Annotated in this window: 55 protein-coding genes (1 of these 55 running past the window's edge); 18 read left to right on the top strand and 37 right to left on the bottom strand. The window is 62.6% G+C overall.

Annotated features, from left to right (window positions below):
• The 3 genes from FXB41_RS06815 to FXB41_RS06825 form a co-directional block, all read right to left on the bottom strand.
• A partial coding sequence (locus FXB41_RS06815) for a GAF domain-containing protein (protein ID WP_219680749.1) occupies positions 1-1,284 on the bottom strand: 1,284 nt, incomplete at its 3' end.
• A gap of 113 nt (positions 1,285-1,397) precedes the next feature.
• A complete protein-coding gene (locus FXB41_RS06820) occupies positions 1,398-3,053 on the bottom strand; it encodes a thiamine pyrophosphate-requiring protein (protein ID WP_283843415.1) in 1,656 nt (551 codons plus the stop codon).
• A 191-nt stretch (positions 3,054-3,244) separates the two neighbouring features.
• Positions 3,245-3,664: a hypothetical protein gene (locus FXB41_RS06825; protein WP_219680757.1), complete on the bottom strand. Its 420-nt coding sequence runs from the start codon at positions 3,662-3,664 to the stop codon at positions 3,245-3,247.
• Between the two features lie 195 nt (positions 3,665-3,859).
• Here FXB41_RS06825 and FXB41_RS06830 point away from each other — a divergent pair, with 195 nt between their 5' ends.
• On the top strand, positions 3,860-5,302 hold the full coding sequence (locus tag FXB41_RS06830; RefSeq protein WP_219680759.1) for a hypothetical protein: 1,443 nt from the start codon (positions 3,860-3,862) through the stop codon (positions 5,300-5,302).
• Between the two features lie 4 nt (positions 5,303-5,306).
• Here FXB41_RS06830 and FXB41_RS41680 read toward each other — a convergent pair whose 3' ends face one another.
• The 7 genes from FXB41_RS41680 to ku all read right to left on the bottom strand — a co-directional run bounded on the left by FXB41_RS41680 (position 5,307) and on the right by ku (position 10,904).
• Positions 5,307-5,990 (bottom strand): class I SAM-dependent methyltransferase, encoded by a 684-nt coding sequence (locus FXB41_RS41680; protein ID WP_219680761.1) that lies wholly within the window; start codon positions 5,988-5,990, stop codon positions 5,307-5,309.
• A gap of 8 nt (positions 5,991-5,998) precedes the next feature.
• Positions 5,999-6,994: a glycosyltransferase family 2 protein gene (locus FXB41_RS41685; protein WP_219680764.1), complete on the bottom strand. Its 996-nt coding sequence runs from the start codon at positions 6,992-6,994 to the stop codon at positions 5,999-6,001.
• Positions 6,995-7,169: 175 nt separating this feature from the next.
• Positions 7,170-8,732 carry a hypothetical protein gene (locus FXB41_RS06845; protein ID WP_219680766.1) on the bottom strand — a complete coding sequence of 521 codons (1,563 nt, stop codon included), beginning with the start codon at positions 8,730-8,732 and terminating at the stop codon, positions 7,170-7,172.
• 181 nt (positions 8,733-8,913) lie between these two features.
• The gene (locus FXB41_RS06850; protein ID WP_007593411.1) at positions 8,914-9,078 is read right to left on the bottom strand and encodes a Flp family type IVb pilin; all 165 of its coding nucleotides are present in this window, start codon (positions 9,076-9,078) and stop codon (positions 8,914-8,916) included.
• Between the two features lie 191 nt (positions 9,079-9,269).
• A complete protein-coding gene (locus FXB41_RS06855; protein WP_007593409.1) occupies positions 9,270-9,452 on the bottom strand; it encodes a hypothetical protein in 183 nt (60 codons plus the stop codon).
• A gap of 174 nt (positions 9,453-9,626) precedes the next feature.
• Positions 9,627-9,863, bottom strand: coding sequence for a hypothetical protein (locus FXB41_RS06860; RefSeq protein ID WP_007593407.1), 237 nt, complete (start codon positions 9,861-9,863; stop codon positions 9,627-9,629).
• A 57-nt stretch (positions 9,864-9,920) separates the two neighbouring features.
• Positions 9,921-10,904, bottom strand: coding sequence for a non-homologous end joining protein Ku (gene ku / locus FXB41_RS06865; RefSeq protein ID WP_007593405.1), 984 nt, complete (start codon positions 10,902-10,904; stop codon positions 9,921-9,923).
• 234 nt (positions 10,905-11,138) lie between these two features.
• Here ku and FXB41_RS06870 point away from each other — a divergent pair, with 234 nt between their 5' ends.
• The 12 genes from FXB41_RS06870 (at position 11,139) to FXB41_RS06925 (ending at position 23,920) form a co-directional block, all read left to right on the top strand.
• Positions 11,139-11,294 (top strand): hypothetical protein, encoded by a 156-nt coding sequence (locus FXB41_RS06870; protein ID WP_007593402.1) that lies wholly within the window; start codon positions 11,139-11,141, stop codon positions 11,292-11,294.
• A 230-nt stretch (positions 11,295-11,524) separates the two neighbouring features.
• On the top strand, positions 11,525-12,196 hold the full coding sequence (locus FXB41_RS06875; protein ID WP_007593400.1) for a response regulator transcription factor: 672 nt from the start codon (positions 11,525-11,527) through the stop codon (positions 12,194-12,196).
• A gap of 121 nt (positions 12,197-12,317) precedes the next feature.
• On the top strand, positions 12,318-13,694 hold the full coding sequence (locus FXB41_RS06880) for an ATP-binding protein (protein WP_035993063.1): 1,377 nt from the start codon (positions 12,318-12,320) through the stop codon (positions 13,692-13,694).
• 159 nt (positions 13,695-13,853) lie between these two features.
• Positions 13,854-15,254: a hypothetical protein gene (locus tag FXB41_RS06885; RefSeq protein ID WP_007593396.1), complete on the top strand. Its 1,401-nt coding sequence runs from the start codon at positions 13,854-13,856 to the stop codon at positions 15,252-15,254.
• Positions 15,255-15,354: 100 nt separating this feature from the next.
• On the top strand, positions 15,355-15,624 hold the full coding sequence (locus FXB41_RS06890) for a hypothetical protein (protein ID WP_007593394.1): 270 nt from the start codon (positions 15,355-15,357) through the stop codon (positions 15,622-15,624).
• 131 nt (positions 15,625-15,755) lie between these two features.
• Positions 15,756-16,871, top strand: a complete 1,116-nt coding sequence (gene ccmI / locus FXB41_RS06895; RefSeq protein WP_007593383.1) for a c-type cytochrome biogenesis protein CcmI — start codon at positions 15,756-15,758, stop codon at positions 16,869-16,871.
• A gap of 37 nt (positions 16,872-16,908) precedes the next feature.
• Positions 16,909-17,418, top strand: coding sequence for a cytochrome c maturation protein CcmE (ccmE, locus tag FXB41_RS06900; protein WP_007593379.1), 510 nt, complete (start codon positions 16,909-16,911; stop codon positions 17,416-17,418).
• The gene (locus FXB41_RS06905; RefSeq protein WP_219680768.1) at positions 17,415-19,397 is read left to right on the top strand and encodes a heme lyase CcmF/NrfE family subunit; all 1,983 of its coding nucleotides are present in this window, start codon (positions 17,415-17,417) and stop codon (positions 19,395-19,397) included. The genes ccmE and FXB41_RS06905 overlap by 4 nt, the downstream gene beginning before the upstream one ends.
• Before the next feature lie 4 nt (positions 19,398-19,401).
• A complete protein-coding gene (locus FXB41_RS06910; RefSeq protein ID WP_219680771.1) occupies positions 19,402-19,884 on the top strand; it encodes a cytochrome c-type biogenesis protein in 483 nt (160 codons plus the stop codon).
• A gap of 231 nt (positions 19,885-20,115) precedes the next feature.
• Positions 20,116-21,699 (top strand): Do family serine endopeptidase, encoded by a 1,584-nt coding sequence (locus FXB41_RS06915; RefSeq protein WP_007593372.1) that lies wholly within the window; start codon positions 20,116-20,118, stop codon positions 21,697-21,699.
• Between the two features lie 282 nt (positions 21,700-21,981).
• The gene (locus FXB41_RS06920; RefSeq protein WP_219680775.1) at positions 21,982-22,662 is read left to right on the top strand and encodes a response regulator transcription factor; all 681 of its coding nucleotides are present in this window, start codon (positions 21,982-21,984) and stop codon (positions 22,660-22,662) included.
• Between the two features lie 415 nt (positions 22,663-23,077).
• A complete protein-coding gene (locus tag FXB41_RS06925) occupies positions 23,078-23,920 on the top strand; it encodes a hypothetical protein (protein ID WP_219680778.1) in 843 nt (280 codons plus the stop codon).
• 275 nt (positions 23,921-24,195) lie between these two features.
• Here the strand turns inward: FXB41_RS06925 and FXB41_RS06930 are convergent, their stop codons facing one another.
• The 4 genes from FXB41_RS06930 to FXB41_RS06940 form a co-directional block, all read right to left on the bottom strand.
• The gene (locus tag FXB41_RS06930; protein ID WP_219680781.1) at positions 24,196-24,399 is read right to left on the bottom strand and encodes a DUF2934 domain-containing protein; all 204 of its coding nucleotides are present in this window, start codon (positions 24,397-24,399) and stop codon (positions 24,196-24,198) included.
• Positions 24,400-24,488: 89 nt separating this feature from the next.
• Positions 24,489-24,611: a hypothetical protein gene (locus FXB41_RS41445; RefSeq protein ID WP_283843413.1), complete on the bottom strand. Its 123-nt coding sequence runs from the start codon at positions 24,609-24,611 to the stop codon at positions 24,489-24,491.
• 1 nt (position 24,612) lies between these two features.
• A complete protein-coding gene (locus FXB41_RS06935) occupies positions 24,613-29,478 on the bottom strand; it encodes an amino acid adenylation domain-containing protein (protein WP_246648668.1) in 4,866 nt (1,621 codons plus the stop codon).
• 513 nt (positions 29,479-29,991) lie between these two features.
• Complete coding sequence (locus tag FXB41_RS06940; protein WP_219680784.1) at positions 29,992-30,603, bottom strand: PAS domain-containing protein; 612 nt, start codon at positions 30,601-30,603, stop codon at positions 29,992-29,994.
• A gap of 580 nt (positions 30,604-31,183) precedes the next feature.
• Between FXB41_RS06940 and FXB41_RS06945 the strand changes: the two genes are divergently transcribed.
• From FXB41_RS06945 to FXB41_RS06955, 3 genes are read left to right on the top strand one after another with little or no spacing between them, the layout of a single operon-like run.
• Positions 31,184-31,447 carry a hypothetical protein gene (locus tag FXB41_RS06945; protein WP_219680787.1) on the top strand — a complete coding sequence of 88 codons (264 nt, stop codon included), beginning with the start codon at positions 31,184-31,186 and terminating at the stop codon, positions 31,445-31,447.
• A 25-nt stretch (positions 31,448-31,472) separates the two neighbouring features.
• Positions 31,473-31,706: a hypothetical protein gene (locus tag FXB41_RS06950; protein WP_311985803.1), complete on the top strand. Its 234-nt coding sequence runs from the start codon at positions 31,473-31,475 to the stop codon at positions 31,704-31,706.
• A gap of 2 nt (positions 31,707-31,708) precedes the next feature.
• Complete coding sequence (locus FXB41_RS06955) at positions 31,709-31,930, top strand: hypothetical protein (protein WP_219680789.1); 222 nt, start codon at positions 31,709-31,711, stop codon at positions 31,928-31,930.
• Positions 31,931-32,090: 160 nt separating this feature from the next.
• Here the strand turns inward: FXB41_RS06955 and FXB41_RS06960 are convergent, their stop codons facing one another.
• The 19 genes from FXB41_RS06960 to FXB41_RS07050 form a co-directional block, all read right to left on the bottom strand.
• Positions 32,091-32,495: a hypothetical protein gene (locus tag FXB41_RS06960; protein WP_219680791.1), complete on the bottom strand. Its 405-nt coding sequence runs from the start codon at positions 32,493-32,495 to the stop codon at positions 32,091-32,093.
• Between the two features lie 693 nt (positions 32,496-33,188).
• Positions 33,189-33,611 carry a hypothetical protein gene (locus FXB41_RS06965; RefSeq protein ID WP_219680795.1) on the bottom strand — a complete coding sequence of 141 codons (423 nt, stop codon included), beginning with the start codon at positions 33,609-33,611 and terminating at the stop codon, positions 33,189-33,191.
• Between the two features lie 17 nt (positions 33,612-33,628).
• Complete coding sequence (locus tag FXB41_RS06970; protein ID WP_219680799.1) at positions 33,629-33,850, bottom strand: hypothetical protein; 222 nt, start codon at positions 33,848-33,850, stop codon at positions 33,629-33,631.
• Positions 33,851-34,061: 211 nt separating this feature from the next.
• Entirely contained in the window at positions 34,062-34,232 is a 171-nt protein-coding gene (locus FXB41_RS06975; RefSeq protein ID WP_219680802.1) for a hypothetical protein, read from the bottom strand.
• A gap of 929 nt (positions 34,233-35,161) precedes the next feature.
• Positions 35,162-35,497 carry a hypothetical protein gene (locus FXB41_RS06980; protein WP_219680806.1) on the bottom strand — a complete coding sequence of 112 codons (336 nt, stop codon included), beginning with the start codon at positions 35,495-35,497 and terminating at the stop codon, positions 35,162-35,164.
• Between the two features lie 79 nt (positions 35,498-35,576).
• Complete coding sequence (locus FXB41_RS06985; protein ID WP_219680809.1) at positions 35,577-35,939, bottom strand: hypothetical protein; 363 nt, start codon at positions 35,937-35,939, stop codon at positions 35,577-35,579.
• Between the two features lie 137 nt (positions 35,940-36,076).
• Complete coding sequence (locus tag FXB41_RS06990) at positions 36,077-36,511, bottom strand: ASCH domain-containing protein (protein ID WP_219680812.1); 435 nt, start codon at positions 36,509-36,511, stop codon at positions 36,077-36,079.
• 121 nt (positions 36,512-36,632) lie between these two features.
• Positions 36,633-37,589 (bottom strand): hypothetical protein, encoded by a 957-nt coding sequence (locus FXB41_RS06995; RefSeq protein ID WP_219680816.1) that lies wholly within the window; start codon positions 37,587-37,589, stop codon positions 36,633-36,635.
• Positions 37,586-38,260, bottom strand: coding sequence for a Fe(II)-2OG oxygenase family protein (locus tag FXB41_RS42225; protein ID WP_219680818.1), 675 nt, complete (start codon positions 38,258-38,260; stop codon positions 37,586-37,588). Before FXB41_RS42225 ends, FXB41_RS06995 begins: the two co-directional genes overlap by 4 nt.
• A gap of 590 nt (positions 38,261-38,850) precedes the next feature.
• Positions 38,851-39,708 (bottom strand): DUF3800 domain-containing protein, encoded by an 858-nt coding sequence (locus tag FXB41_RS07005; RefSeq protein WP_219680822.1) that lies wholly within the window; start codon positions 39,706-39,708, stop codon positions 38,851-38,853.
• A gap of 861 nt (positions 39,709-40,569) precedes the next feature.
• Entirely contained in the window at positions 40,570-40,896 is a 327-nt protein-coding gene (locus tag FXB41_RS07010) for a hypothetical protein (RefSeq protein ID WP_219680825.1), read from the bottom strand.
• 206 nt (positions 40,897-41,102) lie between these two features.
• Positions 41,103-41,450 carry a helix-turn-helix domain-containing protein gene (locus tag FXB41_RS07015; protein WP_219680828.1) on the bottom strand — a complete coding sequence of 116 codons (348 nt, stop codon included), beginning with the start codon at positions 41,448-41,450 and terminating at the stop codon, positions 41,103-41,105.
• Between the two features lie 1,069 nt (positions 41,451-42,519).
• The gene (locus FXB41_RS07020) at positions 42,520-43,275 is read right to left on the bottom strand and encodes a hypothetical protein (RefSeq protein WP_219680831.1); all 756 of its coding nucleotides are present in this window, start codon (positions 43,273-43,275) and stop codon (positions 42,520-42,522) included.
• Entirely contained in the window at positions 43,272-43,613 is a 342-nt protein-coding gene (locus FXB41_RS41905; protein WP_219680833.1) for a DUF6074 family protein, read from the bottom strand. The genes FXB41_RS07020 and FXB41_RS41905 overlap by 4 nt, the downstream gene beginning before the upstream one ends.
• Positions 43,610-43,855: a DUF6074 family protein gene (locus tag FXB41_RS07030; protein WP_219680835.1), complete on the bottom strand. Its 246-nt coding sequence runs from the start codon at positions 43,853-43,855 to the stop codon at positions 43,610-43,612. Before FXB41_RS07030 ends, FXB41_RS41905 begins: the two co-directional genes overlap by 4 nt.
• A gap of 12 nt (positions 43,856-43,867) precedes the next feature.
• Positions 43,868-44,128 carry a hypothetical protein gene (locus FXB41_RS07035; protein WP_219680840.1) on the bottom strand — a complete coding sequence of 87 codons (261 nt, stop codon included), beginning with the start codon at positions 44,126-44,128 and terminating at the stop codon, positions 43,868-43,870.
• A 138-nt stretch (positions 44,129-44,266) separates the two neighbouring features.
• Positions 44,267-44,509, bottom strand: a complete 243-nt coding sequence (locus FXB41_RS07040) for a helix-turn-helix domain-containing protein (RefSeq protein ID WP_219680842.1) — start codon at positions 44,507-44,509, stop codon at positions 44,267-44,269.
• A gap of 164 nt (positions 44,510-44,673) precedes the next feature.
• Positions 44,674-45,327, bottom strand: a complete 654-nt coding sequence (locus FXB41_RS07045) for a hypothetical protein (RefSeq protein ID WP_219680845.1) — start codon at positions 45,325-45,327, stop codon at positions 44,674-44,676.
• A 70-nt stretch (positions 45,328-45,397) separates the two neighbouring features.
• The gene (locus FXB41_RS07050) at positions 45,398-46,633 is read right to left on the bottom strand and encodes a tyrosine-type recombinase/integrase (protein WP_219680848.1); all 1,236 of its coding nucleotides are present in this window, start codon (positions 46,631-46,633) and stop codon (positions 45,398-45,400) included.
• Between the two features lie 218 nt (positions 46,634-46,851).
• On the opposite strand from FXB41_RS07050, the gene FXB41_RS07055 reads away from it, so the two are divergent.
• Positions 46,852-48,306, top strand: a complete 1,455-nt coding sequence (locus tag FXB41_RS07055) for a sensor histidine kinase (RefSeq protein WP_219680851.1) — start codon at positions 46,852-46,854, stop codon at positions 48,304-48,306.
• Entirely contained in the window at positions 48,303-51,290 is a 2,988-nt protein-coding gene (locus FXB41_RS07060; protein WP_219680854.1) for a bifunctional [glutamine synthetase] adenylyltransferase/[glutamine synthetase]-adenylyl-L-tyrosine phosphorylase, read from the top strand. Before FXB41_RS07055 ends, FXB41_RS07060 begins: the two co-directional genes overlap by 4 nt.
• On the opposite strand, the gene FXB41_RS07065 is transcribed toward FXB41_RS07060, so the two are convergent.
• The 4 genes in view from FXB41_RS07065 to FXB41_RS07080 are tightly spaced (at most 10 nt apart) and all read right to left on the bottom strand, a layout consistent with a single transcriptional unit that may run on beyond the window.
• A complete protein-coding gene (locus FXB41_RS07065; RefSeq protein ID WP_219680856.1) occupies positions 51,247-51,480 on the bottom strand; it encodes a formate dehydrogenase subunit delta in 234 nt (77 codons plus the stop codon). The two genes, FXB41_RS07060 and FXB41_RS07065, sit on opposite strands and share 44 nt — an antisense overlap.
• The gene (gene fdhD / locus FXB41_RS07070; protein ID WP_219680858.1) at positions 51,470-52,297 is read right to left on the bottom strand and encodes a formate dehydrogenase accessory sulfurtransferase FdhD; all 828 of its coding nucleotides are present in this window, start codon (positions 52,295-52,297) and stop codon (positions 51,470-51,472) included. Before fdhD ends, FXB41_RS07065 begins: the two co-directional genes overlap by 11 nt.
• Before the next feature lie 4 nt (positions 52,298-52,301).
• Positions 52,302-55,175, bottom strand: a complete 2,874-nt coding sequence (gene fdhF / locus FXB41_RS07075) for a formate dehydrogenase subunit alpha (RefSeq protein ID WP_219680861.1) — start codon at positions 55,173-55,175, stop codon at positions 52,302-52,304.
• A 10-nt stretch (positions 55,176-55,185) separates the two neighbouring features.
• Positions 55,186-56,048, bottom strand: partial view of a formate dehydrogenase beta subunit gene (locus tag FXB41_RS07080; RefSeq protein WP_219680864.1) — the 3' portion only. 694 nt of this gene lie beyond the right edge of the window; only the last 863 of its 1,557 coding nucleotides appear in the window; its start codon lies off the right edge, out of view — the gene reads right to left on this strand; its stop codon occupies positions 55,186-55,188.

Below are 56,048 nucleotides of genomic sequence, written 5' to 3' on the forward strand. Positions count from 1 at the left end.
GGCGGCGAGGTGGAGCAGGCCGTCGATGACGCGCGTGACGGTGGAGGAATGTCCGCCGACCAGGGACTTGGCGCTGTCGGAGATCGCCTGGAACACGGGTGTCACATCCGCGGGCGAGGCCGCAATCACCTTGAGGATGTCGGCGGTCGCGGTCTGCCGTTCCAGCGCTTCCCTCGTGGTGTTGAACAGGCTGACATTCTTGATCGCGATCACCGCCTGGTCTGCGAAGGTCTGCAACAGCCGCACATGATGCTCGCCGAACGCGCCGGTCGCGCGCCGCGTGGCGATGATGACGCCGATGGCCTGGCCGTCGCTCATTAAAGGCGCGAATAACATGCTGCGGTAGCCGCGGGCGCGCGCGATGTCCCGCGCCGCCGGTTCGACCTCGGTGTCGGGCAATTGCGCCGCCACACCACTGGCCACGAGCCGGTAGGGCGGGAACTGCGCGAATGGCACCGGGAACGAGGACTGCAGCACGCGATCGCCGGCCGGATCGGTCGGCGTGAACGCCGCAAGATGCGCGGCGCCGTCGATGTAGCGCAGAACTGCCGTGGAGAAGCCGCCGATCAGCCGGTTGGCGTTGGCGGCGATGGCGTCGAACACCGGCTGTACGTCGGAGGGTGAAGCGGCCATCACCTTCAGAATGTCGGCGGTGGCGGTCTGGCGTTCCAGCGTCTCGCGCGTCTCGTTGAACAGCCGCGCGTTCTCGATCGCAATCACCGCCTGGTCGGCAAAGGTCTGGAGCAACTGCACGAGGTCGGCTGCGAACGCGCCGGGCTCGGCACGAGTTACGCTGATCATGCCGACTGGCGTCCCCCGATTCATCAGCGGCATGAACAGCACGCTGCGAAAGCCGCGCAGCCGCGCAAGGTTCCGGTTCAGCTCCGGGACCTCCGCGGCTTCGCTATCGGGAAACTGGATCGTCTCGCCGCCGCGCACCAGCGCGAAGGTCGGAAAGTCGGCAATCTTGCGCGGGAACGACGCCTTCAGCCCTTCGTCCGCCTCGGTGCTCGTTGGTGTGAACGCCACGAGGTGGAGCTCGTCATCGATGAACTGAAGCACGGTGGCGGAGAAGCCGCCGAGCAAACGCCGGGAGCTGGACGCGATCGCCTCGAAGACCGGCCGGGCATCGGACGGAGAGGCCGCGATGGTGCGCAGAATCCCGGCGCTGGCGCTTTGACGATCGCGCGCAATCGCGAGCTCACTGCGAAGCTGCGCGTTCTCGGCTGTGGCCGCCTGTAACAGGCGCTCAAGTTCCGCGATGTCGTTGGAAGGGGCGGTCATTCGCAATCCGGCTTGATGCCGCGACAAACGCGGCACCAGGGCGGATTATCACATCTCCTGCGGCCGGAGCCAGCGTCCGCGATAGCGAGTTTGCTGCCAGAATCCGGTCCGCTTCACGTGCCCGGCCGCGACACCTCGGTCTCCTTGCTGGTGATGAACTCCAGCAGCACGGGAATGCCTTCCTGCGTCTTCTGGATGCCGCGCCTGATCGCGGGGATGATGTCCTCAGGTCTCGTCACCCGCTCGCCATAGCCGCCGAAGGCGCGCGCCATCGCGGCGTAGTCGCCGGAAATGTCGGTCGACCGGTATTTTTCGGTCGAAACCGGCATCACCTTCAATTCGATCGCCATCGAGAAATTGTTCAGCAGGATCGACATGATCGGAATGCGCTCGCGCACCGCGGTCTCGAAATCCATGCCGGTGAAGCCGATCGCGGCATCGCCCCAGACATTGATGCAGAGCTTGTCGGGTTTTGCGAGTTTCGCGCCCATGGCTAGCCCAAGGCCGTAGCCGAGCTGCGTCGTCTTGCCCCAGCCGAGATAGGTGAGCGGCTCGACCGACTTCCAGAACGGCGAGAGCTGGTCGCGCGGGCTGCCGGCATCGTGGGTGATGATGGTATTGCCGATGTCGACGGTGTGTTGCAGGTCCCACAGCACGCGATAGGGGCTTAAGGGCGCATCATTGCTGGTGAGCTTCGGCATCCATTTCGCCAGCCACTCCTTGTGCGAGGCCGCGATCTCGGCCGCGACCGCCGAGGCGTCGCGATCTGCGGTGACGGTCTTGCCGATCTCCTCCAGCAGCGCATCGAGCACGAGCCCGGCATCGCCGACGAGGCCGATCCTGGCTTCCACGTCCTTGTTGAGATGGTTCGGATCAAGTGTGGAGTGGATGATGGTTTTGTCTTTCGGCATCGCGATGCCGAAATTGGTCTCGGTGAAGGAGCAGCCAATGCCGAAAATGACGTCGGTCTCGGCCAGGAACTTCGGCACCGCGCGCGGCACCGCAAGGCCGCCAGAGCCAAGCGAGAGCGGATGCGTCTCCGGGAAGGACGATTTGCCCCCAAGGCTGGTCGTCACGGGAATGGCGAGCCGTTCGGCCAGCCGTTTCAGTTGCGGCCAGGCCTGCGCGTAATGCACGCCCTGGCCGGCATAGATCACCGGACGCTTGGCGTTGACGAGCAGGTCGGCCGCCTCCTTCACATGAATAGGGTCCGCGCCATAGCGGGTGCGCAGCACCGGCGTATAGTTCAGCGGCTCCGGCACGTCCTCGTTCCACATATCGGCGGGAATCTCGACGATGACAGGCCCGCCGCGGCCGTTCTTCAGCTTGGTGAAGGCGCGACGAAAAATGTTGGCGACTTCCGCGGCCAGGATGATCGGCTCCGACGATTTCGAAAACGCCTTCATCGCTTCGCTCGAATTGAAGTTCGGCTCGATATGCGCGAGCCTGCGCTGATAGCCCATCGGCAGCACCAGCACGGGAACGGATTCGCCGTAGCATTGCGCGACACCGCCCATCGCATTCTCCGCACCAGGGCCGTGCTGCATGCAGAACGCGCCGATCGAGCGTCCCGATGTCACCCGCGAGATCGCATCCGCCATGTGGATGCCGACGCGCTCCTGCCGCACCATCACGGGCCGGATATCGGCCTTGGCCGCATGCTCGATCAGATGATTGACCGGATAACCGCAGAGGATCTCGATCCCCTCGCGCTTTATGATTTCCGCAATCGCGGTGCCGAGCTTCATGGCGTTTCTCTCCCTGGGCAGGCCGGTTGGTCCGGCCGATTAGGGAAGAGAGGATCAGGAATCGGGGAAAGGGTAAAGCGCGGGCGATGAGAGTCGCGGTAGGTCAGCTATGCAGCGAGCTGCCGTAGCCCGGATGGAGCGCAGCGCAATCCGGGGCCGTGCTACCCGGACATACCAATGACGAATTCGCCGCGCTCCATCCGCTACGACCGCTACTTGCAGCTTTGGCAGATCCTCAGCTTGCGTTTCAACGCCTCGTCTTCTTGATCGATCAATTGCTCAGCGGCGCCTTTAGCACCCGGATCGGCCCTGGAGCCCTTCGCCGTGCGTGACCTCACAGGCGGCACCACTTGGCTCGAGGTGTCATTGCCCTCGCCGGGGCCTACGCTGAAGCCATCGTAGTCGGCGGCCGGGTTCGGCGCCGATGGAAGCCCGCCGATCACCGGCGGCGAAGCTTCTCTGATGGATGCTGCCGGCGGAGGTCTGGAATTTTTGGCGCCCGCATGCGGCGGCGATGCATTGGGCGGAGAAAGCGAAACCGGCGGGGCGGCCGAAGTCTGTCCTCTTGCGCTGTCCTGCGACCAGACGCCGACAACGATGAGGCTGAAAGCCAGGAGCATCACGCTTCTCATCCGCATCCTTCAAGCAGCTGTGGTTGGTGGATTGACGTAAGAAAGGTATCAGGACTCACATGGTCGTCAAAGCGCCGCAGCCCGGATTTCGCAGCCGGGAACATGGTTCACAAAGCGTGACCGGCCCGCCCGCGCTCCCAGTCGCCGTGAACGTCAAAGAGGAATTTAACGCTTGCGCCCTAACTTGCGCTCGCCATGAGTGACCAGGCCGTCCACAGCGAGGTTCAACCGTTTTCTGCGCGTGCTGCGCTTCCCTGGCTGGTGAGCCTTGGCGTTTATGCCCTGCTGCTGAGCCTTGGACCGCGGCTGCTCAATGATCCCGACAGCTATTCGCACATCGAAGTCGGCCGCTGGATCATCGCGCACGGCACGCTGCCTGCGAGCGACCCATTTTCTTTTTCGAGGCACGGCGCGCCCTGGATCACCTTCGAATGGCTCTCGGAGATCATCTACGCCGGTGCCTACGCGCTTGCCGGCTGGCAGGGCGTCCTCGTCGTCGCCGCCGCGGCGATAGCGCTCGCCTTTGGCCTGTTCACGTTCTTCCTGCTGCGCGAGCTTTCGCCGACCCAGACGCTGCTCATGGTGATCGCGGCCGTCATCCTGTTGGCGCCGCATATGCTGGCGCGGCCCCACGTGCTGGTGCTGCCGCTGATGCTGACATGGGCGGCTGCCCTGGTACGCTGCATGGATCGTGGAGGACCTCCGCCGTACTGGGCCCTTCCGCTGCTGGTCGTGTGGGCCAATCTGCACGGCAGTGTGGTGCTGGCGCTTGGACTGATCGGCCCTGCGGGCTTCGAGGCGCTGCTGCGCGAGAAGCGTAGCGAATGGCCACGCGTGTTCCTGCGGTGGCTGCCGTTCACCGCGCTCGCGGTCGCGGCGTCCTGCCTGACGCCCTACGGGCCGGAACCGCTGCTGATGCCGCTGACGACGCTCGGCCTCGGCCCCGCGCTCGGTTGGATCGCGGAATGGCGGCCGCAGGATTTCAGCCACATAGGCTTCTTCGAATTGCTGCTGCTGGCCGGCATCTTCGCGCTCTCGCGTGGCGTGACGCTGCCGGTCGTGCGTGCGTTGGTCGTGATCGGCTTGCTGCATTTCGCGCTGGCCCAGATCCGCAATGCGGATCTGCTGGCCATGCTGGCGCCGCTCTATCTGGCGGCTCCGCTGGGGCGGACGTTCGGCGGACCGGTGGGAGAAGATGCTCCCGGCTCGTCACGCGGCCTGAACCTGGCCACACTGGGTGTGTTGATCGTAGTGAGCGGGGCGACGCTGGCCCGTGATATACGGCCGGCTCCGGCCATTACCCCTCAGGCTGCCATCGCTGAAGCCAAGCTCGCCACGGTGGGGCACGTGCTCAACGATTATTCCTTTGGCGGCTATTTGATCTTTGCCGGTATTCCCACCTTCATCGACGGTCGCGGTGAACTGTACGGGGGAGCGTTCATCAACCGCTACAATCGCGCGCTGGCGCTGGTCGATCTCGGCGACTTTCTCAAGTTGCTCGACGAATACAACATCGGCGCAACGCTGCTCGCGCCGGGCACGCCGGCGATAGCGATGCTGGACCGGCTGCCCCAATGGCAGCGCGTCTACAGCGACGACGTGGCGGTCGTGCACAAGCGGCGAGGTATGCCGCAATGATAGATCAAGCGGTCCCGTAGGCGGCGTACTGGCCGCCGAGCGGCACGCTGCTCAGGGTCGCTTCGAGGCGCCGCGCCGGCTTGGTGTCCCAGGGCAGCAGCAGGAAATGGCGCGCACCGATCTCGCGCAAGCCGCCGGCAGCCATCAATTTTCGGGTTGTGCCGGCCCCGAGCAGGACGGCGTCCCGGTCGAACTCACAACGCGCGACGGCAAGGCGGGTCAGCGGGTTGTATGGATTGTGCTCGATGACGCAGACGAGTCCCCCGGGTCGCGTCACGCGCCGCATCTCGGCGATGAATTGCGCCCATTCGGCCGGCACGACGTGGTGCATCACGCAGACGGCGGTGACCAGATCGAAGCTGGCATCGTCGAAAGGAAAGGTGCGGCCGTCAAACTCACGGTAGTCGACCTTGCCGTTGTCAGCGCGTGCCTGCGCCAGGCTGGCCGAAGAAACGTCGATCCCGCTCAAGCGGCCGACCATGCCGTGCAGCAGGGGATGAAGGCTGCCCACGCCGCAGCCGACGTCCAGCATGTCGGGCCTCTCCTTGTCGAGCCGCTGCGCGATCAGATTGCCCAGGAGATCGGCCTTGGCGCGCATGAAGAAGTGATGCGGCAAGCCGGAGAAGTCGATCGAGGATTGGACCACGTCACGGTAGTTGTCGTGATAACCGTCGAAGAGCTCGGTCATGCGCCGGCTCACTCGTTGACGGCGTGGATCGCGGGTGCGGCCGCCGTCTCGTTGCGGTCGAAGCCAGCGCGGGTCTGCACCACGTAGAGCGGGCGACGTTTCACCTCGGCATGGATGCGGCCGACGTAAAGCCCCACGATACCCGTCATCAGCATGTTCATTCCACACAACAGGGACACGACGACCATCGTCGAGGACCAGCCGGTCACGAGATGACTGTCGTTGCTGAGCCACAACAGGATCACCCAGCCGCCGTAGAGCAATGCCAGACCTGAGACCGTCAATCCGCACCAGATTGCGAGCCGCAAGGGCAGATCGGAAAAGCCGAGCGCGGCGTTCATCGCGAGCCGCACCATCTTGAACACCGGATATTTGGTCTCCCCCGCTGCACGCTCGAGGCGGTGGAAGGCGACCTCGGCCTGCCGGAAGCCGAGCCAGGCGATCATGCCGCGTACGAAGCGGTCCTGCTCCGGCATCTGCCGAAGCGCGTCGAGCACCTTGCGATCGATCAGGCGGAAGTCGCCGACATCGGCGGGGATGCCGACCGAGGACATCCTGCCGAGAAGCCGATAGAACAGATGCGCGGTCGCGCGTTTGAATCGGCTTTCGCCGTCGCGCGACAGGCGGCGGGCGTGGACGATGTCGTTGCCTTCCTGCCATTTTGCGATCAATTGCTCGATCACTTCAGGCGGATCCTGCAAATCGGCATCCATGACGATGATTGCTTCACCTTGCGCGGCGTCCATGCCGGCGGTGATGGCGATCTGATGCCCGAAATTTCGCGACAGGCCGATATAGCGAAAGCGCGGGTCGCGCGTGGCGAGCGCCTGTAGCACGATCGAACTGGAATCGCTGCTGCCGTCGTCGACGAAGATCGCCTCTGCCGGCCCGTCGAGCCGGGACAAGACCAGGTCGAGCCTGCGCAGCAGCACCGGCAACACGGCTTCCTCGTTGAACACGGGGATGACGAGGCTGTAGCGGATCGACTGGAAATTGGCCGCCATGCGAGAGAGTCCAACTCGTTGCAGGAGCGGAAGTCTATGCCGGGGGTGGTTAAGGTCGCCTTGCCACAACCGTTAAAGGATATGGGGAGCCGGGGTGGCTTCCAAAAAGGGGTGCGAATGGTGATGCCCGATTAACAACGCCGAGCAGCCGCGGCTTTGGCCCAGGACTTGCGACTTAGGGCTTGCGGCGGATCTTGTAGAGAACAAATCGCTCCGAGGTATCCAGCGCTTCCAGCAGATCCGGCAGTGGGTTTACGGCCCGCGGTCCGAGGACGTAGAGATAGTCGTAGTCCTGGGGCCAGGTGCTGACGAACGGCGGAACGCCAGCTGGCGGCCGGCTTGCCGCAATCGCGGTCAGCACGCCCAGCGGCATCGGCCCCCCGTAGGGAATGGCAAGGCGGCGCACGTCCTCGCGTGGCCGCACGGGCTGCTTGCCCGCTTCCGTAAATAGATTGGGCACGAACGCGTTGGCATAGTGCACGGCGAGCGTAGGCGCATAATACATCGGATATGAGGTGAGGTCGGCGAAGGGCGGGTCTCCATTGTCGTCCGTGCTGGCGACCAGGATGCGCGAGCCGCGATCGATCTTGTGGAACGACTCGACGATGGCCGCATAGTCGGTGCGGTAAGGCAACCACACCGCGAGCACGACGGCGAGATTGACCAGGATGATGCCACTGATCGCGGCGAGCGCTGCCATTCTCCATGTCCGGCTGGGCAGCGTAATAGAGCAGAAGGCCGGCAGGATCAGAGCCGCAGCGGGAATCACGCGAAGGTCGACGAACGAAGTTCCGAACAGCTTCGAGGGAATGACGACGTAGAGCAGCGCGAAGCCGGTCGCGAGCCAGATCCCGGCTGCTTCGAGCTTGAGGACGCCGCGTCTTGCGGCGAAAAACAGCGAGATCATCAGCGCAAGCCCGGTCGCAGCCGCGATCGTCAAATTGTAACCGTTCATGATGCGCAACGGCCAGATCGGCTTGAATCCGAAGAACCAGTTCGTTCCTTCGCTTCCGATCGATCCCGCGGTCATGCGCATGATCCCAAACAGGGCAAGCGCCGGTACGGCCAGCGCGGCGAGCCGCGCGGCGGCGACACCGTACGATATTCGCCCATGGCGGATGCGCGAGAGCTCGTAAAGGCCGAGCGTCGCGCCGTAGATGCCGAGGGAGAAGAAATGCGCCGCAAATAGCGCAGCGACGAAGACCATGTTGACGACGAAACGCAATGGCCATGGGCGTTCCGCGAGCATCAGATAGACGGCGATGCCGCAGAGAGCGAGGCCCAGTCCGAACTCGAAATTCACGAAGCCCCAGCTGAACGGTAGGCAGTAAAGGAACGCGAGCGCCGCAAAGCCGGCGAGATGGACCCGTCCCTTCCGCGCCCATTCGAGCAAGAGCGCGCCCCCAACGATCAGCAATTGACTCAGGAGCAGAAACAGCCGCGTGGCGTTCTCGACGCTGATCAGCCGCGCCATCTGCGGGACCAGCAGATCCATGCCAAGGTTGGGATAGAATGCCCAAGCCACTTCGTAATGCGGATTGGCGTTGGGGGTGCCGTTCTGGTTCAGAATATACATCCGGGCGAGGTGATTGGGATAGTCGACCATCGCGGGGATAGGGGTCAGCAGCACCGGAAGAAACGACACAGCCGCCAGGACAGCAAGAACGGTGATCGCCACCGATCGGTCCGAGCCAAGACCAGCCCGGATTGTCGAGGTCGGCTTGTCAGAAGAAATCATGTCATCGGGCCGCTGCAGTTTGAGCTTACGCTCTACGATGGCGCAACCGCCCGACACAACGCCATATTGCGAATTCGCGAAATCAAGCTGGGTCGTCGCCGCATCGGAAGGAGGAGCCCGTCATCCGACGCGCTGCACGCGGACTTGTGCTGATGAGATTGCGGCGCGCCGGCAATGCCGGCTACTTGACCGCCGCGCCGACCGAGTTGAATTTGCCGCTCAGGAGTGCGCTGCCGGTGTTGTTCACGGCCGCGATGATCGCAAACGCGATGCCGGTGGCGATCAGACAATACTCGATGGCAGTGGCACCATTTTCATCGGCAAGAAATGACTTGAGCAAAGTCATCGTCAACTCCTGTTCATCCGTCCAACCTAGGCTGGTGCCGTTTTCGGAATGGTAAATTGATTCAGCAAATTTTCGCGGGCGCGTCAAAACCCAGGTGGATGGTCCTCACCTGCCGTTTGGTATGGTGTCACCGATTGACTTAAGGTTTCGTCACCCAATTCGGACGCATTTGGCGATATCGTCATCCCGTCTCAGGACGAGATCTGGCGTTCCGGCGCGGCCTTGCCGGGGCGTTTCAGCACCGTTGCCAGGCGTCCGACCAGATAGCTCACCGCGCATGGCTGCGCCCGCGCGGAGCTGCCGGCGAGGCTTTCTTCCTCGGCCGCGTCGTTGACGATGCCGATGTAGTTCTTTCTGGCGTCCTGCTGCTGCACGAGCCTGCAAATCCCGGGTTCAATCGAGGCGCAACAATGCTGCGCGGAGCGGGAAGCGTCGGTTAATTTTGCCTTCCGTAGGATTACGTGTCGTCCCCGCGACCGCGGGCAGACGCTGAAAGCGCGGGCTTGGCTTAACGGATTGTTGAGCCTGTTCTTGAGCGGGGCGCCGGCTCAGTCGCGCCGACCGTCCGCATTCATCGCCCGCAATACCGCGATGCGGGCGAACATCATCCAGCCGCCGCCGGTCTCGGCCGCGTTGATCAGGGTTTCGATCGCGGTCTGCCAGTGGCTCGCATGCTGCGTGTCCTCGGGCAGTCGCATGATGTGATCGGCAGCTTCTTGCAGCGTCCGCAGCTTGCGCCCGCCACGTAACGAAATGGGATCGTCGAATGCGGTCGACCAGGGCATGTCAGGTCGGCCGATCGACGAGGGGAGGCATCACGGCGTCGTCGCTGTGCGATGCTGCTAGCCGGCCTTCTTCGCCCGAGCCGGCGCGCGCACCGGCTTGTCGCCTTTTTTGGGAGCGGCTTTCGCAGCAGCGTCCTTGCCGCCCTTGCCGGCGATTGGCAGCAGCATCTCGCGCTGGCCTTCGACGCGCTTTTTCGGCTTCTTGCCCTTGAGGGCGTCCTTGGTCACATCCTTGGCCACTTTCGCCGCGGGGCCTGCGTCCTTCTCGTTCGCGATGCTCTTCTTCAGCGCGTCCATGAGGTTGATGACGTTGCCACCGGTCTTGGGCGCGGTCTTTGCTGCGATGGGCGCGCCGCTGCGCTTCTTGTTGATGAGGTCGATCAGCGCGGTCTCGTAGTGGTCCTCGAACAGCTCGGGCTCGAACGCGCCGGACTTCTTCTCGACGATGTGCTTTGCAAGGTCGAGCATGTCTTTGGTCAGCTTCACGTCCTGGATGTCGTCGAAATAGTCGTTCTCGCCGCGCACCTCGTAGGGGTAGCGCAGCAGCGTCCCCATCAGGCCGCTCCCGAGCGGCTCCAGCGCGATGATGTGCTCGCGGTTGGTCAGCACCACGCGGCCGATCGCGACCTTGTCCATGCTCCGGATCGTCTCGCGGATCACCGCAAAGGCGTCGTGACCGACCTTGCCATCGGGCACGAGATAATAGGGACGGATCAGATAGCGGCTGTCGATGTCGGTCTTCGGTACGAACTCGTCGATCTCGATCGTGTGGGTGGAGTCCAGCGCGATGTCGTCGAGCTCGTCCTTGGTGACCTCGATATAGGTGTCGGTGTCAACCTTGTAGCCCTTGACGATGTCCTCCGAAGTCACCTCGTCACCGGTCTCGGCGTCGACCTTGAGGTACTTGATCCGGTGGCCGGTCTTGCGGTTGATCTGGTTGAACGAGACCTTCTCGGTATCCGAAGTGGCCGGATAGAGAGCGACCGGGCAGGTCACGAGCGACAAACGCAGAAAACCCTTCCAATTGGCGCGGGGGGCCATGGGCTACTCCAAACGCAACGGGGACAGAAGACGAAGATACCATCGGGGAACACCGAATCATAGCAAGGCGGATCGCTGAATCTTGCATCTGCGTTAACCGGCCGCCCGGCGCGCGGTTGCAGCCTGATCCGGCTGCAAAGGCCGGAACATCATATCCGATCATGCGTTGCCACGGGACATTCCGCCGCGAGGAGTCGCAGCCATCCGACGCGACGGCCAGAAATTGAGGTCACCATGGCAACCACGCGAGACCAACGTCAGATCGTGGAAACTCCGACCGAGGCGCGCCAGGGCGAGCCTGGGCCGTCGGTGGCGGCGCTGCTCGCCATATCCACCGGGCTCGCGATCCTGATCCTCGCGGTCATCTGGTTCGTTTTCTTCCGGACCTGATCGGCAGATCGACCGGACGGTTCGCACCTTCCGACTCGCCGCGTAACGCGGCACATTGCGCCCGCCAGGCCGCCGGTTCGTCCGGTGGCCTGGCGGGCGCAGTGCGTTGATCGCGAACAGGTCGGATATGACCAAAAAGTAACGCGGCCGGTTCCCCGTGTTCATATTCAGTTCACGCCGGAATTGCTCATCTGTGCGGGTGTTCATGCGGCCTAATTCTGGAGAGAAGCGTGCGCCTGCTCGTCGTTGAGGACGACCCCGATCTCAATCGTCAGCTTACCAAGGCGCTGACCGACGCCGGCTATGTCGTCGATCGCGCCTTCGACGGGGAGGAGGGGCATTATCTCGGTGACAACGAGCCCTACGACGCCGTGGTGCTCGACATCGGCCTGCCGAAGAAGGACGGCATCTCGGTGCTGGAAGCCTGGCGGCGCAACGGCCGTACCATGCCGGTCCTGATCCTCACCGCGCGTGACCGCTGGAGCGACAAGGTCCAGGGCTTCGATGCCGGTGCCGACGACTATGTCGCAAAGCCGTTCCACCTGGAGGAGGTGCTGGCGCGCATCCGCGCGCTGCTGCGCCGCTCCACCGGCCACGCCCAGAGCGAGCTGAGCTGCGGCCCCGTCACGCTCGACACCAGGACCGGACGGGTCAGCGTGTCGGGTAATCCCATCAAGATGACGTCGCACGAATATCGGCTTCTGGCCTACCTGATGCACCATTCGGGGCGCGTCGTGTCCCGCACCGAACTGGTCGAGCATCTCTACGACCAGGACTTCGACCGCGACTCCAACACCATCGAGGTCTTCGTCGGCCGCATCCGCAAGAAGCTCGACGTCGACATCATCCAGACTGTCCGTGGCCTCGGCTATCTCCTGACCCCGCCGACCCCCGGCGCTTGAAGCGTGGTGTCTCGGACTATCTTGTCTAGACGTATCTTGGCTTGACGGGCGGCCCGGCAGAGGCCTTGTTCGGGTCATGAGTTCCGACGCCATGCCACCCCGCGCCTCCGGGATCATTCCGATGCCCGCCAGCTCGCTCGCGAACCGCCTGTTTCTGTCGGCGACCGCGTGGCTCGTGGTGATCCTGGCCATCACCGGCGTGGTGCTGTCGTCGGTCTACAAGAACGCCACCGAGCGCGCCTTCGACCGCCGGCTCAATCTCTATCTCCGCACGCTGATCGCTGAGGTCGCCACCCCCGACGAGCCCCCGGACCGCCAGTTCCAGTCGCTCGGCGAGCCTCTGTTCGAGCTGCCGTTGTCCGGCTGGTACTGGCAGATCACGCGGACCGACACCGAAAAGCCGGAGGTGCGCTCCTCGCGCTCGCTCTGGGACAAGAAGCTGCCGAAGCTGGAAGAGCAGGGTACCGAGCTTACCGCCGCCGGCATCCGGATTGCTTATGTCGACGGTCCCGAGGGACAGAACCTGCGCATGGTGGAGCGGCCGGTCGATCTCGGCGCGGACGGCAAATTTCTCGTCAGTGTCGCCGGCGACGACACCGAGATTTTCGACGAGACGCGCAGTTTCGATTACTACCTCGGCGGCACCTTCACCGCGCTCGGCATCGTGTTGCTGCTGACCACCGTGTTTCAGGTCCGCTTCGGTCTCGCGCCGCTCAAGCGCATCTCCGAATCCATCGCCGACATCCGGTCCGGGCGGGCGGAGCGGCTCGAGGGCGAGTTCCCGGTCGAGATCGCACCGCTGGCGCGCGAGACCAACGCGCTGATCGACGCCAATCGCGAGATCGTCGAGCGCGCACGCACCCATGTCGGCAATCTCGCCCACGCCATCAAGACGCCGCTCTCGGTCATCGTGAACGAGGCCGGCGCGCATGCCACCGACCCGTTCGCGGCCAAGGTGATGGAGCAGGCCGACGTGATGCGTGACCAGGTCGCCCATCATCTCGAGCGCGCGCGTATCGCGGCGCGGGTCTCGGTCGTCGCGACGGTGACGGAGGTGGCACCGGCCATCGAGGCACTGCGGCGGACCATGGAGAAGATCCACCGCGGCCGCGGCATCGTGGTCGAGGCCGAGGCCGATCCGTCGGCGAAATTTCGTGGCGAGCGGCAGGATCTGGAGGAGATGGTCGGCAATCTCGTCGACAACGCCTGCAAATGGGCGGCCTCGCGGGTCTTCATCGAAGTTCTGGTGGAAGCGCCGCATCAGGCGAGCAGCGGTCCGCGGCTGCATATCATCGTCGACGACGACGGCCGCGGCCTGTCGGAGGCCGAGCGCACCCAGGTCTCACGGCGCGGCCAGCGGCTCGACGAATCCAAGCCCGGATCGGGGCTGGGGCTGTCGATCGTGACCGAGCTCGCTGCGCTCTATGGCGGCAGCCTCTCCCTCGGCCGCGCACCGACTGGGGGCCTGCGGGCGGAGCTGGTCCTCCCCGGAATATAATCCCTTGTTCCGACGCGACTATTTGGTCTGCGGCACGTCGATCTGGACGAAACCAGGGGTATTCGGAGCGACTTCCTAAACGGCTTCTTAAGTGGCCCCACCTATGATCGAGCAGGACGGACCCCACGTCCGCCATTTTACCGTTCATTACCCGGGCGCATGAGCCAGACATCGATCGAGCGGCTGAGGGACTATCTCGCGCAGCTCCCGCCGCAGGCGCAAGCGCTGCTGATGCGGGAGTTCGAGCGTGCGCTCGAGCGCGGCCAGGACACGGCCGTGGCAACCCTCGTGCTCGACCAGCTGCGGAAGATTGTCCGCAAGACGGAAGCCGACGAGGCCCCACCGCCGCGTACGGACGATCTGTCGCGGCTGCTGTTCCAGGTGCTGGAACCATTCCTGGTCGAAGCAGGCGCCCCGATCCGGGCCGGGCAGATCCGCCGCTCTTCGCTGGCTCCGATCTGGCAATGGCTCGGCCGCGACGGTGCTCCGGCCAAGCTGAATGAATTCGAGGCGGCGCTGGCGCGCATGCCGGCCGACAGCGCAGGGCAAGTCGAAGCGCTGGCCTCGAAGCTCCAGGCGGTCGCTGCGGATGCCATCTTCGAGCTGACGGGACCGGGCGGGGGTGACAAATCGCGTGCGCTCGCCCGCGTCGGTCCGCCCAACGTGATCGAGGATCTCTATTCGACCGGGGCGGTGCTCGCGGTCCGCGACGCCATCGCCACCTTGAACGAGAAGCTGCCGCGCTCTTTGCGCGCCTTCGGCGATGCCCAGATCGCCTCGGTGACTGCAGCGCTCAACATTCCCGTCCTCCAGACGCCGCAGATGCTGCCCTTCGCGCTCTCGATCGTCGTGCAGCGGATGACCGCGCCGTGGCAGATCATCCGCCTTGCCATCAAGATTGCCGCGTCCGACGACGAGATCCGTGTCGCGGCAACGCCCTATGGCGTCGCGGTCACGATGGCGCTGCATGACCTGTCCTGCGTGGCCGCCATCCTGCGCATGGACATTAAGCGCGGCCATTTCGATAATGTCGCCGGCAATCTCAAGACGCTGCACGACGGCGTCAGGGGCCTGCGTACCGAGCTCGACCTGCGCAATGATTCCGCCTGGGGCAAGCAGTTGACCTCGATCCGGGCCGACATCTCCAACGCGCTGCAATCCGAGATCGACAGTGTTCCCGGCCGGGTCCGCCGCATCCTGCGCCAGCGCGCCGAGAAGGACATTCCGCCGGGCGCGCGGATCGACAGCACCGAGGTCGAGGAAACCGTGGCGCTGATCGATTTCGTCGCGACCTGTCGCAATTATGCGAGCGAGCTTGCGATCAACGAGGTGACACTGCGCACCTATTCCGACCTGCAGCAATATGTCGAGCGTTCGACCGAGCAGCTGGTGCAGTCGCTGCGCGGCGCCGATCACAAGGTCCGCACCTATCGGCAGCAGCAGATGCAGGCCGCGATCCGCTTCTGCCAGGTGCTGTTCGGGGATGATTATGCCTCGCTGATGAGCCGCGCCGCGGAGAACGCGGCCACGGGCGAGCGCAAATCGTCGCGCGCGAGCTGATCCAGGCGCATATTTCAGCAGTCACAATTTCAGGTTGACGGTGTCGGTGGCTGGCCCTACGGTCGCCGTGCAACTTTCTGATATTTCTATCTGTGGGCGCATGAAATCCGTTATCAGTTCCATCGAAATCGAAAATCGCGTCGTCGTTGCCAAATATCAAAGGCTGATGGTAGGCGCGAAGGTGGTGCTGGTCGAGAAGGCAAGCGGTCGGCAGCTTCCTGAGACCGTCACCAGGGTTGCATCGCCCGTTCCCGTCGGGGCGTTGCGCATCAGATTGCCCGACGCTATCGAGCCGGGAACATACTTCCTGAAGGCCTTCAACGGGCATGGCGAGGACGCCGCTCAAAGCGCGGACTTCGAGATCGGCTAAGCCGTTGGATTTTCACCGTTTCGGGACTGTGCGCGGTCGCGCCGAATTGACAATTGTCAATTGCCGCATCGTCCGGCCGTGGTGTAAAGCGACCTGTGGGCGCGGCTTGCGCGCTGCCGGAAGCTTGCCAGATGACGCTATGGTTCGTGTTCGCGCTGATGACGGTCGCGGCGATCTTCGCCGTGCTTTTGCCGCTCGGCCGTAGCGGACGCGCGCAAAATCAGGGCAGCGAAGTCGCGGTCTACAAGGACCAACTCGCCGAGATCGAGCGTGATCTTGCCGCAGGGCTGATCGCAGCGCCCGAAGCCGACGCCGCGCGCGTCGAGGTCAGCCGCAGGCTGCTCGCCGCGGCCGGAAGCGAGCCCGCAACGGCACCGAAATCCAGCCTCAAATGGCGCCGCGCGGCGGCCGTGTTGGCGCTTGCCGGCCTGCCGCTGGTTGCGATTGGTGTCTATGTGCCGCTCGGCTCGCCCAGGCTTCAGGACTTTCCGCTGGCGCAGCGGGAGCGCGGATCCGGGTCCGGCATGGCGCAGTCGCTCGAGAATCTGGTCGTACAGGTCGAGCAACATCTGGAAAAGAATCCAACCGACGGGCGCGGCTGGAACGTAATCGCGCCCGTGCTGGAGCGGCTCGGCCGCTTCGACGACGCCGTGCGCGCCTATCGCAACTCGCTCACCTACAATGGCGAGAGTGCGGAGCGCCGGTCCGACCTCGGCGAAGCGATCTCGGCCGCCGCCGGTGGCGTCGTGACCGCCGAAGCCAAGACCGAGTTCGAGCGCGCGCGCGCGCTCAGCGCCGATGATCCGAAAGCGAACTACTTCCTCGGTCTCGCCGCCGAGCAGGACGGCCGCAAGGACGACGCCGCCAATATCTGGCGAGCGCTGCTGGCGAAAGCGCCGGCGGATGCGCCGTGGCGCCCTCTGGTGCAGAGCTCGCTCGCGCGAGTCGGCGGCGGTGGCGCTACGATGCCGGCGCTGTCGGATGAGACCCTCGCGGCTTCCAAGGACATGAAAGAGGGCGATCGCAACGCCATGGTTCGCGGCATGGTCGAACGGCTCGCCACGCGCCTCAAGCAGAATGGCGACGACGTCGAGGGTTGGCTGCGCCTGGTGCGCGCCTATCTCGTCATGGGTGATCGCGACAAGGCGGTGGGGGCATCGACCGATGCCCGCCAGGCGGTTGCCAACGATGCAGCGCGGTTGCGCCAGCTCGATGAAGGCCTCAAGACACTCGGGCTCGACGGATGACGATGTCAGGACGAGACGGGCAGGGAATGGATACGCCATGACGCGCAAGCAGCGACGTATGACCATCATCGGCGGCTCGCTTGCCGTGCTCGCGCTCGCGGCCGCGCTGGTGCTCAACGCACTGCGCGACTCCATCGTGTTCTTCTCGACGCCGACCATGGTCGCCGAGAAGCACGTCGCGCCCGGCAAGCGGTTTCGCCTCGGCGGCCTGGTGCAGCCCGGCTCGCTCCAGCGCGGCGACAATCTCGCGGTGACCTTCGAGGTCGCCGACGGTGGCGCAAAGCTTCCGGTCGCCTTCAAGGGCATTTTGCCTGATCTGTTCCGCGAAGGGCAGGGCGTCGTCGCCGAAGGCGCGCTCGACGCCGATGGCGTGTTCAAGGCCGACACCGTGCTCGCCAAGCACGACGAAACCTACATGCCCAAGGACGTCGCCGATGCCCTGAAGAAGCAGGGGCACTGGAAGGATGATTACGGCGCCAAAGCTTCCGATGGCGTCAAGCCCGGGGCCACGACCGCACAGGGCAATCCGCAGGGAGCAATTCGGTGATCGCGGAGTCAGGACATTATGCGCTGGTGCTGGCGCTCGGACTGGCACTGATCCAGTCCATCGTGCCCCTGATCGGCGCGCGACTGCGTGATGACGCGCTGATGAATGTGGCGCGGTCCACCGCGCTGGTGCAGCTCCTGTTCGTCGGTGCGTCGTTCATAGCGCTGGTGACGCTGCACGTGGAATCTGATTTCTCGGTCGCCAACGTCTACGAGAATTCCCATTCCATGAAGCCGCTGCTCTACAAGATCACCGGCGTGTGGGGAAACCATGAAGGCTCGATGCTCTTGTGGGTGTCGATCCTTGCGCTGTTCGGCGGATTGGTGGCCGCCTTCGGCAACAATCTGCCGCTGTCGCTGCGCGCGCATGTGCTGGCCGTACAGGCGTGGATCGCCAGCGCATTCTATCTCTTCATCCTGGTGACCTCCAACCCATTCCTGCGCATCGCCAACCCGCCGATCGAGGGACGCGATCTCAATCCGGTGCTTCAGGACATCGGTCTCGCCGTGCATCCGCCAATGCTCTATCTCGGCTATGTCGGCTTCTCGATCTCGTTCTCCTTCGCGATCGCGGCGCTGCTGGAGGGTCGGATCGACGCAGCCTGGGCGCGCTGGGTGCGGCCGTGGACGCTGGTCGCCTGGATCTTCCTGACGCTCGGTATCGCCATGGGTTCGTACTGGGCCTATTACGAACTGGGTTGGGGCGGCTGGTGGTTCTGGGACCCGGTCGAGAACGCCTCGCTAATGCCGTGGCTTGCCGGCACCGCGCTGCTGCATTCGGCGCTGGTGATGGAGAAGCGCAACGCGCTGAAGGTCTGGACCATCCTCTTGTCAATCCTGACCTTCTCGCTATCGCTGCTCGGGACCTTCCTGGTGCGCTCGGGGGTCATCACCTCGGTGCATGCCTTCGCGACCGATCCAACCCGCGGGGTGTTCATTCTCCTGATTCTCTGCCTGTTCATCGGGGGCAGCCTGTCGCTGTTCGCCGGGCGCGCGACGTCGTTGAAGCAGGGCGGCCTGTTTGCGCCGATCTCGCGCGAGGGCGCGCTGGTGCTGAACAATTTGCTGCTCACGGTCGCCTGCGCGGTGGTGCTGTTCGGCACACTCTATCCGTTGGCGATGGAGATGCTCGCCGATTTCAAGATGTCGGTCGGCGCGCCGTTCTACAATCTCACCTTCGCGCCACTGTTCGCGCTGTTGCTGCTCGCCGTGCCGTTCGGGCCGATGCTGGCGTGGAAACGCGGCGATCTGCTCGGCGTCACCCAGCGTCTGCTCGCGGCAGGCGTAGCCGGGCTCGTCGCCGTCGCCATGGTCTGGGGCTGGGCGCGCGGCGGCAGCGCGCTCGCGCCATTGGCAATCGGACTTGGCGTCTTCGTCATTGCCGGCGCAGCGACGGATCTGGCCGAACGAACTGGTTTGTTTCGCCTGCCGTTCGCGACGACGCTGCATCGTGCCCGCGGTCTGCCGCGCTCGGCCTGGGGCTCGGTATTTGCGCATGCCGGCCTCGGCGTCGCGTTGATCGGGATCGTTTGTGAGACCACCTGGAATAGCGAATATATCGCGACCATGAAACAAAACGACGTCGCCCATGTCGCCGGCTATGACGTCAAGCTGGATGGCCTGTTTCAGCGTCAAGGGCCGAACTTCCACGAGATGATCGCCGAGTTCAACGTCAGCAGTGACGGCGAGAAGCTCAGCGTGATGACGCCGTCGAAGCGCAGCTTCACCACGCGCGGCTCCTCGACCACCGAGGCCGCGCTGCTGACGCGCGGCGCCAGTCAGCTCTACATCTCGCTCGGCGACGCCACTGCCGAGGGCGCCATTGCCGTGCGCATCTATCACAAGCCGCTGGTGCTGCTGATCTGGTGGGGGCCAGTGCTGATGGCATTCGGCGGCGTGCTGTCGCTGTCGGACCGGCGCCTGCGGGTGGGTGCGCCAAAACCGGCGCGGGCCAAGCAGCGCCTTCAGCCGGCGGAGTGATCTGATGCGCCGAATGATGGTCGCGTTCGTCGCGCTGATGCTGCTGGCCTTGCCTGCGGCGCATGCCGTGCAGCCCGACGAGATCATGTCGGACCCTGCGAAGGAGTCGCGTGCACGCGACTTGTCGCGCGAGCTGCGCTGCATGGTTTGCCAGAACCAGTCGATCGACGATTCCGATGCGCCGCTCGCGCGCGATTTGCGGCTCCTGGTGCGCGAGCGCATCGCGGCAGGCGACAGCAATTCGCAAGTGCTCGATTTCCTGGTTGCGCGCTACGGTGAGTTCGTGCTGCTCAAGCCGCGCTTCGAGCCCCAGAACATGCTGCTGTGGCTGCTCGCGCCGCTGCTGCTGATTGGCGGCGGTCTGGCGTTATGGCTGCAAATCCGCCGGCGCTCGCGAAATGGTGCAGACGTCCCGGCTCCGCCGCTCACGCCCGATGAAGAAGCTCGGCTCGCCGCATTGATGGCGGATGAACCCAAGTCTCACTAGCTACGTTGCTGCGCGCAGAAGCCGACACTGCGCGGGCGTTCCCGGAACTTCGTTAAGTTCCTGCAGGTTCACTACTTTCGGCCGCGATAAACTGCCGCATCCGCATTCTCCGTTCATTACAAAAGTTTAACCCCGCCGCCAGCGCACGGTAAGGCGGCAGCCCCCATCTTCAGGTTCGTAAGGTGCCGCCGTCAGGTACCAAATGGATTTCAAGGCCCTGGAGATCTCTGCATGACCGACCGTTCCGACCTCTCGAACCTTCCGTCCTACCGGCAGCCCCGCCGGTCCGTTTTCTCGGCCCGCAAGTTCGCGCTGATGGCCTCGGTCGTCGCCGGCCTCGGTGCCGCCGTCTACGGCTTTGGCCCGTCGACCTCGCCAGCCGATCTGTTCTCGAGCCCGGCGCATGCGCAGGTCAACAACGAGGTCCGCAAGGTCGAGCGTCCGATCGGCTTCGCCGACATCGTCGAGCGCGTGAAGCCGTCAGTGATCTCGGTGAAGGTCAATATCAAGGAAAAGACCGCGAGCAATGATGACGGCGATGACGCGCAGTCGCCGTTCCAGCCGGGCTCTCCGATGGAGCGATTCTTCCGCCGCTTCGGCGGTCCGGACGGGATCCCGGGCCTGAAGGGTGGTGGCGGTCGCGGCCGCGTCGTGCAGGGCCAGGGCTCGGGCTTCTTCATCTCGGCTGATGGCTTCGCTGTGACCAACAACCACGTGGTCGACGGCGCCGACAAGGTCGAAGTCACCACCGACGACGGCAAGACCTACACAGCCAAGGTGATCGGCACCGACCAGCGCACCGACCTCGCCCTGATCAAGGTCGAGGGCAGCTCGAACTTCCCGTTCGCGAAGCTTGCCGACGGCAAGCCGCGGATCGGTGACTGGGTGCTCGCAGTCGGCAACCCGTTCGGCCTCGGCGGCACCGTGACTGCCGGCATCGTTTCGGCCAGCGGCCGCGACATCGGCAACGGCCCCTACGACGATTTCATCCAGATCGACGCGCCCGTGAACAAGGGCAATTCCGGTGGTCCGGCTTTCGACACCAATGGTGAGGTGATGGGCGTCAACACCGCGATCTACTCGCCCTCCGGCGGCAGCGTCGGCATCGCGTTCTCGATTCCCGCGAGCACCGTGAAGAGCGTGGTGGCGCAGCTCAAGGATAAGGGCTCGGTCAGCCGCGGCTGGATCGGCGTGCAGATTCAGCCTGTCACCTCCGACATCGCCGACAGCCTCGGCATGAAGAAGGCCGAAGGCGCGCTGGTGGCCGAGCCGCAGGCGAATGGTCCGGCGGCCAAGGCCGGCATCGAGTCCGGCGACGTGATCACGTCGGTCAACGGTGAAACCGTCAAGGATGCCCGCGAGCTCGCCCGCACCATTGGCGGCCTGGCGCCCGGCGCGACCGTGAAGCTCAACGTGCTGCACAAGGGCCAGGACAAGGTCGTGAACCTCACCCTCGGCCAGCTGCCGAACACGATCGAGGCCAAGGCCGACATCGACAAGGACAGCGGCAAGGGCGCGAGCCGCGGCACCGACGTGCCCAAGCTCGGGATGACCGTCGCGCCCGCCGATTCCGTGGCCGGCGCCGGCAAGGAAGGCGTCGTGATCACCGAAGTCGATCCGAAGAGCGCGGCTGCCGAACGCGGCTTCAAGGAAGGCGACGTGATTCTCGAAGTCGGCGGCAAGAGCGTGAGCACCGCCGGCGAAGTCCGCGACGCCATCAACACGGCGCGGACCGACAACAAGAACAGCGTCCTGATGCGGGTGAAGAGCGGCGGCCAGTCGCGCTTCGTCGCCGTGCCCATCGCCAAGGGGTAACCAAGGGCCAGGCCTCAGGAGGCCTCCGAGATGAAGGGTGTCGCCGGCATCAGTCGCCCCCGCCGACGGCGCCCTTCGGGGGAGCAGCGCAACGTTTGCTTCCCCTGTCTACCTTCCGGTGGAATACGCCCCCCTCCGTCGGAAGGCCTAGGGCGGTGAAGTCCCCCAGCTTCACCGCCCGCCTTTTTCTCGATGCCAGAGTCGTTCACTCGGCTTGCATGCGATTGCCGCTCGCGCCATGTTTAGAGAAGGTTCACTCCCTTGACCGTTGCCGAACGCACGATGCGCCTCCTCATCATCGAAGACGACCGCGAATCCGCCGACTACCTCGTGAAGGCGTTTCGCGAGGTCGGGCATATTGCCGACCACGCCGCCGACGGCGAGGAAGGCCTCGCCATGGCCGAGAACGGCGATTACGACGTGCTGGTGGTCGACCGCATGCTGCCCAAGCGTGACGGCCTGTCGGTGATCGGCGCGCTCCGCGACAAGGACGATTCGACGCCGGTGCTGATTCTCTCCGCGCTCGGCCAGGTCGACGACCGCATCAAGGGCTTGCGCGCCGGCGGCGACGACTACCTGCCGAAACCCTATTCCTTCGCCGAGCTGTTGGCCCGGGTCGAGGTGCTGTCGCGCCGCCGTGGCGGTCCGGCCGAGGACACGCTGTACCGCGTCGGCGATCTCGAGCTCGACCGGCTCTCCCATCGCGTCGCGCGCGGCAAGGACGAACTGACGCTCCAGCCGCGCGAATTCCGCCTGCTCGAATATCTCATGAAGCATGCGGGCCAGGTGGTGACCCGCACCATGCTACTGGAGAACGTCTGGGACTATCATTTCGATCCGCAGACCAACGTGATCGACGTGCACATTTCGCGGCTACGTTCCAAGATCGACAAGGGTTTTGAGCGGCCGCTGCTGCACACGATCCGCGGCGCGGGATACATGATCCGTGACGGCCTTAGATAAATCTAAGTAATTTCAATAACTTACATGTGCACTCCCGGTGGCGCTTACCGTCTAACTACCGGTTGAAGTCCCCCACAATAGAACGCGAGCGCGGGCGGAACTTTCCCGGGGAAAACCGTGGCAGAGCGCGCCCACCGGCTGCACGGCCGGTGTAGTACGGGTCCAGGTTGATCACGTCGTTAGGAGACGGTGAGAACATGCCCGGCGGAAATACCTTGTGCCCCGTCTGCAATGGCAAATGCGTCTGCATAGTCTGCAGCGGCCAGATGGAGATCGTGAAGGCCGGAACAGATGAAGGCCTTCCCTGTCCGGTCTGCTGCGGCGACCCTAACAAGCACGAGCGCCTGCGCGGTGTCTGCCAAAACTGCGAAGGCGTCGGCACGATCGATAAGCCGTAAGCGACGTGACATCGAGGATGACTTGGTACAACTACACGCCACTTGCTCCTTTAATCGAATGGTATCGCGATGACGGATCGCGTGACCTACTGTTTCGGGAGTGCACGATCGACGGCACAACGTATCGGGTCGCAGTCGTTGGTGAGATACATGCGCCTGAAATCATCAGGGTCGAAACCGTCGATAGTGACGGTAATCTGACGCCAGAGCAAGGCCGGATCGTCGGTCAATTGATCGACCATGTAATCACCGTCTTGCGTCTAACGACGCCGCTTCACATCGAAAAACTATGGTTCGGCCGCGATACCATCAGTTTTGGCTCGCATGGAGATGCGGCGGGCAAACCGCACTTCGGCGTCAGCATCTCTGAGCATTTTGCACACCTCCGACCAGACTGGACCAATACGGCCGCGGTGTTCGATCGAACCTACAACGAGCGTGCGTTTTTCAAACTGCTGGCTGATGTTGCGCAGCCTAACCTTCCGCTGCAATACAGGTTTTTGTCGCTGTATAAAGTGATCGAACACGAATTTCGCGAAGGAAAAAAGTGGCCCCGCCTTCAGAATTTCGTCAGTCCGTGGGAGGCTGAGTTTCGAGCGCTGGGCGTCTCCGGTCAGAGCCTGCCGAACTTCCTGCACAGCCTCCGGGACAAATGCGCTCACATCAAGGTCGGCAACGAACTTGGCATCACGGGATTGAGCACAGCCGACGCAGACCTAGTCGGAGCGGTTATGCCGATCTTAGAGAAGGTCGTGGTTAGTCAGTTAGCAGAGCAATACCCGTCGCTTCGTTTTGAAGCGCATTCCGCTTCGAGCGGCTTGCAACGCATTCCCCAGCCTGGCGTTGGATCGGACGCCTGACGCCGGCGCAGCGCGCGAAGCTGATCGCGAAGCGTAAGGCGGCTTATGAAGCTGTGCATCCGGAGATGAAGCACGGCGCGACCGGGCGCGGCCGAAAGAGTTCTCAAGTTGAGAAGTCTGACCGCTTCGCCGTCGACACGGCCGCTAAGGCCGGCCGGTCCGTTGCGTCCGTCGCCCGCCACGCGACCCGCGCCAAGGCGCTAGGCGCCGACCTTGACCGGATCTCGGCACCTCGCTCGACACCGATTGGCGCGGCTGGCAAGGCCGCAGGCGTCTTACGCGGCGCGCTTCTTTCGCGACTTGCCCGACTTCGTCTTGGTCGCGACTGCTGGCGTCACCCGCGCGACGGCGCCGAGCGATGACGCGAGCACCTCGCGCTGCGCTGTGAGCCAGTGTGCTTCGGCTTGTCCGTGCGAGTAGCCGCTCTGTACCCAAAGCTGGTAAGCGCGCTCGCGGATATTTTGCTCAAGGTCGGACATTGAAGATGCTCCCGAAAAATAACCCGCGGGACACTGCCGTTCTCAAGTTATCAAACTCTAAACGATACGGATGGAACTTCAGTGGCCGGTCAGAACACGTTCGCGAGCCGGTCCAGCAGCTCTTCCCAGTCGCCGGGCTCGTACACGACCAGATTGAAGTCGCCAACCTTCGACCATCGTATCGCAAGCACCTGCCGGCGGCCTCTGCTCATTTCAGCGCAGTAGCTCTGGTAGATCATAGAGAAGCTTGAGAGCCTCCGGCCAGCCAATATCTGAGAAAAGCCGAAGTATCTGAACGAGACGAGCGCGCCTCGCGTCGTCCTCAAACATTGAGCGATGATCGGCGATGTAGCGCGTGATCATACGCACGATGACGGGCGCGGCGAGACCCTCGTAGTGATAGCCTTCGCGCGCGCCCGCACCGACCAATAGCGCATGCAACGCGTCAAATACCTTAGAGGGATCGCCGGGGATAAGGAATTCGTAGAGTTCGACCAGATGATGATGTGTCGCTGGCTCGTGTGAGTTGGCGAGCAGACGCAGTATCTCGTCGTAGTCCATCAAGAACTGGCGCATCGCCTCTGAACTACCCAATCCAACAGCTTCTCCGCCCTGACTGTCCGCGTACGCACCAGATCCAAAATAGAGCTGGTTGGTGAGAAAGCTAACGATGCCCTCGGCCGCGCGATAGCGCTCAGCCGCCTCGTCACGTGTTTCATGACCGAACTCACTCGAGGTTGCGGTGGCATGGCTTTGAGCCGCCAAAGCCGAGCATGCTTGCAAAATTATAGTTGCGGCACGTTGGGCTCGGTCAGCAAGAGCTCGATCGTCATCAGTCATTGACGTATAGCGGGCAAAGAAAGCTGCGCGCAGTGGCGAAAGGAAGGAAGTCAGAAGGTCTTGATGTTTGGCGGGATCGCTCGACCAGCTGGTTAGCCAACCAAGTGCCTTAGGGCGCTCTTGCCGGACCCACAGCTGGGCACCAAGATGACCTAGTGCTTGTAAGACGTGATCTCGCTTTTCTGCTCTCTTAAGCTCGTTCGAGGACAGTCGGCCCATCACAGTCTCAATTATAGCCTCGCAGCGATCAACCTCATGCCATGTAAATCTTGCTAGGACCCCGCTGAGGAAAGCCCCGAGCACCTCCTCTTGTTGCTCATTGTTTGCGACCGAGCTCGCAAGACGCCACATGCGCTCGGGCGCGACCTGATAGAGAACCTGCAGGGCTTGCGCAGCCTGCAACCGCACCTGTGGGACTGGATCGACCAATATTCTATCGAACATCTCGACAATCTCGTGATGTTCAGCGCCAAATCGTGCGGCCAGACGCACATAAGCCTCCGCGGCATATACGCGGACGTCCCAATTGCCCCAGCTCAGATTTGTGTCGTCTTCATTTGGTTCAGGGAAGCGGCTTGTCCACAGTCGGCGCAGGACTGTGAGCAGCGCTTCAACCGTCGGCATGCTCGATGCGCCGGGCACGTAGGCAGCACTGCTGGCGAGGCGTTCCACTGCGTTGCTTATATGTCCCCAAACTGGACGTCCGACGCGCTCGTCAAGCTCGTCAGCATGAGCATCGAATAGCGTGATCGTTGCATCGCTGGCTGACCATAGCGCCGCTAACTTGTCCGCATCGCTATCCGACGGTGTTGCCTGGACAAGCTCGTATAGAGCCTCGGATTGTGTCACCGTCCGAGCATTGACACCCTCGTCTACATTGATGCCCTCGCTAGATAGGAGGCTCCTTGTCAGTCCTCGGGTGGATCCCCAGCTCGTCATCATCGAGCGCAGCGGCGGATTTCCACCAAGTTCATTCGCAGCTGCGAGGTCAGCGCGTAGCGCGCGCATTGCGTCCGTCGCCAGCGCGGCTTCGTCGACTGTTGAGAGCACCCGCGTAAGCGTACGCCGCCACCAGCGCTGCTCGCGCTCGTCGCTGAACAAATCGGGCTTTAAAGCTTCAATCTCGAACGCTCTGCGCTCGTCCACCGAGCGCTCGGCATAAGCCGCGGCCAAGAAGCGGACGGCGTCACGGATAGTGTCTTCATGAGCAAGAAGGCCAGGATTGGTCGCGTAGGGCCAAAGGAGGTCGACAACTTCAGCTACGCGCCCCGCACCAACGCCAAGTATTCGCGCCCACACTGCGGGGCTTGAATAGCCTGAGGCAGCAGCCTCGATACTTTCGGCGAACGCGGCAACTGAGCAGCCGCGCGGGAAGGTCACATAATGAGTGAGAACATCATAGTCCTGATCGGCGCGATACCTGCCAGGATCGTTCCAGTCGTTGAAGCTGTGCTCCCTTCCAACGAGGTCAAACGTCTGACGGCCTGTTACCGATACGCGCTTGCGACTATCGCCGCTCGCGGTTCCACGATCCGCCTCGCCAATCGCCGCCTCGATCACAGCCCTTGTGCCCCACTTAGCAGAGAGCCCGAGCAAATGCCTGATTTGGCTCACCAAGCGGTACCGGCAACCGCGATAATCCTGATGACGGTTTGAGGACAGCGGCATGATGCGGCTAGGCTGCCCGCCCATGAATGACCTGCTGTCGTCGGTGATGTCGCGCGAATAGAGCACGTGGAAGATTTCGACCGCGAACTCAAGATCGGTTCGGGCAATCGGCATGATCTGCTCGGCGAGCCATGGCGCCTCCTTGTCGGCGTGCTCGGAGAAGTGTGGATCACGGAGCACGCGATCCAAGAGCGCGCGCGACGCTAATGGATCGGATGCGAAACTTTTTCCGACAAAGCGGATCGCGTTGGTGGTGATAATTTGCATCTGAGGATCTGCGGCCCAAGCCAGCGTTAGTAACGAGCGCGCCGCTCGACCAAAAACACCAAGCAACACCGGTTGTGCTAAATCCCCCAAATTGAACAGTGTCATAAGCAAAGAATGTGAAGCATCGGACAGCGCGCGCGATCCAACGGTTGCCGCGGCTTCAGCAATCGTTGCCCAGGCTATGGCTTCATCGGGCGCGGCTGCCCCCTTTGCATCGGCTGTGAGCCCGACAAAGCGGGCGAGCCTAGATAGCATCGTGGCAAGCGGCTCTTCGCGTCCGCGCTCGGCAAGTAGTCCTGCGAGGCCCGCGATGTCAGATATATTCTCGACGCGCTCAATAGCTGTGCGAAGTCCAACGTTCGCCAGAACGGGATCGACATCCGCTTTCGAGTAAACGTCTGCGATAAAGTGCCACACAGCCGATTTACCGTCACCATCCGAGCGCCAGAGCCGCTCAACCGCAAACCGGAGCGCAGGCGCAAGCATTAGTGCTATCGAGCTGTCGCCGCCGAGTTGTTCAATCAGCCTCGATGGGTCATCCCAATCGAGGAAGAAGCGCCCAGCAAGGTGATCGAAAAGCACGTGATGGGAGAAGCTAACTAGGTCGCCTGCATCGCTGAGCACACCAGAGCGAATAACGTCATCTAGACGTTCATGTGCGATAACGACTTTTCGGATGGCCAATCGCCGTCTCCTGACCATCTCGTTTACGGTCGCGGCTGCAGCCTGTTGAACCGATGTTCCGACAAGGCGGCGATCTTCATAGGCGTCGATCAAGTCCGACTGGGTAGAAACAGTGCGAATGCTTTCAGGCGTTGCTCCGTCGGTTATCAGCTGCGCAGCGAGGGAGAGGTTAAACACATTGCGCAGCAAGTCTCGCAGCATGCCGGGAGCAGCAATGAGCAAATCGTCAAGCGCAGGAGCGTGCCTGCCAGCGGCTGTTAAATCAGCATCGGTTAATCGCGGAATTTGAAAATGGCGGACCGTGGGAAGCAAAGGGTCCGAAAACGCAGGGTCAACCGGCGATCCCGACATCGCGTCGCGAAAACGCCGTCCATTCCTCAGATCGAAGGTCCGGATCGAAGCCGCGATCGTCCAGCCTGCCTCTGCCAACACGCTCGCCTGCTCGATTAGCTGAGTAAAAACGCCCTCAGCGGGACCTCCCCGCGCCGCATCGAGCGCATCGACCACGAGCAGCTTAGGTTTCGCGCCCGGCGCTGCTGCGAGCACCTCTACCAAGGGATGTTCGAGGTGAAGCTCGGATTGCAGATCGGAGGCTACCCCGACGCCAGGAAAGCGATCCACCGAGAGGAACACGACCACTTGTCCAGCGTCGCGGCGCGCCCGCGCAAGCGCGACAAGAGCACCGGTCTTACCCGCGCCTGGTTCGCCGACAACGATCAGAGATCCGCTGGCGATGGCGGCAGCGAGCGGGGCATCACTTTCCCGCGGAATAGGAATGCCACCCACGATCGGCAGATGGGTATGAACGGCCAGCCGTCCCAATTCGGCGTCGCTTGCGACGGCTAAGCGGCCGAGGTCCGCATCATAATCAGGTGCGCCGACATCGTTGTGCTCGCGTGTACGCAGACCGCGCAGTAGGCCTGTGCGATTTGCTGGCGCCCCGCTTCCGATCAGATCGCGAACGATGCTCTTGAGATCACGTAAGGGTGCGTCGCCTGCGCCGTCGGAGCCGTAGAGGCGGGCTCCCATGATGCGCGATGCTTCGCGCCAATTATCGTCGCCCTCGTCCATCGAAAAACGCGTGATCCTAAATAGTCGCGCCATAAGGACCAGCTCATCTTCGGTCAGCGGTAGCGTGGAATGATTAGACCAAGCGGCGCGAGCGTGTTGCTCGAACAGATCGAGCGCATCGCGTTGCGCCCTAGACCGCTGAGCTTTCGTGCTGGCCCAAGCGCCGCCCATGTCAAATGCACGACAGGCTTTCTCGAGATCGTCTAACGAACGCGGCGCAGCGACGCCAACCGAGAGCACAGCCCGTACCTTTGTAGGATCCAAGACTTTACCCGCACTCTGTGAGGCGCTCACAAGCCTTACCAGTTGCGTGATTGTCTTGCCGAGCGGACTAGACGGTTTAGGTGAAAGGCCCGCTGTTGTCTTGCTCTGCAGATCAATCCAAGAGCCGTCGTCTAAGATGATGTGGGTGTCATCCAGGCTCTCATCCGTTTCGAGCCGCATTTCGATAGGCAGCGCAGTATTCATAAGGCCAAACCGACCACCGATCGGCAATCGTGCAAGAAGATGCGCAGCCGCCCAGGTGGCGACCCCGGCTTGAAAGTCCATGCCCGCCTCGGTCGCGCGACCTCCGGCATGCCTCTTTGCGGATTTAGGCACTTGAAAACCTGCGGTTGATGACAAGTTGGAACAACTAGCACGCGGCGATCGGTGCAGTCGCCTCTGCTTGCGTAGTCCTTACGGCATGATTTGATTTTTCCACACCCGCTGCGTTCGTTAGGTAGGCAGTTGCTGTCCCACAACCGCTTGATATGCTCGCTTTTGACGGCCCGCGCAGCCGAAGGGAAGATTGGACGACGGCTTAAGGGCCACGGAAAAGCGAAACTTCACGCTGGCAGACACCGCAGCAAGTCCAAAGTCTACCCGTCGAAATGGCGGCACACGGCCACAATGCGTTCTGTCAAGCCAGAACGTCGGGAAAAGACTTTCCGAAGAAGGGCAACTTGTTTCCAAAAAGAGGAACGGACTGCGGACGAAAGACGAACCGAGAGGTCAATCTCAAGGCGATGCAGGTCATGCTCACCACTCCCGAGGACGGGACGTCTCATTGAGATTAGGCGCTCAATCGAACACTAGGTCGTCAGCTATCGTTATCGCTCCCGTTCGCATCGGCAGTCTATGAGAAAGCTCTCGGTCAATGACCGCGCGTACAGCCGGTGCCGTTACTAGGTCGGTGCGCGTCATCAAGTCCCGGATTTCGAACCGGCCGTCGATGCTAATCGTCTTCAGAGAGGCGATTATTTCGGTGACCTCGCTCCCGGCTCCGAATGGCAGGAGCAGCCGCTCATATTCCACCTTGTGCCCGGCAGCGTCCTCAAGTTCCGACACCGTGTAGACTGGGCATCGTCGTGCGACGCAGAGATGGTAGACCGGCATGACAGAAGGGGCCAATCGGGGGCCCACATATTCGTCCAGCCGGCGCCCCTTGCCGGTTTTGCCGTACGCGGCGGACATTCGGGTGCCTTCGCTTTCTATCGTGAGAACTGGCGGCCACTGGGCGGTATCGATGACGTAATAAACGAGATCGTCTGCTTCTTCCGCAAGGCGGCCCGGCACATATTCTGAGACGGCGGGGAGGCTGCCGTCGCGCGCATAGAGCCGAAGCCAGGTGTTTAGTAGATCGCGTTGGCGGATCGCCCTCACGACCGCGGGCGCTGCGCTCTGAAAGTCCATAGCTAAGACGCCTCAAAGGTTGCGACGCAGCAGGCTAGGGCCCCTCGGCTGAAGGCCCGTTAACATCTGATCTCTTCAACAACTGAGCAAAGAGCTGCCCACTTGTTCTACTCGCTCGACCCTGCTGCCTTTGAAACCGATGCAAGCGAGCGTAAACCGCTTGCCGAGTTCGGCCCAGCCGCTCGGCAGCCAAGTCAGCTGTCGCCCCTGCGTCGACTAGTAAGAGCAACTCCGCTTCTTCGGCGGGCGACCATGGGCGCGTCACGGAACGATTGTTCGTCATTCGCGAGCCTGCAAAGCTCAAAGGCGCGGCGGCGCTGGCCGCCGCGGTTTGTCAGGAATTCGGTTTGGTCGTTCGAGCCGCGTAGGTGCCGGCAGGCGGCTGGGCTCCGGCAATCGATTATCGCGCACCATCCACGCCGCTAAGCGAGCATAGCTTCGCCTAAGGGCGGGAACGAACCAACCAGATGCGTCCTCGTGATCCATGCCGCTGGACAATACTTATGAACCATTTAGAAAAGATTGCCGTTTGTTCCCGATCCGTAACTGATCGTAAACCATGCGATGGCAACAAACGACCATGGAAGCCGAACACCCGCTTGAAACGATAGGTCAAGACATCGGTCATCAGGAAAGGCGCAGGCCGTTTTTCAATCAGCATCACCGGCAAATGCTCGATCTTCTTCGTGACCGCGATTGGGTGTCTTCTTTGAAGCTTGCCGATCACCCCGGAACAAAGCTCGTCCTTCTACGAAACGGATGGATGGAGCGACGCTCAACCGGCGAAGGTCTCGAATATCGTTTGACGGAAGCCGGCCTGACCGAACTTAGCCGCCCCCGATAGGCGCAACCGGTGGGAGACGACGAACGTGTCACAGGCGATGGAATTGATCGTCGCTAGCTACGTCAAGGTGCGGGACCGTCGCGCGCTGACGGAGTTGCTGGCGCATCGGCGGAAGGTGCTCGCTGAACTGCAAGCTGAAGCAGGCATCAACCCCGAAAGCGCAATCAGGGCGATCCAAGACGAAATGGCTGTGATCGAAGCCGGCCTCGAAGAACTTAAACCTCCGCCCGGTTCGGTGCCTGAGAACGAGTGGAGCTAGCGATGCGCGTTAACAAGATCAACTGGGACAAAATCGGACGGGTGACCGAGCCGGGTCGATATAAGTGCTTTTTCGGATATCTCACCGTCACGTTTGACGACCTCGATGTGTGGGCACGCTATCCGGACGCGACGTTTACTTTGGTCGCGAAAACGGCCGGTGAACAGTCAGTTGGCGAAGAATATCGCCTGGGCGCGTTCGACATCGGAAATCCTGAACAGTAGGATGGCACGCGATCGCCACCTGCGACACTGCCTCTATCGGCGCGGTCTCCAATAGGATCGCGTTCGGCGCTACCTCGCGGATCGTGAACGGAACGGCTAGCGGTCGAGAACCTGAGGCATTGGCCCGGACCCATCGTGATCTGTGGCTGCGCTAGCCCCTCTATTCAGACCGCTTTGCCACTTCGGCTGCGAGCAAATCCCGCTCTTGCAAATGAGCCTTCTGGGTCTCAATCAGCGCATCGAGGATGGAAAACGCGAGAGCGAGATCGCGTCCCTCGCGCTTGAGGTGGGCGATGACCCTCTCTTGCTGACTGATGAGTTGCTCGCCTTCGCGAAGATAGCGTTCGGCGACGATCAGACGCGCGCCCAAACTCGATAGCCGCCGCTCCTGCCTCCGCTCCGGCTCAAAGCGGGCGAGACGCCGAGGACCGCACCAAACCTCGACTGGGTCGTTCGCCACCGCGGCAGAGCCCAGCTGTAGGGCCTCTTCGGCGTTATTGCAGTCGATTTCGTGCGCCTTCAGCGTGCTACCGCAGTCGTCGAGCGTGAAGATATAGCAGCGCATCAAAGTTTCGCAGCTCTTGTTCAGTCAGGAATTCCGACGAAGACCCAGACGTTCCTTCATTGGACATTCACTGGCTCAGTACCTTCAGACCTTCCGTCGCGGCTTCTTGGTTCCTGAATTAACTTCCAGCGAGGGCATCAAGCTTAATCCGCGGTTTCGATTGCACCGGGGCTGCTGAGCGCTAGCCTCTCTGCACCGGACATTGCACCCGTCCGGGTTCACCATGGCGAGGTCGTCGCGCCAAGATATTCGGCGCGGCGGCCTTGTTTCCCCGCCGCAACGCTATGAGCTTCATTTGGCAAATAAGCCCGACGGTGACCCGTTCGATCTGGTTGAGATACGACGCCAGATCACGAACTTGCGCTCGCAACACTCTGACAATCTTCTCGTCACATCGCGATTGAACCGCTTCCTCGTGAAGATTGCTTTTCTCTCAGAGCCAAAAGATGCGGCGCACGCTCTACATCTTCGGTCTGAATTTGCTCGGATGCTGCGAACTGTTGACGAAATCATCTCACGAGGCCGATCCACGAAGCCGCGGCCCAAGTAACACTAACGCACGGACGTTCTTGCGCCGATCCGGCCCTGCGCAGATGCTGGATGCAGTCGCGAAGTCGTCCTCGTTTCGCGTATCGGCGCCTTCGCGGCGAGGGGTCGCCGTCCCCCCGGTCGGCGGCCCCGCCCATGGGCGACCTAGTAAGCACGCCGCACTACCCGGGGCAGAGATGGCAGTCTCGGAGTAAACCGGTGGGCAAGCGCGAGCACTGCAGCTTCGTCGGTTTCGAGCGCGATCTTCTGGGCGAGCATCACATCGCCAGCCGCCAGAGGACGTTCGGGAACGAAACACCAGCCGATCGCGGGCTGCCCTGATGCGTCGAGCTCTACAACATTGCTCAGGGTACCATATTGAACTCGATATCGTCTGCCCGTGTGAGAACCGGTGACTTCGAAATAGTTGTTGGCATCGAATTGCGCGCGCTGCTCTGGAGATAACCAATCCCGCAGCAGACGCCGCGAACGCGCTTCCGGGCCATTTTGCTCGGTGAAGCTCCGATAAAGCTCACGGAGGGCACGGAAGCGCGTTCTGTTAGCGTCGCTGCGTCTGAACGGAAACATTGCCGTATCGCGATAGCTTAGCCGCCGACGAGACGCGGATAGAATAGTGTCTCATCCGCGGTGGGATCAAACGACCGTGTGACCTTCAGTTCACTGCCCGCCTTTCGCGTCGCGGCAGTAAACCCCTGATCAGTGAGTTGCTTAAAACGCCGTTCAGCCTCGGCGAGCCCCTTCGGATCAGTTTGCTCAAAGAAATGTCTGCTGTCGCCTGTGTGGTCCATCACAATCTGGGTAGCCATGGAAGAGAACTCCGCAATGTCTAGGGCTCTGATGAAGGAAAGAAACCTCGCTGCACTAAAAAGTGTTCCTAAGTTCGGCATGACTGGCAGTTCTTCTGGCGACGCTCGAACTAATACCTGATCGGCCGCCACCTAGCGCCGCACGGATCGGCGCGGTCCATCGGCCGCGACCCGACCCGTGCCAAGGCGCAAGGCGCCGATCTCGACCGTTTCACGACGTCGCGTACCAGCCGTCAGGAAATGAAATGAGCGGCCAGTGCGTGTTTTCGGCGTTGTCGTTCGCGGCGGCGGGTTTACTCGCAGTTGTAATATCGGAGGGGCAGTCCTCCACCTCAGCATCACTCGCCGAGCTGCGCTCGGCGCACCTCAAATCGATCTGCATGAACAAAGCTCCCCACCGGAAGCACGGTTAAATTTGCAGAGTTCAAAAACAGCGATCAAGACATAATCACTCGACAAGATATCGGGCCGCGTTGGCTAGCGATAGGAGCGCGAACCTGACCTAGCCGATAGGATGGTTCTCGTACGCGCAGCCGCGGCCGTGACAATTTGGCCAATCTGCATCAGCCGAAGAACAGACGTCCGAGGAGTTTCATGAAGCTGACGACGAGACCAACAGCAAAGAGCTATGCATAGGTCGACGAGCAAATGCTCGCGATCCTCGTCGCGCATGTGCCACCGCAATCAGCCCTTCAACAGCTTTGCAAACCACCGCCGCAGTACATCATCGTCAGTCAAAGAAGGCCTCAGCGGCACCGGGGGATACGCTGAGGCGGATCAAGTCGCGCTGCCGAGGCTACGCCCCTGACGTGCCTTCGACCTTGTCACTGCCGATCAAGCTGCCTGTTTCCCGTGCTTCCAATGCCATGGTGACCTCCTCCAAGATGATGGTGCCAGAAGCCAATGGAGCGGCAGGGCAGCGGTTCCTCCGGTGCTCGCCGTAATCGACGAAAACCTGATCCGGCGCGACCTGACGCCGGCGCAGCGGCCGAAACTGACCGCGAAGCGGAAGGCGGCATAACATATAGGGCCGTGCATCCTGAAACCCGGAACGGCGCCGCTGGACGGAGCCGCGCTAAGGTTTTCCAAGTTGGGAAAGCTATCGACAGCTTTACGGCCGATACAGCCGCCAGAAGCGGCCGGTCCGTCGCTTCCGTAGCCCGCGACGCGACCCGCGCCAAGGCGCTGGGCCCCGATCTTGATCGCGTCGCCGGGACGTCGCTGGACAAGGGCGCCGAACTGGACGCTCTGGCGGTGATGGCTTGCGACGACAGTCGCCCGCTTAGCGCTCCGAACAGCATTGCTCGGCTGTCAGAACACGTTCGCGAGCCGCTCGAGCAGCTCTCCCCAGTCACCGGGCTCGTACACGACCAGATTGAAGTCGCCGGCATTAGACCATCGTAACTCCAGCACCTTGCGACCGAGGTGACGAACTTGAATGCGGGAGAACTCATAGGGTCGCCCAGGCCTCGACGGGGTGACATACGAGCCGGATAGTCCGCGGCCCTCGAATTCGCGCAGATATTTGTCATCGCCCTCGATGGCAATGGTCCCGACGAGATCATCCTCAAACCGAAGCATGTCGTATGCCAGCCGCCCGAGCTCTTTGGCTCGCTTCAATCTTGCTTGGCGGTCGATCGCTCTCATCGGCAGCTTCTCGTGGATGAGGAGCGGCGGCTCAGCGCCGCCGCTTCATTGGCATGATCTCCTTTTTCGCGTGTCGTCGTCAGTTCGAGCCGTACTTGCGGAGAAGCGCCTTTTCGCCCGAAGGCACAACGAACTTCCATGCCGACGGCAGATCAGCACTGCGCTGCTCGAGGAAGATGAGCACACTGCGCAACAACCGCATCACCCTCCGCTCGGACGCTAGTCGCACCGGTGAAGCTGGCTCTCCCATGGTCGCATCCATCTCGGATAGCGCACATGCGATCTGAAAAGCCGCCCCCGTAATGCTTCGGGGCGAGAGCTGATCGGCGGTCAAGACGAGGTAGTGGAGCTTGTCATAGGTATGGTCATCTTCGTTTTCGAGCCACCGCTTCGCGAGCGCGTCGTACTTCTGAGCAAGGGTCAGGATTGGGCACGTCTGCATGTCGTTTCTCCTCTCGCGCTGTCGCGCTGTTGTTAACGAGAAGAAGCGTAACGGCGTGCCCGGGAATGCCAAGCCGTACAGTTGCATGAACTAAAAATACTACGTTTCGTAGTATCAGCTACGTTTTGTAGAATTTTTCACGCGGCCGGTGTTTCGAGGACGCTATCATTCAACCCGCACAGCTCCATCAGCTCGGCCGGCGCGCTGCGCAGTGACAGCGCACCTTTCCACGGCACGAACGGCAGCGGGCGCGAGTTGGCGAGAACGAAGCCGTAGCAGCCCGGCGCGTACCAGCGGCTTGGATGAGGCCGCGTGCAGTTGATGATCTCGGTGATACCGACGACACCACCGAGCTTCTGGTCGCTCGTAAGACGCACTCCAAAACGTCTCTCGATCTCATCGAGCGAGATATCGTCCGGACGCTGCGAGGCATGGATCAGCACGGGACCGCGATAGCTGGTCGGCCAAGTGCGGTTCTCGACGTCCTTTAGCTCGATTGCTCCGGTCGAGACGTCCGTTCCACCGATGACGATTAAGGAAGCCCATGGCTGTCTGACGCTGATGATCTTCATTGTTCAAGCAGAGTAACGTCCGACCTGGCAAAGCCAACGAGGAAGCCGCACTTCCAACAACAATTCCGACAATTTTTACGTGCAGTGAATGGAATTTACACATTTAAATCGGGAAGATAAATCAAAAGGGCTCATTGTTGTCGGGTTCCCACCCGTCCGCCTCGTCTGCAGGCGCATAGTATTCAGAAGCATCGTACGATGAGGTTTGGACGTAGGTGTCGCCCAGGCCCGCGGCTAGCAGCTGAGAAAGGCCGGCGATCTTCATGCCGCACGCAACACACTCGAACCGATTTGGGAGGTGCCTCTGCTTCTCCGTTATTAGATCGTTCTCGATTGTTTTCTGAGGCGGCGAAATAGACGCACCGACAACAATGGCAACCGATTTGCAAGCCGGGCAACTTACGCGGTGGCCTGTGCGGGGGCTCGCCCAATAGCTCGCAAGGCTAACCAACCTCGCGCGCTCATTCTCGTCCTTTGCCGTCCAAGCCTCTGAATGAGCATGGATGATGCCTTGAACAGCTTTCGCGGCTTCATCCACATAGGCAAGGATGAGTTGTTCAGCGACCTTCGCCTCCGCTTCCCCAAATACAAACGCGAGATCTCTTCCCACCGACGACAGCAAGGTCTTTGCCGTCCTATAAAAGCGTGCGAGCCAGTTTGCGTGGCTTTTTCCATCGAAGGCTATCTCACCAGAGTGCAGTTCCGCGTTTCTTAGCGAAGTATGGGCTTGGCAAAACCCAGCGAGCTCAACATCGAAGTCGCCATCGAGGACACTCAATCGAGAAATAACTTCGCTAGTCGGGATCGATTTTGGAGTGAATTTTTTCACTTTAGGTTGGTAGCCGAGGGCACTTGCGAGATTATTCCAGTCAGCCTTATCCGCCAAGAAGGCGGGGCTATAGTCGGCTAGGGCTCCCCTAAGGAGATACTCGAGCACTAGGCTTGACCAGAGTGCGAAGTGCCAATCATTCCGATCCGCCTTGAGCATCGTTTCGGCATATCTCTGCGCTTTGATTAGCAGCTGGTCTGATGACCAAATATCCGATGCCAGCGGTGCCTCTTTGGCTTCGTCTTTCAATGTAGACTCCTTAGGTATGCCCGCTCGATCAGTCGATCGCCGCAATGCGTAGGCACGGCTGATCTCGCATGAAGCATCCGCCAATTGTCTATGATGAGCGTGTCGTCGGGGGCCGAAAGCGGACAGTGGATTTCTCCCTGGCTGCGGATAGCAGCCTTCACCTTCGCAATGCCCTCGACCGCTGCGTCCGATCCGGGAACAATATAGGTTTCGTCCCATCGAAGGCGCGGAGGCGCGGATTTGCGTGCAGGGAGATATAGAGGCATCAGATGGAGGCGACCAGCCAAAGGCCGACGTGCACGTACCAGCGATCGCGAGAGCAAGTTTGCGCCGCAATGCTCCACGACATTGAAACCGTCGACTAGAATGGTCGGGATCTCATCGTACCCTTTTACGCAGCGCAACCAAAGGTATCGCGGCGGCTCAGGCCAGTGCGCTAGGTCAGTGTGGGCCGGGAAGGCTGCTAGGCCATATCGGCCGCTGTAGGTATTGGGTGTACCCTCGGCACTCGGCTGGATCGTGTGAACACGTGAAGCGGCCTCAAATCTGAGCGCTCCATGCTCGCTCAAAGCTTGGTCTGTGGATAGCTTGGGCATCCAATTGTGCAAAAAGACGAAGCCCGTCCGGCGGACGCGTTCTGCAACGTCGCGCCATTCGTTGTAATCAGCCATATCACCGTCGAACCTTTAACAGTCCCGAGCGAAGAACAGCAATTTTGCAACTGCGGCAACACTTTTGAATGTTGCGGCGCGATATCCGTGAGCTAAAGCTTGATCCTGGCCCTGTGCCGTTACGGCCTCGAGCTGTTGTCGAGCGCCCCTGGCCGGGAGTGCGACGTACGAGTGAGCCTGCTTCCCGAGCTGGAGCCGATGGCGAGCACGTTGGCCCCGCTCGGACAGCAGTAAGCCAGCCGCTCCGGATGGAGATTTGAGCGCGCGGCATCCTCGGCGCCGATTAGCCGTCGCGATCAATCTAGATCGCGGCGACGCCGGCCGCTTGAAAGTGATACTCCGCGAGTTGATCGTCCCGAGATGCGCCCATGCCCAAACCAGTTCATGGCATGATTTCGAGAGACCTTGTCCACCAACCTGTTGGTCTCAGGTATTGCACCACTGCGCTTTCTGCCTACACTCCGCCTCGGCGGGCTACGCCGGAACACCCTCTTGGTGCGAGGTCCAGACCTCTAACCCTTCATCGATACGGCTGTCCTTGGGATGACAGTCTATCCGCTCGGTGCAGATAGGAGGCCGGGGCCCGCCGCTTAAGGCCAGAACTTGTAGCCGAAGTGCTCGAAGATCTGCTTTTGTTGATCGTTTAGATTGGCCTTCGACGGCGGGGTGGGCTGTAGGGCGACGCTGTAGCCGAGATATGTCCCGTTTTCCTTGGCCATGATGGGCATCAGCAGTTTTGCGAACTCGTTGTTCCACCTCGTAGGCGGCAGCGTATCCACTGCTTGGTAGAAGGCGCTCGCGACGATGTCGGCGAGCTGCGCGCCAGCACTGGATCTGTGCGAGACCGGTTCGGCCAGGCGCCAGTCAAGAACCTCCCACATGATCCGGCGTTTGGAGAGCACCAGCGCGCCGCCCTTCGCCTGCATTTTGAGCAGCTCCTGATATGCCGATGTCTGCGCATATGAGTGTCCGCCGCGTTCGCTGTAGACAATTTTCAACAATCGGCCTTTTGCCTTTTCTTCAGCCGCGTGCCGGTAGCAAAAATCAGTGACCCGCTCCAGGAGAAGCCGCAGGCAAAAATTGTAGAACCACTGTTGGGATCGAACCCGTTCCGCCCGCATATTGCGATAGTGGCGCATGTTCTTTTTGTTGGAGGTGAGAACGAACGCTCGCACCGGTAACTTTGCGAGTTCGGTAACGACTATGCGCTTCCGATGATCCGCGAGCGTTCGGTAGTGAAGATCCGTCCGGTTGCGAATACCCGCTTGGTCGAGCATCGATCGGACCCAGCCCACAACATTCGCATCATGCTCCGCGCGTATGACCACCGCGCTGAGGCAGAGCCATTCAGTCCCGCCAACCGGGTCGATCGGGCGAACGGTGTTGAGGCCGGGGTCGCCGGCCTCGTCGATGAACGCGATATAATACGGGGTCGGTAGGGAGGTCATGCATCACAACCATCGCGCGACATGCGACCGCTGTGCAAGGCAAAGGCTGTTGCAATGCACCGAATTATTTCGGGTCGGCACGAAGTTGTCCGCTAGCCGCTCTATGTTGTCGAGCAGTCCGGTAAAGATCTCGTCTGCCACGAGGACCGGCAGCTCACCCGGACCGTTGCCAGTTAGCCCATCGAGGGCGGACGTGCTGCCCGCCCGCAAGAGCGCCACGATCCGGCGCTGGCTCTTCCGCGAGACGGTGCCCAAGATCAGACCGCAAAGCGTGACGAGCGCCGCCTGGACGACTGGATTGAGCCGTTCACGCGAGGCTATCCGGTCATCACTCCGTCTCCGACCGAGCGGATATACGCCGCGGTACAACTGGAGCGCTCCAAGAGCCTTCCGGCACGAGTTCTGTAAGGACGGGTCGCTTCTCCTGCGCGCCGGACTGACTGAGCACATCAAGCGCGGCTTGCGCATCGTAAACCTGATCCCCTTTCCAAGCGAAACCAGGTCCATCATATCGAGGCAGGCGCAGCGAGCTTAGAAATGGATCGACGCGCTCAGCGGGCGCTTCCGGATGATACTCAATTTGGCGAAATCGCCGACGAAGACATTTCACTCTCTCGCCTTGAACCGCTGCCGTCGGAAGCATCCCAAGACCGTTGCTGATCGGTCTGACGGCATCCTGCACCGATACTGGATTTCCCGTCTCAGAGCTGACCCAGAGCTCGATCGTCCTCTCGGACAGATCCTCGCGCGGGCGCATGTCGCGCCATCGCGCAATGGTGTCGACGGTCTTGACCCGATCGATGTCAGGAAGGAGCATCGCATTCAACTTCGCGGTGGCAGCATCGGCTTCGGCGATAGTTGTCAGGAGGACGAGAAGGCGAGGCCAAATTTCCGCTGCTCCTGCTGAAGCAAAGCAGCTACGCGGCGGTTCTCCTGATTTTGCGTTCTGACCTGACTAAGCTGCCGCGTGTGAAGCTCTGCCTCGGTGGCGGCATCCGCTTTTGCGGCAACGGCTAACTTCGTTCGGCGTTCAAGCTCCAGAGCAAGTCGCCTATGCTCGCCGCGCCATTTCTCCCATGCGGCTGGATTTGACGCCGCTGCGATCTCACCCGCGCTGTGGAGATCAAATTGCTCTTGCGCATCGGCAAGGTGCTTGGTCGCCTCTTCTAGTCGAGCTTTTGCAGACATCACTCTGCTCCCTCAGTTCTTCGTTTGTTGATGTTAGCGTTGTCGACGCCGGTCGTTTCAGCCTGCGGAGCCGAAAAGAGCCCCATCGCAAACTGATCATGGTCGAAACCCCGTTGCTCCAAGGAGCTGTAAAGGTGGAGCAAGGCTCGACGATTTGGGGCCTCGAAGCAAAATGGGAAACGCGCGAACCGCGCGCAGCCAACAGCTCAATCGCTCGAAATACTCGTCAGATGGCGGCGCAGTCGCGATTTCGAGACAAACCACCTTTTGCCGATTTGCCTGGCGAAGCCGCGTTCGCCCTCGATCCTGTTGTCGCGGCACCATTTGGACATCGTGGATTTCGCGCGCTTGACCAAATCGGCCGCTTCTCCGGAAGGAATTAGGTCCTTCAAACCTAGGTCGGGCCTCATCGATGCGTCATCGCGCAAGAATTCACGCGCATGCGCCAATATCGCTGCGCGCTCGAGGGCGTGGCGGCTAAAAAGCGCGATCCGCTCCTCGGAATGTTGACGTTCGAGGTCGGCCAAAGCTCCGATATCGGCTTTCTCAGCCATCGAACTGCCCCAAATCAAGCAGCGGAAATGCCTCGCGGCCGGTCAGCGCAAAGAGCTGACGTCGGCGGTGATGACCGACGACCGCTACGTGGCCTCGGTCCACCAATCGCTGAAGAGCGCGCCGTGTGGAATTGAGCTGCGCCCGTGAGCAGGTGGGGGGCCGAGAAGGACAGAAGCGTCCTGCAAAGGCATGTCCTGCAAGTTCCCCGGCTGACAGCCGATCGGCACGGGCAAGGAGAGCGAGTAGCTCACGCCTCAGCGCAAGCGGCCGCCCCGCAAAACCACGTGTCTGTGGGTGCCGAGCCTTAGCCATGGGCACCCCGGGAGAAAACTAAACCGGAATTCTCGGTCTCCGAGATACGGTGATTTACCGGGCCCATCGCGCTCGCATGGCTGCCGGGTGGCGAAAGATACTTAGGCGAAAACGCCGCGAGAGTGCGGCGCGGTCGCGCTGGCGAGCTTGCTGGCGGCTGTCTGCCAGTCCGCTCGCGAAAAGAGCGGCGAGAAAAACACCGCCACCAGCGAGCGGTACAGGCGTGGGCGCCCGATTGATTAGAGCGGCGTCTGTGGCGGTTCGTCCTGTCCGCGTCTGCATGACGCGATGCCCCGACCAGCGGCTCAGCGCCGCGCGCACGCTGACGCGCGCTCGCTCTTACCTCGATAGTCTGAGCGGCCCTGTGAAGGTGACGCAAGGTTGTGCGGTAAACGCAGCATCCCCGGGCATCGGTAGCAGGCGAGCGGCCCTCAGGCCGTCTCGCCTTTCGGGCACACTGTGACCGGTCAAAGGCGGTGATGTTGGGCGGCCGGACGCGCCGGGGCGCGCCGGCCTCACTGATCCAGTTAGAGGGCCGGCGGCGATCAGCCGACCGGCCTAGAGCGCCAACACCATCGTCAATGCCGCCCGGCAGTCCGCTATCAGTTATATAAGAATACTGCGGACGCGGTTTTGATACCGGTATCAAAGTGGCGTCCGCAGTCTGCAAATCCAGATTGCGGACGCGGTTTTGATACCGTGTTGATACCGTATCAAAAAGCCGTCCGCAGTCAGCGGCGAAAGCGGCGTTCCGGCTCACTGGCGGCCTCCGCGCCTGACCTCCATCGCCTCCGACATCTTCGATCCGGGCACCATTCGCGTGTCGAGCCGCCCCTCCGCGACGCCGTGCTTGATGGCCCGATGAACTGCCGGTCGAAGGCTGCCAGTCTGCTTGTCCAAGGTAGCGAAAGCGATCGCTTTGGATCGTTCCAGCTCGCTGATGATGGCGCCGACGCTCCACCATCGGCGATCCTCCGGCAGGATATTCAGGATGGCGTCTACACGGGCCGCCGGCCGCGGTACCTTCGGCTTCGTCCCCAGTCTCTGCTGTAGCCGCTCCAACTTCTTGCGAGCGGCTTCTTTCGCCGCGCGCTTGGTCTTCATGTCGGCGTCAGTCATTCCGGCAATGCGAAAGGTCCTAATCCGTGCTCTGGCGTGCTCTGCCTCGGTGACGTCCAAGTCGTTGCCCAGTGCTTCGGCGGACCAGAGACGTTCAGCGCGGAAAGCTGCCTCGATGGTGCTCTCCCGCTCGGAAGGCGTCATCCAGCGACAGTACAGGCTCAGGAAGTTCTCGGCTCGATGTCGTCCCTCGCTCCCGCTCAATGCCAGGGCATCCAGCATCCGATCCCGCAGGCGTAGGCCGGCTTCATCGGCATGGATCTCGCGCCCATATCGTATCGACATCAGGCGAAGGAGTTCACGAGGTCGAAACCGAGCGACATGATGGTCTATTCGATGCGGAAGGGCGCGATCCTCCGCCACAGCGATGTGGCGGGCGGTGGCAGTACTCATTGGTCACCGCCTTGAAGGAGAACCCGACGCCAGAGCTCGGCTCTCACCGTGCCCTCGAAGCGGCGGACCTCGCGCTCGGCAGTCGCCCGCTCGACGGCCAGCTCATCGAGGGTTCGCCGGAGCGCCCTCAGGTTTCTTTGAACATGTTGCTCGCCTCGTTCGGCGTCGAGGGTGAGGACGAAGTCCACGTGACGCTTGACATCGGCGGCGCCGCGGAAGTGCCCCGGGAGCAGCAGGATCTTTGCCCTGCGCGGAGCGATCTCGACGTGAAGCGGTGGCGATGGTGGTGCCGTAGAGGGCCGATGACTTGCCGCGATGGCGCTAAACCGTTGTTTCATGCGACACCCGCGTCAAGTTGAAGCTCTTGCCATCGCAGCCAAGCAGCCCGCGACAACGAGTGACATTCGCGGTCGATGTCGACATCGACGACACCGATGCTCTCGAGTTTGTCGGCAACGACCTCGAGGACGAACGCGAGTTCGTCCTCGGCGGCATCGATCGAGCCCTTCGCCGCCATCCCCTGCGCGATGCGCTCGACCATCCCCACATTCCGGGAGTGGGGAAACACGATCAGATCCATTGGTCCTGTCCCTTAGAAGCACTCGTCATCCACCGGCACGCGCTCGGCCGGGACAGGCTCGGCCGCGCGCCCATTCGGGGCGCGGCCGGCTCCGAGATGCCGGACCCATTGTGTCGCCTCGGCGAGCTGGCGCTCGACTTGGTGCACCTCGTCGTAGGTCATGCCGCCGGCCAGATCGCGGAGCTGGTGTTGCTCGCAAAATTGATGCAGGTCGCGCGCCAAGCTGAGCAGCCGGCCTGCGCGTGCGTAGGGAGTAAGAGCGCGTTCAGACATTCTCGAACCTCTTGTAGGAGGGAAGACGCCGGCCCAGGCTATGGACACCCTGGGCCGGCGCTGTGCCGCGCGGCGTACTTCCGGCCGGCGGCGGCTGCGCCGTCCGAGGGAGACTGCCTCCTCGGCGGCTGCAATCGTTCAGTAGGGTTCGGCTTCTGAGCCGTCCGCGGATTTCGCGTCGGGTAAGTGCTCGAGCCACACTCCGATCGCGTCGCGCATCACTAGGAGACGACGCCCATGCTTCTTCGCCGAGAGCGCGCCCGTGTTGATCGCCTGGCGCGTCGCCGTCAAACCGACACCGGTGAGGGCACTGACCTCTTCAGGCGTGAGAGCTAAACGGTGAGCGAGCGGCACGGCGTTCTTTGGACCAAACTTGTTCATGTCGACAGACCTTCCTGCCCGCGCGGAACACTCCGCGCTGCTAGTCGCGCTAGATTGTCTTGTATGATTGCGGACGATGCGGGTTACGCTCTAATGAAGCGAAACTGATTTGGTTTGCCGTTTTGGTCTAGTGTAATAATGGGAGTGGAGACGCAGCCCGTTCTTTACACGAACGAAAGTCTCGCCGCGATCTTGCGGATGATCGGACGAGCAGAGTTTGCATCTCTGATCTGTTCGCGGCCCCGCCTCAAGATGGGGTTGGCAGCAGCGACCAAAAAGTCCGCGACAATACCTTTGCCACTCTTCGGTATGCTCTTCCCAAGTTCGCGAGCCCAAAAGGTCAGCAGGACGCCGACGACACGCTCCTTGCCCGCCGGGCCATTTAAGAGCTCGGGGTCAGAATAGAATTCAGCGTCTTGCTGAGCTCTTTCGCGGACTGAACGAAGTGTGTCTCTCATTTGGGCGACGTTCTTCTCCAGCGGAGGCAATGTCTCCGCAATCCACTCGCCGAGACTATGATCAAAGTGCCGTAGCGAAGCAGGACGAAGGACGTCCCGCGCTGAAAGGTTCTCGGTTAGAGCCAGAAGGTGATCAACAGCTTTTACGATTTTCCGACGCAGATTGAGATCACTTGCAAGCTCCGTGTTTCTTCGCGGATTGGTGACAAGCTCATTCATGTACTCGGTCGTTGCCTTCTCGATTGCCCGGCGCAGAGCTTCGGTATGAGTTTCTCCTACGCACTCGACTACCTGCTTCCATTCGGATGGCGTGAAGGACGATGCGGGCAGCTTCCGAAGGGTGGTTTTTCTCTGTGTCATTCGGCCGCCTCGGGCTTGCCGCGCGATGTCGCGAACTGCATCACCGCGCCGCGTTGTTTGACATCGCTAGTCACGCAACCACCCGCAGGTTCGGACGCTTAACGGGCGGCTTGTCGGCCTTGCGCGGCAGGATAAAGTCGGCCCACGCTTCGAGGACCTCGCGGCGTCGATCGAGCATTTCGCTGGTCCAGTAGGACAGCTCGGCCTCGTCGCCGACGCGGTGCGAGAGACAGAATTCTAGTACCTCGCGGCGGAAGTTATGATCTCGGTCGTCAGCACCCCAATTGCGGAACGTGGTGCGCATGCCGTGCATCGTCGCGGCGAAGCCGGCGCGCTTGATCGCGCCGACCAAGGCGTTGGCTCGGAACGGTTGGTGCCCATCAGCATGGTTAGACGGGAACACGTATCGGCCGACGTTCGGCATCGACTGGATGATTTTTATGGCCGGATCACTGAGCGGGACAAGGTGCGGCTTCGGATCGACCTCGCCCTTGATCTTCATTTTCTCAGCGGGGACGAGCCAGGTCCGCTTCGTGAGGTCGAGTTCGTCCCATTCCATCCTGCGGATCTCTTGGCTGCGGGAGCAGCACAGGATGCCGACCTCGACGCAGCGCGCGACCGGATAGGGGTCATATGCCAGCGCCGCCATGAGTGCCGGCGCGCGCTCATAGTTGACCGATGCGTGGCCCTTCTTTCGGTTGAGCTTCCGCGGCGAGGGCAGGAGGTGCTTGAGGTTGTCGCGCCATGCGGCCGGGTTCTCGCCAGTCCGGTGTTTCTCGACCTTCGCGGCGCTCAGCACGCGCTCCAGCCGCTCGCGCGTGCGGCCGGCGCTGACGGGCTTCTCCCACCAGATCGGCTTGAGCGCCTCGAGGACGTGCGTGGCGTCGATCTCGTGGAGCTTCTTGTCGTGGAGCTTGGACACATCGCGCAGCGATCGCGCCCAGGCCAGCACCTCCTCATTCTGCCCGCTGCGGCCGCGCAGCCACTCGGCCGCCTTCGCCTTCCAATAGGTCTCTAACGTCATGTCGCCCTTCGCGGCGAGCTGCTTTTTGTGGCGGGGATCCGCGCCATCCTTCTTTAGCGCGAGGCGGTACTCGCGCGCCTGGTCGCGGGCAGCCGTCAGCGTCAGTTCGCCGGGCTTGTCGCCCACGGCACCGAATTCCATCATGGCGCGCTTCCCGTCAGGCGCGGTGAACCGGAACCCCCACACCCGCTCGCCAGTGTCCCTGACGATTAGATAGAGCCCGCCGCCGTCGGCGTGGGCCCCAGGTTGCTTCGATTTAACTTGGCTGGAATTGAGTGCCATCCTACGGTTCCCCCTGCTTACCGCCCTCCGTCACGGATCATTTGGGGTGAGTAAGCTGGTCGCTTACCGTTTGCTGACCAATTCCCCCGCGCGGCCGGCGATGGTGGATGATATCAGACGGGAGCTGGCGGTCGCAAGTCTCTGAAATAACGGGCTAATTCGACACGTGACGATGGCTGACGATGCTCCACAGACCACTTCAAACCGGTACATGATCCGTGACGGCATTCGGTAAACTCGTCCGCACCACGGCATTCCGGCTGACGCTGGTCTATTTGCTGCTGTTCGCGATGTTCGCGGCCTCGCTGCTGGCCTATTTCGCCTGGAATACGCGGCGGCTGATCACCGAGGAAATCACGCAGACGGTCAATGCCGAGACCTCGGAGATCAACGAGATCTACGGCCGGCGCGGCTTGCGCGGTCTCGTGCTTGCGATCGAGTACCGGGCGCTGCGCCCGGGCGCCAATCTCTACCTCGTGACCACGCCGACCGGGCAGGCGATCGCCGGCAATGTCGGCTCGCTGGCGCCCGGTGTGATGGCGACGCGCGGCTGGTCGGAGACGGCATATCGGCGCATCGAGGATGCGGACGAGCGCGACCATCGCGCCCTGGTGCGCGTCACCGAGCTCGAGAATGGCTTCCGGCTTCTGATCGGCCGCGACCTCGCCGAGCGGCGGCGCCTGTTCGGCATCGTCGCCAAGGCCGCGCAATGGTCGGTGCTGATCGTCGTGGTGCTTGGCCTGGGCGGCGGGATCTTCGTCGCGCGCAGGGTGCTCAGGCGCATCGACGCCATGTCCGGGACGGCCCATCGCATCATGACCGGCGATCTCAGCGAGCGCCTGCCGGTGGGACGCAGCGGTGACGAGCTCGACCGCCTCGCCGAAAACCTCAATGCCATGCTGGAGCGCATCGAGGCGCTGATGGCGGGGCTGAAGGAGGTCTCCGACAACATCGCCCACGATCTCAAGACGCCGCTGACACGCTTGCGCAACCGCGCTGAGGAGGCGCTGGCGAAATCAGGCAGCGAGGCCGATTACCGCGCCGCGTTGGAGCGGACCATCGAGGAATCCGACGGCCTGATCCGTACCTTCAACGCGCTGCTGATGATCGCGCGCGCCGAGTCCGGTCAGGCGCGCGGCAACATGGACGATTTCGACGCTGCCGATGTCGCACACGGCATCCACGAGCTCTACGAGCCGCTGGCTGAAGACGACGGCATGACGCTGAAGGTCGAGGCCGATCCGACGCCGGTGCACGCCAACCGCGAACTGATCAGCCAGGCGCTCGCCAATCTGGTCGAGAATGCGATCAAATACGGCAAGCCGGTCGCGCCAACAGGTGGAACCGTGGTCAGCCTGGATTCAAGGCAGATCGCGATCGAGGCGAAACGCGAGGGCGACCAAGTGCTGCTCAGCGTCACCGATCGCGGCCCCGGTATCCCCGAGGCCGACCGCAAGCATGCCGTCGAGCGATTCGTGCGGCTTGAAGCCAGCCGCACGCTGCCGGGCTCCGGCCTCGGCCTCAGTCTCGCCTCCGCGGTCGCGACGCTGCATGGCGGCGAATTGCGGCTGGGCGATGCCCATCCGGGCCTCGTCGCCACGCTGGTGCTGCCGGCGCTCGCGGGCGACAGGGTTGCTCCTCCAATACCGGATGTGCCACAGAAGGTGGCATGAACCACTCCGCGCCGGGAAACGCGGACAAGCATGGTGAGAGACTTGCCGCACGCTTCGCGGAGGCTCCCCATATTGCCGCTTCCGTCACCGACCAAGGACGTTTTGAAAGCTGGCTGGCCGAGCTCGAGCCCGCGCAATTCACTCGCCTTGAAGCGCTGCTGGCTCACCGCTTCGCGCGGGACATCCTGGCCGGCATCGCGGAATTCTCGCCTTATCTGTTTGAGCTGCTGCGCGCTGATCCGCAACGTCTGATCCGGCTGCTGGAATGCGATCCGGATGCGCATCTCGCCACGCTGGTCGCGGAGGCGAACGGCGCGGTGCTCGCGGCATCCGACGAAGCCGAGGTGATGCGGCTGCTGCGCCGCATGAAGGCGGAGGCCGCGCTCCTGATCGCACTGTGCGACATCGGCGGGGTCTGGCCGGTGACGCGGGTGACCGCAGCGCTCACCGATGTCGCGGTGTCCTCGGTGCGGGCGGCGCTTCAATACCTGCTGCGGCAGGAAGCCGCACGCGGCAAGCTCTCGCCGCCCAATCTCGAGGCGCCGGAGGAGGGCTGCGGGCTGATCGTGCTTGCGATGGGCAAGATGGGCGCAGGCGAGCTGAACTATTCCAGCGACATCGATCTCATCGTGTTTTTCGATCCCGACAATACGACGCTCGCCGCCGATATCGAACCCCAGCCATTCTTCGTGAGGGTGACGCAGGGGATGGCACGCATTCTCCAGCAGCGCACCTATGACGGCTACGTCTTCCGCGTCGATCTGCGCCTGCGTCCCGATCCATCCTCGACGCAGGTGGCGATTTCGCGCGACGCCGCGCTGAACTATTACGAGCGTGAAGGGCGCACCTGGGAGCGCGCCGCGATGATCAAGGCGCGAGCCTGCGCCGGCGATCCCAGGGCGGGCGAGGCGCTGCTCGCGGAGATCGCGCCCTTCGTCTGGCGCAAGCATCTCGACTTCGCCGCGCTTGCCGACGTTCACGACATGAAGCGGCAGATGCAGACCTATCGCGGCCAGAGCGAGGTTGCGGTCGAAGGGCATAACGTGAAGGTCGGGCGCGGCGGAATCCGCGAGATCGAGTTCTTCGCCCAGACCCAGCAATTGATTGCCGGGGGGCGACATCCCGAACTGCGCGTACGGCCGACGCTCGCCGCGCTCGGCGTGCTCGCTTCCAGCAACTGGATCACGGTTGCGGCGCGCGACGAGCTGACCACGGCGTACCAATTCCTGCGTCGGGTCGAGCATCGCCTCCAGATGATCGCAGACGAGCAGACCCATACGCTGCCCGAGGACAAGGAGGTGGTCGAGCGTTTCGCCTGGTTCTTCGGCTATCCGGATCGCGAGGCCTTTGCCCGCGACCTCTTGCGCCAGCTCGAGATCGTCCAGGGCCACTACGAAAAACTGTTCGAGGGCGACGATCCGACCGGCACGGCCAAGCTGCCGGCGCTGGACTACAGTGCGGGTCCCGACGATCCGCGGCTGCTTCAGTATCTGGCCACGCTCGGCTTCAAGAAGCCTGCCGCCGTCGCGCAGACCGTGCGTGACTGGATCACCGGCGAGTACCGCGTGTTCCGCGTCGAGGCGACGCGAAACGCATTCGTCGAATTCGTGCCGGCCCTGATCGACGGTCTCGCTCATGCCGAGGAGCCGGATCGGGCCGTCGTGGCGTTCGACCATTTCCTTGGAGCGCTTCAGCGCGGCGGCCGGCTGATCACGCTGCTCGGCCAGAATCGCGATCTCGTCGCGCTCGTGGCGCTGGTGCTGGGCGCAGCGCCCCGGCTCGGCGAGATGCTGGCGCGGCAGCCGCAGCTCATGGACGGCCTGATTGATCCGCGCTTCTTCGGCGCCATGCCCGACAGGCAGGAATTGTCGGGGCGACTTGCGACGACGGTGCAGGATGCGGGCTCTTATGAGGAGTTCCTCGACCGCCTGCGCCTGTTCGGGCAGGAGAGCCTGTTCCTGATCGGCACGCGCATTCTCTCAGGCACGGTCTCGGCACAGCAGGCGAGCACGGCCTTTGCCGACGTCGCCGAGGGCATCGTCCATACCGTGCATGGCCTCGTCGCCGACCGTTTCGCCGCCCAGCATGGCCGGATCAAGGGGCAGGAGACCGCCATCATCGCGATGGGCCGGCTCGGCAGTCGCGAGATGACTGCGTCGTCCGATCTCGACCTGATCCTGCTTTACGATTTCGACGGCGACAATCCGGACTCCGACGGCGCGAAGTCATTGCAAGGTGCGCATTATTTCGCCCGCTTCACCCAGCGCCTGATCAGCGCGTTCACGACGCGCACCAATTACGGGGTGCTTTACGAGATCGACATGCGGTTGCGCCCCTCGGGGCGCGCCGGCCCCGTGGCTTCGAGCCTCGTTTCGTTCGCGGACTACCAGGCCAACGAGGCCTGGACCTGGGAGCACATGGCGCTGACCCGTGCGCGCGTCGTGTCGGCTTCGCCCGAATTCCGGGAACGGATTGAACGCGTCATCCGCGATGTCCTGACCCGTCGCCGCGATCCCGCAATCACCGCCAACGATGTTGCCGATATGCGGCGTGCGATCGCCCAGGAGAAAGGCGAGGCCGATTGCTGGGATCTGAAATATGCCGCCGGCGGCATGGTCGACATCGACTTCATCGCGCAATATCTCCAGCTCGTACATGCTCACGAGAAGCCGGAGATTCTCGACGTCGCCAGCATGCAGGTGCTGGAAAATGCATGCAGGCTCGGCGTGCTCGCGCAATCGGAGACCGAGATATTGCGGGCCGCGGCGCGGCTCTATCACGACCTGACGCAAATCCTGCGGCTCTGCGTCAGCGACCGGTTCAAGCCGGAAACCGCCGGCACCGACCTTCTGCGCGTGATGGCACGCGCGGGCGATGCGCCGCATTTCTCCTCGCTGGAGGCGCGCGTGAAGGAGACGCAGAGCGAGGTGCGCCGTGTCTTCAAGGCGCTGCTGGAAGGGACGTCGTCGGCTTCAGCGAGGTGAGCGCCTCGCGCACGTTCGGCTCCAGGCCCACGCCGCCGGCATCGAGATGGGCGAAGATCGCGCGCTTCATCCGCGGGTCCCAGAACTTCTTGATGTGGTCGGCGATCCCCGGCACGGCCTTGTCGTGGCCCTGGCTTCGGAAGAACGTGCCGATCTGGTTGGCCATGTAGATCAGGCGGTCAGGCGACATCGGCAACCTCCGTGGCATGACGGGCGACAACCCGGCCGCCATGCGAAAACACTTCGAACCCGTCCTGGCGGGCAATGGCAATCAGCGTGATGCCGGCGGCCTCCGCGGTGCGCACCGCAAGGGCAGTCGGCGCAGAGACGGCGACCATCACCGGCGCGCCGATGGCGGCGGTCTTCTGCACCATCTCGACCGAGACGCGGCTCGTCAGCAGCACGATGCCGCCGCTTGCAGGCGTGCGGCTGCGCGCCAGCGAACCGGCGAGCTTGTCGAGCGCGTTGTGGCGGCCGACATCCTCGCGCAGCGCGACGATACCACCGGCAGGCGACCAGAACGCGGCGGCGTGAACGGCGCGGGTTTGCAGATTGATCGATTGCAGCGGTGCGATGGTCTGCATCGCCGCCATCACCTGTTCGGGCGCAAACGTCTGTCCCTGCGACACGACGGCCGCAGGCCGCACAGCTTCGGCAATCGAGTCGATGCCGCAGATGCCGCAGCCGGTCGGGCCGGCGACGTGGCGGCGGCGCTCGCTGATGCGCGCGACGTCTTCAGACGCCAGCCACATGCGGAGCTCGATGCCGTCGTCGAGGCGGACGATTTCGAGCGACTTGATGTCATCGACGGATTTGATCATGCCTTCGTCCAGGCTGAACCCGACCGCAAAATCTTCGAGGTTCTGCGGCGTTCCCATCATGACGGCGTAGGTGCCGCCATTGTAGGTCAGCGCCAGCGGCGTCTCCTCCGGGATCAGCCGCGCTCCTTCGGTCGCGACACCGTCGCGCCAGATCTCGCGGTCGATGGCCTGGACCGGCACGTGCATGCCGCTACTCCGCAGCCTCGGCCGGCGCGATGCGGCGGGAATGCCGCGCCTGCGCGTCGTAGGCCTTCTGCCAGTCGGACGGGCCGTTCGAGGGCGAAATCTGCACCGCCGTGACCTTGTATTCGGGGCAGTTGGTCGCCCAGTCCGAATAGTCGGTCGTGATGACGTTGGCCTGCGTGTCCGGATGGTGGAAGGTGGTGTAGACGACGCCGGGCGCGACGCGATCGGTGATCTCCGCACGCAGCGTGGTCTCGCCGGCGCGGCTCTTCAGCCGCACCCAGTCCCCGTCGCGCACGCCGCGCTGTTCGGCATCGTGGGGATGGATCTCCAGCCGGTCCTCGGCATGCCAGACCACGTTCTCGGTGCGCCGGGTCTGCGCGCCGACATTGTACTGGCTGAGGATGCGGCCCGTTGTGAGCAGCAGCGGATAGCGCGGGCCGGTGCGTTCGTCGGTCGCGACATATTCGGTGAGGACGAACTTGCCTTTGCCGCGGACAAAGCCGTCGATATGCATCACCGGCGTGCCCTCGGGCGCCTTCTCGTTGCAGGGCCATTGCACCGAGCCGAGCTCGTCGAGCTTGGCATAGGAGACGCCGGCGAAGGTCGGTGTCAACGCCGCGATCTCGTCCATGATCTCGGAAGGATGGCTGTAGCTCATCTCGAAGCCCATGGCCTTGGCGAGGCCGATGGTGACCTCCCAGTCGGCGAGGCCGTTCTTCGGCGTCATCACTTTGCGGACGCGCTGGATGCGGCGCTCGGCATTGGTGAAGGTGCCGTCCTTCTCGAGGAAGCTGGAGCCAGGCAGGAACACATGGGCGTAGTTCGCGGTCTCGTTCAGGAAGAGGTCGTGGACGATGACGCATTCCATCGCCGATAGTGCCGCCACCACATGCTTGGTGTTGGGATCGGATTGCAGGATGTCTTCGCCCTGCACGTAGATCCCCATGAACGTGCCTTCGACCGCGGCGTCGAACATGTTGGGAATGCGCAGGCCCGGCTCGGGGTTGAGCTTGACGTTCCACAGCGCCTCGAACTGGTCCCGCACGGCGTCGCCCGAGATGTGGCGGTAGCCGGGAAGCTCGTGCGGGAACGAGCCCATGTCACAGGAGCCCTGCACGTTGTTCTGGCCGCGCAGCGGGTTCACGCCGACACCGGGACGACCGATATTGCCCGTGGCCATCGCGAGGTTGGCGATCGCGATCACGGTGGTCGAGCCCTGGCTGTGCTCGGTGACGCCGAGACCATAGTAGATCGCGCCGTTGCCGCCGGTGGCGTAGAGGCGCGCTGCTTCGCGCAGATCCTTCGGATCGACGCCGGTGAGGATGGCGGTGGCTTCCGGGCTGTTGTTCGCCTGGGCGACGAACGCCGCCCATTCCTCGAACTCGTTCCAGTCGCAGCGCTCGCGCACGAAGGCTTCGTTGGCGAGGCCTTCGGTGACGATCACATGCGCCAGTGCCGTCATCACCGCGACATTGGTGCCGGGCATCAGCGGCAGGTGCAGCGCCTTCACATGCGGCAATTCAACCATCTCGGTGCGGCGCGGATCGATCACGATCAGCTTGGCGCCCTGGCGCAGCCGCTTCTTCAGGCGGGAGGCGAACACCGGGTGGGCCGAAGCGGGATTGGCACCGATGACGACGACGACGTCGGTGTCCTCGACCGAATCGAAATCCTGCGTGCCGGCGGAGGTACCGAACGTGGTCGAGAGGCCATAGCCGGTCGGGGAGTGGCAGACCCGGGCGCAGGTGTCGACATTGTTGTTGCCGAAGCCGGCGCGGATCAGCTTCTGCACCAGATAGGTTTCTTCATTGGTGCAGCGGGACGACGTGATGCCGCCGATAGCGTCGCGGCCGTATTTCTTCTGGATGCCGCGCATCCTGTCGGCTGCAAACGAGAATGCCTCGTCCCACGACACTTCGCGCCAGGGATCCTCGATCCGCTCGCGGATCATCGGGTTGAGGATGCGTTCCCGGTGGTTGGTGTAACCCCAGGCGAAGCGGCCCTTGACGCAGGAATGACCGCGATTGGCCTTGCCGTCCTTGTACGGCACCATGCGGACGACTTCCTCGCCGCGCATCTCGGCCTTGAAGGCGCAGCCGACGCCGCAATAGGCGCAGGTGGTGACGACCGAGTGTTCGGGCTGGCCGATCTCGATCACGGATTTCTCGGTCAGCGTCGCGGTCGGGCAGGCCTGCACGCAGGCGCCGCAGGAGACGCATTCGGAGCCGAGGAAACTCTCGCTCATGCCGGGCGAGACGCGGCTGTCGAAGCCGCGGCCGGAGATGGTCAGCGCGAAGGTGCCTTGCACCTCTTCGCAAGCGCGGACGCAGCGCGAGCAGACGATGCACTTGGAGGGATCGTAGGTGAAGTACGGGTTGGATTCGTCCTTCGGCATCCAGGCGGCGTTCACCTCCCCATTGGATTTTGCGAAGACGTGGTTCTCGCCCTCGTAGCCGTAGCGCACGTCACGCAGCCCGACCGCACCGGCCATGTCCTGCAACTCGCAATCGCCGTTGGCGCCGCAAGTGAGGCAGTCGAGCGGATGGTCGGAGATGTAGAGCTCCATCACGCCCTTGCGCAGCTTCTTCAGCCGATCGGTCTGGGTGTGCACGACCAGGCCCGGCAGCACCGGCGTGGTGCAGGAGGCCGGCGTACCGGCGCGGCCCTCGATCTCGACCACGCAAAGACGGCATGAGCCGAACGCATCCACCATGTCGGTCGCGCAGAGTTTCGGGATCTGGTGACCGGATTCCATGGCCGCGCGCATGACCGAGGTGCCCTCGGGCACCGAGATCTGCTTGCCATCGATGGTGAGCGTCACCATCGTGTTCGATTTGGCGCGCGGCGTACCGAAGTCGATTTCTTCGATCAGAGACATTGTCGTTCTCCTATTCCGCGGCCTGAAGAGTAGTCGGGGCCGGGATGAAATCCTCCCGGAAGTGCTTCAATGCGCTGAGCACGGGGTAGGGCGTGAAGCCGCCGAGGGCGCAGAGTGAGCCGAATTTCATGGTGTTGCAGAGGTCTTCGACGAGTGCGAGGTTTTCGCTCACGCGCTCGCCGTTGATGATCTTCTCGATCGTCTCGACGCCGCGGGTCGAGCCGATCCGGCACGGCGTGCACTTGCCGCAGGATTCGATGGCGCAGAATTCCATGGCGAAACGCGCCTGCTTGCGCATGTCGACGCTATCGTCGAACACGACGATTCCGCCATGGCCGATCAGGCCATCGCGCGCGGCGAAGGCCTCGTAGTCGAACGGGGTGTCGAACAGCGCGCGCGGGAAGTAGGCGCCCAAGGGACCGCCGACCTGCACCGCGCGGATTGGGCGGCCCGTGAACGTGCCGCCGCCGATGTCGTCGACGAGCTCGCCGAGAGTGACGCCGAACGCCGTCTCGAACAGCCCGCCGTGGCGGATGTTGCCGGCGAGCTGGATCGGCATCGTACCGCGCGAGCGACCCATGCCGAAATCGGCATAGGCCTTGGCGCCTTCGGCCAGGATGAAGGGAATGGCGGCGAACGACAGCACGTTGTTGATGACGGTCGGCTTGCCGAACAAGCCGTGATGGGCGGGCAGTGGCGGCTTTGCGCGCACGAGGCCACGACGGCCTTCGAGGCTTTCCAGCAGCGAGGTCTCTTCACCGCAAACGTAAGCGCCGGCGCCGACGCGGACCTCGAGATCGAAGCTGTACGTGGAACCACCGATGTTCGCGCCGAGATAGCCGCCGCGCTTGGCAGCCTGGATGGCCGCATTCA

This window comes from Bradyrhizobium canariense (assembly GCF_019402665.1).
Taxonomy (GTDB): domain Bacteria; phylum Pseudomonadota; class Alphaproteobacteria; order Rhizobiales; family Xanthobacteraceae; genus Bradyrhizobium; species Bradyrhizobium canariense.

Excerpts from the sequence above, each read along its gene's own strand:
- FXB41_RS06825 (WP_219680757.1), bottom strand. The coding sequence starts at position 3,664 with ATGAGAAGCGTGATGCTCCTGGCTTTCAGCCTCATCGTTGTCGGCGTC.
- FXB41_RS06830 (WP_219680759.1), top strand. The coding sequence starts at position 3,860 with ATGAGTGACCAGGCCGTCCACAGCGAGGTTCAACCGTTTTCTGCGCGT.
- FXB41_RS41680 (WP_219680761.1), bottom strand. The coding sequence starts at position 5,990 with ATGACCGAGCTCTTCGACGGTTATCACGACAACTACCGTGACGTGGTC.
- FXB41_RS41685 (WP_219680764.1), bottom strand. The coding sequence starts at position 6,994 with ATGGCGGCCAATTTCCAGTCGATCCGCTACAGCCTCGTCATCCCCGTG.
- FXB41_RS06845 (WP_219680766.1), bottom strand. The coding sequence starts at position 8,732 with ATGATTTCTTCTGACAAGCCGACCTCGACAATCCGGGCTGGTCTTGGC.
- FXB41_RS06850 (WP_007593411.1), bottom strand. The coding sequence starts at position 9,078 with ATGACTTTGCTCAAGTCATTTCTTGCCGATGAAAATGGTGCCACTGCC.
- FXB41_RS06860 (WP_007593407.1), bottom strand. The coding sequence starts at position 9,863 with ATGCCCTGGTCGACCGCATTCGACGATCCCATTTCGTTACGTGGCGGG.
- ku (WP_007593405.1), bottom strand. The coding sequence starts at position 10,904 with ATGGCCCCCCGCGCCAATTGGAAGGGTTTTCTGCGTTTGTCGCTCGTG.
- FXB41_RS06870 (WP_007593402.1), top strand. The coding sequence starts at position 11,139 with ATGGCAACCACGCGAGACCAACGTCAGATCGTGGAAACTCCGACCGAG.
- FXB41_RS06880 (WP_035993063.1), top strand. The coding sequence starts at position 12,318 with ATGCCCGCCAGCTCGCTCGCGAACCGCCTGTTTCTGTCGGCGACCGCG.
- FXB41_RS06885 (WP_007593396.1), top strand. The coding sequence starts at position 13,854 with ATGAGCCAGACATCGATCGAGCGGCTGAGGGACTATCTCGCGCAGCTC.
- FXB41_RS06890 (WP_007593394.1), top strand. The coding sequence starts at position 15,355 with ATGAAATCCGTTATCAGTTCCATCGAAATCGAAAATCGCGTCGTCGTT.
- ccmI (WP_007593383.1), top strand. The coding sequence starts at position 15,756 with ATGACGCTATGGTTCGTGTTCGCGCTGATGACGGTCGCGGCGATCTTC.
- ccmE (WP_007593379.1), top strand. The coding sequence starts at position 16,909 with ATGACGCGCAAGCAGCGACGTATGACCATCATCGGCGGCTCGCTTGCC.
- FXB41_RS06910 (WP_219680771.1), top strand. The coding sequence starts at position 19,402 with ATGCGCCGAATGATGGTCGCGTTCGTCGCGCTGATGCTGCTGGCCTTG.
- FXB41_RS06915 (WP_007593372.1), top strand. The coding sequence starts at position 20,116 with ATGACCGACCGTTCCGACCTCTCGAACCTTCCGTCCTACCGGCAGCCC.
- FXB41_RS06920 (WP_219680775.1), top strand. The coding sequence starts at position 21,982 with ATGCGCCTCCTCATCATCGAAGACGACCGCGAATCCGCCGACTACCTC.
- FXB41_RS06925 (WP_219680778.1), top strand. The coding sequence starts at position 23,078 with ATGACTTGGTACAACTACACGCCACTTGCTCCTTTAATCGAATGGTAT.
- FXB41_RS06930 (WP_219680781.1), bottom strand. The coding sequence starts at position 24,399 with ATGTCCGACCTTGAGCAAAATATCCGCGAGCGCGCTTACCAGCTTTGG.
- FXB41_RS41445 (WP_283843413.1), bottom strand. The coding sequence starts at position 24,611 with ATGAGCAGAGGCCGCCGGCAGGTGCTTGCGATACGATGGTCGAAGGTT.
- FXB41_RS06935 (WP_246648668.1), bottom strand. The coding sequence starts at position 29,478 with ATGGACTTTCAAGCCGGGGTCGCCACCTGGGCGGCTGCGCATCTTCTT.
- FXB41_RS06940 (WP_219680784.1), bottom strand. The coding sequence starts at position 30,603 with ATGGACTTTCAGAGCGCAGCGCCCGCGGTCGTGAGGGCGATCCGCCAA.
- FXB41_RS06945 (WP_219680787.1), top strand. The coding sequence starts at position 31,184 with ATGGAAGCCGAACACCCGCTTGAAACGATAGGTCAAGACATCGGTCAT.
- FXB41_RS06955 (WP_219680789.1), top strand. The coding sequence starts at position 31,709 with ATGCGCGTTAACAAGATCAACTGGGACAAAATCGGACGGGTGACCGAG.
- FXB41_RS06960 (WP_219680791.1), bottom strand. The coding sequence starts at position 32,495 with ATGCGCTGCTATATCTTCACGCTCGACGACTGCGGTAGCACGCTGAAG.
- FXB41_RS06965 (WP_219680795.1), bottom strand. The coding sequence starts at position 33,611 with ATGTTTCCGTTCAGACGCAGCGACGCTAACAGAACGCGCTTCCGTGCC.
- FXB41_RS06970 (WP_219680799.1), bottom strand. The coding sequence starts at position 33,850 with ATGGCTACCCAGATTGTGATGGACCACACAGGCGACAGCAGACATTTC.
- FXB41_RS06975 (WP_219680802.1), bottom strand. The coding sequence starts at position 34,232 with ATGCAGATCGATTTGAGGTGCGCCGAGCGCAGCTCGGCGAGTGATGCT.
- FXB41_RS06980 (WP_219680806.1), bottom strand. The coding sequence starts at position 35,497 with ATGAGAGCGATCGACCGCCAAGCAAGATTGAAGCGAGCCAAAGAGCTC.
- FXB41_RS06985 (WP_219680809.1), bottom strand. The coding sequence starts at position 35,939 with ATGCAGACGTGCCCAATCCTGACCCTTGCTCAGAAGTACGACGCGCTC.
- FXB41_RS06990 (WP_219680812.1), bottom strand. The coding sequence starts at position 36,511 with ATGAAGATCATCAGCGTCAGACAGCCATGGGCTTCCTTAATCGTCATC.
- FXB41_RS42225 (WP_219680818.1), bottom strand. The coding sequence starts at position 38,260 with ATGGCTGATTACAACGAATGGCGCGACGTTGCAGAACGCGTCCGCCGG.
- FXB41_RS07005 (WP_219680822.1), bottom strand. The coding sequence starts at position 39,708 with ATGACCTCCCTACCGACCCCGTATTATATCGCGTTCATCGACGAGGCC.
- FXB41_RS07010 (WP_219680825.1), bottom strand. The coding sequence starts at position 40,896 with ATGTCTGCAAAAGCTCGACTAGAAGAGGCGACCAAGCACCTTGCCGAT.
- FXB41_RS07015 (WP_219680828.1), bottom strand. The coding sequence starts at position 41,450 with ATGGCTGAGAAAGCCGATATCGGAGCTTTGGCCGACCTCGAACGTCAA.
- FXB41_RS07020 (WP_219680831.1), bottom strand. The coding sequence starts at position 43,275 with ATGAGTACTGCCACCGCCCGCCACATCGCTGTGGCGGAGGATCGCGCC.
- FXB41_RS41905 (WP_219680833.1), bottom strand. The coding sequence starts at position 43,613 with ATGAAACAACGGTTTAGCGCCATCGCGGCAAGTCATCGGCCCTCTACG.
- FXB41_RS07030 (WP_219680835.1), bottom strand. The coding sequence starts at position 43,855 with ATGGATCTGATCGTGTTTCCCCACTCCCGGAATGTGGGGATGGTCGAG.
- FXB41_RS07035 (WP_219680840.1), bottom strand. The coding sequence starts at position 44,128 with ATGTCTGAACGCGCTCTTACTCCCTACGCACGCGCAGGCCGGCTGCTC.
- FXB41_RS07040 (WP_219680842.1), bottom strand. The coding sequence starts at position 44,509 with ATGAACAAGTTTGGTCCAAAGAACGCCGTGCCGCTCGCTCACCGTTTA.
- FXB41_RS07045 (WP_219680845.1), bottom strand. The coding sequence starts at position 45,327 with ATGACACAGAGAAAAACCACCCTTCGGAAGCTGCCCGCATCGTCCTTC.
- FXB41_RS07050 (WP_219680848.1), bottom strand. The coding sequence starts at position 46,633 with ATGGCACTCAATTCCAGCCAAGTTAAATCGAAGCAACCTGGGGCCCAC.
- FXB41_RS07060 (WP_219680854.1), top strand. The coding sequence starts at position 48,303 with ATGAACCACTCCGCGCCGGGAAACGCGGACAAGCATGGTGAGAGACTT.
- FXB41_RS07065 (WP_219680856.1), bottom strand. The coding sequence starts at position 51,480 with ATGTCGCCTGACCGCCTGATCTACATGGCCAACCAGATCGGCACGTTC.
- fdhD (WP_219680858.1), bottom strand. The coding sequence starts at position 52,297 with ATGCACGTGCCGGTCCAGGCCATCGACCGCGAGATCTGGCGCGACGGT.
- fdhF (WP_219680861.1), bottom strand. The coding sequence starts at position 55,175 with ATGTCTCTGATCGAAGAAATCGACTTCGGTACGCCGCGCGCCAAATCG.